Origin of the sequence: Sphingomonas carotinifaciens, from assembly GCF_009789535.1 — a bacterium.
Taxonomy (GTDB): Bacteria; Pseudomonadota; Alphaproteobacteria; order Sphingomonadales; family Sphingomonadaceae; genus Sphingomonas; species Sphingomonas carotinifaciens.
Genome location: NZ_WSUT01000005.1, coordinates 2,793,190 through 2,848,949, shown reverse-complemented (window position 1 = coordinate 2,848,949; position 55,760 = coordinate 2,793,190). Strand labels below are relative to the sequence as shown.

Annotated in this window: 57 protein-coding genes, 2 tRNA genes and 1 riboswitch (2 of these 60 only partly in view); of the genes, 40 read left to right on the top strand and 19 right to left on the bottom strand. The window is 67.4% G+C overall.

Annotated elements, in window-relative coordinates; all coding sequences use genetic code 11:
• From GQR91_RS15270 to GQR91_RS15260, 3 genes are all read right to left on the bottom strand, one after another.
• Positions 1–54: the beginning of a response regulator gene (locus tag GQR91_RS15270; RefSeq protein ID WP_149683319.1), read on the bottom strand. The gene continues 666 nt to the left of window position 1, outside the view; the window shows 54 of its 720 coding nt (coding positions 1–54); its start codon is at positions 52–54; its stop codon lies off the left edge, out of view.
• A 230-nt stretch (positions 55–284) separates the two neighbouring features.
• Entirely contained in the window at positions 285–755 is a 471-nt protein-coding gene (locus GQR91_RS15265; RefSeq protein WP_160146850.1) for an EF-hand domain-containing protein, read from the bottom strand.
• A gap of 113 nt (positions 756–868) precedes the next feature.
• Entirely contained in the window at positions 869–2,107 is a 1,239-nt protein-coding gene (locus GQR91_RS15260) for a TetR/AcrR family transcriptional regulator (protein ID WP_174236666.1), read from the bottom strand.
• Between the two features lie 155 nt (positions 2,108–2,262).
• Here GQR91_RS15260 and GQR91_RS15255 point away from each other — a divergent pair, with 155 nt between their 5' ends.
• The 3 genes from GQR91_RS15255 to GQR91_RS19905 all read left to right on the top strand — a co-directional run bounded on the left by GQR91_RS15255 (position 2,263) and on the right by GQR91_RS19905 (position 5,715).
• On the top strand, positions 2,263–3,507 hold the full coding sequence (locus tag GQR91_RS15255; protein WP_149683290.1) for an acyl-CoA dehydrogenase family protein: 1,245 nt from the start codon (positions 2,263–2,265) through the stop codon (positions 3,505–3,507).
• Between the two features lie 59 nt (positions 3,508–3,566).
• Entirely contained in the window at positions 3,567–4,547 is a 981-nt protein-coding gene (locus GQR91_RS15250; protein WP_149683318.1) for a phosphotransferase family protein, read from the top strand.
• A gap of 94 nt (positions 4,548–4,641) precedes the next feature.
• Positions 4,642–5,715: a methyl-accepting chemotaxis protein gene (locus GQR91_RS19905; RefSeq protein WP_112382779.1), complete on the top strand. Its 1,074-nt coding sequence runs from the start codon at positions 4,642–4,644 to the stop codon at positions 5,713–5,715.
• Between the two features lie 2 nt (positions 5,716–5,717).
• On the opposite strand, the gene GQR91_RS15240 is transcribed toward GQR91_RS19905, so the two are convergent.
• The 5 genes from GQR91_RS15240 to GQR91_RS15220 form a co-directional block, all read right to left on the bottom strand.
• Positions 5,718–6,773 carry a threonine aldolase family protein gene (locus GQR91_RS15240; protein WP_205411615.1) on the bottom strand — a complete coding sequence of 352 codons (1,056 nt, stop codon included), beginning with the start codon at positions 6,771–6,773 and terminating at the stop codon, positions 5,718–5,720.
• A gap of 41 nt (positions 6,774–6,814) precedes the next feature.
• Positions 6,815–6,925, bottom strand: a riboswitch (SAM-I-IV-variant riboswitch).
• A gap of 42 nt (positions 6,926–6,967) precedes the next feature.
• Positions 6,968–7,846, bottom strand: coding sequence for an acyl-CoA thioesterase (locus GQR91_RS15235; protein WP_112382781.1), 879 nt, complete (start codon positions 7,844–7,846; stop codon positions 6,968–6,970).
• 32 nt (positions 7,847–7,878) lie between these two features.
• Positions 7,879–9,006 (bottom strand): acyl-CoA dehydrogenase family protein, encoded by a 1,128-nt coding sequence (locus GQR91_RS15230; protein WP_149683289.1) that lies wholly within the window; start codon positions 9,004–9,006, stop codon positions 7,879–7,881.
• A gap of 13 nt (positions 9,007–9,019) precedes the next feature.
• Entirely contained in the window at positions 9,020–10,204 is a 1,185-nt protein-coding gene (locus GQR91_RS15225) for an acyl-CoA dehydrogenase family protein (protein WP_149683288.1), read from the bottom strand.
• Positions 10,201–12,222: a 3-hydroxyacyl-CoA dehydrogenase NAD-binding domain-containing protein gene (locus GQR91_RS15220; protein ID WP_149683287.1), complete on the bottom strand. Its 2,022-nt coding sequence runs from the start codon at positions 12,220–12,222 to the stop codon at positions 10,201–10,203. The genes GQR91_RS15225 and GQR91_RS15220 overlap by 4 nt, the downstream gene beginning before the upstream one ends.
• A 225-nt stretch (positions 12,223–12,447) precedes the next feature.
• Between GQR91_RS15220 and GQR91_RS19165 the strand changes: the two genes are divergently transcribed.
• Positions 12,448–12,624 (top strand): hypothetical protein, encoded by a 177-nt coding sequence (locus tag GQR91_RS19165; protein WP_162844001.1) that lies wholly within the window; start codon positions 12,448–12,450, stop codon positions 12,622–12,624.
• Positions 12,625–12,627: 3 nt separating this feature from the next.
• Here the strand turns inward: GQR91_RS19165 and GQR91_RS15215 are convergent, their stop codons facing one another.
• A complete protein-coding gene (locus GQR91_RS15215) occupies positions 12,628–14,094 on the bottom strand; it encodes an FGGY family carbohydrate kinase (RefSeq protein ID WP_149683286.1) in 1,467 nt (488 codons plus the stop codon).
• A gap of 112 nt (positions 14,095–14,206) precedes the next feature.
• Between GQR91_RS15215 and GQR91_RS15210 the strand changes: the two genes are divergently transcribed.
• From GQR91_RS15210 to GQR91_RS15200, 3 genes are all read left to right on the top strand, one after another.
• Positions 14,207–15,382 (top strand): AI-2E family transporter, encoded by a 1,176-nt coding sequence (locus GQR91_RS15210; RefSeq protein WP_235904150.1) that lies wholly within the window; start codon positions 14,207–14,209, stop codon positions 15,380–15,382.
• A gap of 58 nt (positions 15,383–15,440) precedes the next feature.
• A tRNA-Asp gene (locus tag GQR91_RS15205) sits at positions 15,441–15,517 on the top strand.
• 85 nt (positions 15,518–15,602) lie between these two features.
• Positions 15,603–15,679 (top strand) — tRNA-Asp (locus GQR91_RS15200).
• A 300-nt stretch (positions 15,680–15,979) separates the two neighbouring features.
• Here GQR91_RS15200 and GQR91_RS15195 read toward each other — a convergent pair.
• The 4 genes from GQR91_RS15195 to GQR91_RS15180 form a co-directional block, all read right to left on the bottom strand.
• A complete protein-coding gene (locus tag GQR91_RS15195) occupies positions 15,980–16,183 on the bottom strand; it encodes a DUF2842 domain-containing protein (protein WP_149683284.1) in 204 nt (67 codons plus the stop codon).
• Positions 16,180–16,716 (bottom strand): 5-formyltetrahydrofolate cyclo-ligase, encoded by a 537-nt coding sequence (locus GQR91_RS15190; protein ID WP_149683283.1) that lies wholly within the window; start codon positions 16,714–16,716, stop codon positions 16,180–16,182. The genes GQR91_RS15195 and GQR91_RS15190 overlap by 4 nt, the downstream gene beginning before the upstream one ends.
• 177 nt (positions 16,717–16,893) lie before the next feature.
• Complete coding sequence (locus GQR91_RS15185; RefSeq protein ID WP_112382789.1) at positions 16,894–17,202, bottom strand: cell division protein ZapA; 309 nt, start codon at positions 17,200–17,202, stop codon at positions 16,894–16,896.
• On the bottom strand, positions 17,202–17,396 hold the full coding sequence (locus tag GQR91_RS15180; RefSeq protein WP_112382790.1) for a hypothetical protein: 195 nt from the start codon (positions 17,394–17,396) through the stop codon (positions 17,202–17,204). Before GQR91_RS15180 ends, GQR91_RS15185 begins: the two co-directional genes overlap by 1 nt.
• 224 nt (positions 17,397–17,620) lie before the next feature.
• Here GQR91_RS15180 and gap point away from each other — a divergent pair, with 224 nt between their 5' ends.
• The 7 genes from gap to thiE all read left to right on the top strand — a co-directional run bounded on the left by gap (position 17,621) and on the right by thiE (position 22,696).
• On the top strand, positions 17,621–18,631 hold the full coding sequence (gap, locus tag GQR91_RS15175; RefSeq protein ID WP_149683282.1) for a type I glyceraldehyde-3-phosphate dehydrogenase: 1,011 nt from the start codon (positions 17,621–17,623) through the stop codon (positions 18,629–18,631).
• Positions 18,632–18,661: 30 nt separating this feature from the next.
• Positions 18,662–19,120, top strand: a complete 459-nt coding sequence (locus GQR91_RS15170; protein ID WP_112382792.1) for an MOSC domain-containing protein — start codon at positions 18,662–18,664, stop codon at positions 19,118–19,120.
• Complete coding sequence (locus GQR91_RS15165) at positions 19,117–20,307, top strand: phosphoglycerate kinase (RefSeq protein WP_149683281.1); 1,191 nt, start codon at positions 19,117–19,119, stop codon at positions 20,305–20,307. Before GQR91_RS15170 ends, GQR91_RS15165 begins: the two co-directional genes overlap by 4 nt.
• A 128-nt stretch (positions 20,308–20,435) precedes the next feature.
• Positions 20,436–20,666, top strand: a complete 231-nt coding sequence (locus GQR91_RS15160) for a ribbon-helix-helix protein, CopG family (protein WP_112382794.1) — start codon at positions 20,436–20,438, stop codon at positions 20,664–20,666.
• Positions 20,663–20,992 (top strand): type II toxin-antitoxin system PemK/MazF family toxin, encoded by a 330-nt coding sequence (locus GQR91_RS15155; protein WP_112382795.1) that lies wholly within the window; start codon positions 20,663–20,665, stop codon positions 20,990–20,992. Before GQR91_RS15160 ends, GQR91_RS15155 begins: the two co-directional genes overlap by 4 nt.
• 38 nt (positions 20,993–21,030) lie before the next feature.
• Positions 21,031–21,939, top strand: coding sequence for a class I fructose-bisphosphate aldolase (locus GQR91_RS15150; RefSeq protein ID WP_149683280.1), 909 nt, complete (start codon positions 21,031–21,033; stop codon positions 21,937–21,939).
• Positions 21,940–22,006: 67 nt separating this feature from the next.
• On the top strand, positions 22,007–22,696 hold the full coding sequence (thiE, locus tag GQR91_RS15145) for a thiamine phosphate synthase (protein WP_149683279.1): 690 nt from the start codon (positions 22,007–22,009) through the stop codon (positions 22,694–22,696).
• Between the two features lie 10 nt (positions 22,697–22,706).
• On the opposite strand, the gene GQR91_RS15140 is transcribed toward thiE, so the two are convergent.
• Positions 22,707–22,895: a hypothetical protein gene (locus GQR91_RS15140; RefSeq protein ID WP_149683278.1), complete on the bottom strand. Its 189-nt coding sequence runs from the start codon at positions 22,893–22,895 to the stop codon at positions 22,707–22,709.
• 137 nt (positions 22,896–23,032) lie between these two features.
• Here GQR91_RS15140 and GQR91_RS15135 point away from each other — a divergent pair, with 137 nt between their 5' ends.
• From GQR91_RS15135 to GQR91_RS15035, 21 genes are all read left to right on the top strand, one after another.
• On the top strand, positions 23,033–23,614 hold the full coding sequence (locus GQR91_RS15135) for a M23 family metallopeptidase (protein WP_235904146.1): 582 nt from the start codon (positions 23,033–23,035) through the stop codon (positions 23,612–23,614).
• Positions 23,615–23,670: 56 nt separating this feature from the next.
• Positions 23,671–24,234 (top strand): elongation factor P, encoded by a 564-nt coding sequence (efp, locus tag GQR91_RS15130; RefSeq protein WP_112382798.1) that lies wholly within the window; start codon positions 23,671–23,673, stop codon positions 24,232–24,234.
• Between the two features lie 94 nt (positions 24,235–24,328).
• Positions 24,329–25,141, top strand: a complete 813-nt coding sequence (locus GQR91_RS15125) for an inositol monophosphatase family protein (RefSeq protein WP_112382799.1) — start codon at positions 24,329–24,331, stop codon at positions 25,139–25,141.
• Between the two features lie 299 nt (positions 25,142–25,440).
• Entirely contained in the window at positions 25,441–25,815 is a 375-nt protein-coding gene (ndhC, locus tag GQR91_RS15120) for an NADH-quinone oxidoreductase subunit A (protein ID WP_112382800.1), read from the top strand.
• Positions 25,785–26,372 (top strand): NuoB/complex I 20 kDa subunit family protein, encoded by a 588-nt coding sequence (locus tag GQR91_RS15115; RefSeq protein ID WP_235904145.1) that lies wholly within the window; start codon positions 25,785–25,787, stop codon positions 26,370–26,372. The genes ndhC and GQR91_RS15115 overlap by 31 nt, the downstream gene beginning before the upstream one ends.
• Positions 26,369–27,205 carry an NADH-quinone oxidoreductase subunit C gene (locus tag GQR91_RS15110; protein ID WP_112382801.1) on the top strand — a complete coding sequence of 279 codons (837 nt, stop codon included), beginning with the start codon at positions 26,369–26,371 and terminating at the stop codon, positions 27,203–27,205. Before GQR91_RS15115 ends, GQR91_RS15110 begins: the two co-directional genes overlap by 4 nt.
• A 20-nt stretch (positions 27,206–27,225) precedes the next feature.
• Complete coding sequence (locus GQR91_RS15105) at positions 27,226–28,437, top strand: NADH-quinone oxidoreductase subunit D (protein WP_211368805.1); 1,212 nt, start codon at positions 27,226–27,228, stop codon at positions 28,435–28,437.
• Positions 28,437–29,108 carry a complex I 24 kDa subunit family protein gene (locus GQR91_RS15100; RefSeq protein ID WP_112382803.1) on the top strand — a complete coding sequence of 224 codons (672 nt, stop codon included), beginning with the start codon at positions 28,437–28,439 and terminating at the stop codon, positions 29,106–29,108. The genes GQR91_RS15105 and GQR91_RS15100 overlap by 1 nt, the downstream gene beginning before the upstream one ends.
• Positions 29,108–30,409 carry an NADH-quinone oxidoreductase subunit NuoF gene (gene nuoF / locus GQR91_RS15095; protein ID WP_149683316.1) on the top strand — a complete coding sequence of 434 codons (1,302 nt, stop codon included), beginning with the start codon at positions 29,108–29,110 and terminating at the stop codon, positions 30,407–30,409. Before GQR91_RS15100 ends, nuoF begins: the two co-directional genes overlap by 1 nt.
• Entirely contained in the window at positions 30,409–32,412 is a 2,004-nt protein-coding gene (gene nuoG / locus GQR91_RS15090; RefSeq protein WP_149683277.1) for an NADH-quinone oxidoreductase subunit NuoG, read from the top strand. Before nuoF ends, nuoG begins: the two co-directional genes overlap by 1 nt.
• On the top strand, positions 32,409–33,464 hold the full coding sequence (gene nuoH / locus GQR91_RS15085) for an NADH-quinone oxidoreductase subunit NuoH (protein ID WP_149683276.1): 1,056 nt from the start codon (positions 32,409–32,411) through the stop codon (positions 33,462–33,464). Before nuoG ends, nuoH begins: the two co-directional genes overlap by 4 nt.
• The gene (gene nuoI / locus GQR91_RS15080; protein WP_112382806.1) at positions 33,461–33,946 is read left to right on the top strand and encodes an NADH-quinone oxidoreductase subunit NuoI; all 486 of its coding nucleotides are present in this window, start codon (positions 33,461–33,463) and stop codon (positions 33,944–33,946) included. Before nuoH ends, nuoI begins: the two co-directional genes overlap by 4 nt.
• A 61-nt stretch (positions 33,947–34,007) precedes the next feature.
• On the top strand, positions 34,008–34,619 hold the full coding sequence (locus GQR91_RS15075) for an NADH-quinone oxidoreductase subunit J (protein ID WP_149683275.1): 612 nt from the start codon (positions 34,008–34,010) through the stop codon (positions 34,617–34,619).
• Entirely contained in the window at positions 34,616–34,921 is a 306-nt protein-coding gene (gene nuoK, locus GQR91_RS15070) for an NADH-quinone oxidoreductase subunit NuoK (protein ID WP_112382808.1), read from the top strand. Before GQR91_RS15075 ends, nuoK begins: the two co-directional genes overlap by 4 nt.
• A 4-nt stretch (positions 34,922–34,925) precedes the next feature.
• Positions 34,926–37,025, top strand: a complete 2,100-nt coding sequence (gene nuoL / locus GQR91_RS15065; RefSeq protein ID WP_149683274.1) for an NADH-quinone oxidoreductase subunit L — start codon at positions 34,926–34,928, stop codon at positions 37,023–37,025.
• Between the two features lie 7 nt (positions 37,026–37,032).
• Entirely contained in the window at positions 37,033–38,580 is a 1,548-nt protein-coding gene (locus tag GQR91_RS15060) for an NADH-quinone oxidoreductase subunit M (protein WP_149683273.1), read from the top strand.
• Entirely contained in the window at positions 38,580–40,046 is a 1,467-nt protein-coding gene (nuoN, locus tag GQR91_RS15055) for an NADH-quinone oxidoreductase subunit NuoN (protein WP_112382811.1), read from the top strand. Before GQR91_RS15060 ends, nuoN begins: the two co-directional genes overlap by 1 nt.
• 13 nt (positions 40,047–40,059) lie before the next feature.
• Positions 40,060–40,776: a biotin--[acetyl-CoA-carboxylase] ligase gene (locus tag GQR91_RS15050; RefSeq protein WP_211368802.1), complete on the top strand. Its 717-nt coding sequence runs from the start codon at positions 40,060–40,062 to the stop codon at positions 40,774–40,776.
• Between the two features lie 8 nt (positions 40,777–40,784).
• Entirely contained in the window at positions 40,785–41,564 is a 780-nt protein-coding gene (locus tag GQR91_RS15045; protein ID WP_149683271.1) for a type III pantothenate kinase, read from the top strand.
• A 116-nt stretch (positions 41,565–41,680) separates the two neighbouring features.
• Positions 41,681–43,318, top strand: a complete 1,638-nt coding sequence (locus tag GQR91_RS15040) for a ribonuclease J (protein WP_149683270.1) — start codon at positions 41,681–41,683, stop codon at positions 43,316–43,318.
• Between the two features lie 5 nt (positions 43,319–43,323).
• Positions 43,324–43,596 (top strand): DUF1467 family protein, encoded by a 273-nt coding sequence (locus tag GQR91_RS15035; RefSeq protein ID WP_149683269.1) that lies wholly within the window; start codon positions 43,324–43,326, stop codon positions 43,594–43,596.
• Here GQR91_RS15035 and GQR91_RS15030 read toward each other — a convergent pair.
• A complete protein-coding gene (locus tag GQR91_RS15030) occupies positions 43,553–44,653 on the bottom strand; it encodes an AI-2E family transporter (protein WP_149683268.1) in 1,101 nt (366 codons plus the stop codon). The genes GQR91_RS15035 and GQR91_RS15030 overlap by 44 nt on opposite strands.
• A 141-nt stretch (positions 44,654–44,794) precedes the next feature.
• Entirely contained in the window at positions 44,795–47,029 is a 2,235-nt protein-coding gene (locus GQR91_RS15025) for a coiled-coil domain-containing protein (RefSeq protein ID WP_149683267.1), read from the bottom strand.
• A 223-nt stretch (positions 47,030–47,252) separates the two neighbouring features.
• On the opposite strand from GQR91_RS15025, the gene GQR91_RS15020 reads away from it, so the two are divergent.
• The 4 genes from GQR91_RS15020 to GQR91_RS15005 are packed head-to-tail and all read left to right on the top strand — an operon-like array spanning position 47,253 to position 51,261.
• Complete coding sequence (locus GQR91_RS15020; protein WP_149683266.1) at positions 47,253–48,434, top strand: hypothetical protein; 1,182 nt, start codon at positions 47,253–47,255, stop codon at positions 48,432–48,434.
• A gap of 36 nt (positions 48,435–48,470) precedes the next feature.
• Positions 48,471–49,562: a DUF2336 domain-containing protein gene (locus tag GQR91_RS15015; protein ID WP_149683265.1), complete on the top strand. Its 1,092-nt coding sequence runs from the start codon at positions 48,471–48,473 to the stop codon at positions 49,560–49,562.
• The gene (locus GQR91_RS15010; protein WP_235904143.1) at positions 49,559–50,929 is read left to right on the top strand and encodes a sensor histidine kinase; all 1,371 of its coding nucleotides are present in this window, start codon (positions 49,559–49,561) and stop codon (positions 50,927–50,929) included. Before GQR91_RS15015 ends, GQR91_RS15010 begins: the two co-directional genes overlap by 4 nt.
• Entirely contained in the window at positions 50,926–51,261 is a 336-nt protein-coding gene (locus GQR91_RS15005) for a hypothetical protein (protein WP_149683264.1), read from the top strand. The genes GQR91_RS15010 and GQR91_RS15005 overlap by 4 nt, the downstream gene beginning before the upstream one ends.
• 123 nt (positions 51,262–51,384) lie before the next feature.
• Here the strand turns inward: GQR91_RS15005 and GQR91_RS15000 are convergent, their stop codons facing one another.
• Genes GQR91_RS15000 through gltX form a run of 3 tightly spaced genes read right to left on the bottom strand, consistent with a single transcriptional unit; the run spans position 51,385 to position 54,327 of the window.
• The gene (locus GQR91_RS15000; protein WP_112382822.1) at positions 51,385–51,588 is read right to left on the bottom strand and encodes a hypothetical protein; all 204 of its coding nucleotides are present in this window, start codon (positions 51,586–51,588) and stop codon (positions 51,385–51,387) included.
• A 4-nt stretch (positions 51,589–51,592) separates the two neighbouring features.
• Positions 51,593–52,876, bottom strand: coding sequence for a citrate synthase (locus GQR91_RS14995; protein WP_112382823.1), 1,284 nt, complete (start codon positions 52,874–52,876; stop codon positions 51,593–51,595).
• Positions 52,873–54,327 (bottom strand): glutamate--tRNA ligase, encoded by a 1,455-nt coding sequence (gene gltX, locus GQR91_RS14990; RefSeq protein WP_235904142.1) that lies wholly within the window; start codon positions 54,325–54,327, stop codon positions 52,873–52,875. The genes GQR91_RS14995 and gltX overlap by 4 nt, the downstream gene beginning before the upstream one ends.
• Before the next feature lie 58 nt (positions 54,328–54,385).
• On the opposite strand from gltX, the gene GQR91_RS14985 reads away from it, so the two are divergent.
• A protein-coding gene (locus tag GQR91_RS14985) for a ComEC/Rec2 family competence protein (RefSeq protein WP_174236663.1) crosses the window boundary here: on the top strand, positions 54,386–55,760 show its 5' portion. Its footprint extends 686 nt past the window's final position; 1,375 of the gene's 2,061 nt are visible here — the first part of the coding sequence; it begins with the start codon at positions 54,386–54,388; its stop codon lies off the right edge, out of view.

The following is a 55,760-nucleotide window of genomic DNA, read 5'->3' as shown; positions in this document are numbered from 1 at the left end:
TTCGCGGATCGAGCGTTCGTCGTCGACGAGCAGCAGGTGCGGCGTATCGGTCATGATGTCGGGCTGTAGCATGGCCATCCCCTTCTGACAGGCGGGCCTTTTCGATTGGTGGGGTCGGCATGGCTTTGAACCTGACCCGTTCGGCATGAGTAAGATCGGAGGCGGGTGGCTGTGCTTCGACTTCAGCGCAAAACGCTGAAGTTTATCCTGAGCGGCTGGCTTGCCGGCCAGTCGAAGGGCTCAGCACGAACGGCGGGAGGTGTCAGGTCGGGCGCCCTCGTGCTTCAGTCCTCTTGCGCAGGCGGACCACCGGCAGGACCGCCTCCAGGGCCGCCGCGGCGGTGATCGTGGCGATGGTCGCGCATCGCCTGTAGCTCGGTGGCGTCGAGGCGGCCGTCATGGTTCGCATCCGCGCGGTCGAAGCGTTGTAGCATGCGGTCGCGGAAGGCTTGTGCGGTCAGCGGCGGCCGGTCGGGGCGGGCGGCCGCGTTCGCCCGCGGCGGCGCGCCATCGGGACGGGGCGCACCGCGCATCCGCTCGCGCGCGGCGCGCATCTCGTCGGGCGTGACGCTGCCGTCGCGGTTGGTGTCGAGGGCGGTGAAGCGGCGGTCGGCTTCCGCGGCGACGGCGGTGCGGGCGATCGAGCCGTCGGCGGAGGGGGTGACGCCGAAGGGATTGCGGGGGGCGGTCTGGGCGGAGGCCGCGCCGGCGAGCAGCGTGGCGGCGAGCGTGAGGGCGGTCAGGGTGGCGCGCATGGGGTGTCCTGTAACTGGGCGAGCGTGATGCCCGATGAACGCCTTTCTGGACGCCGCCTGTCGCAGCGATATGTCGTGCGCGGCATCAGTTGTCGCAAATTGTCGCCAGCGGGTCAGCCGGCCATGCGGTCGTCGAACAGGCCGTAAAGGATGGTGGAGGCATACATCGCGATGGCGCGCTCGCGCGGCATGGTGGAGGCCCATTTGCGCATGTCGAACGCGGCATTCTGGATCGCCATCAGCGTCTGTGCGGCGATCAGCGCGTCGACGGCGCGGATCGATCCTTCGGCGATGCCGTCCATGATCGTGCCCGCATAGCGGCGCGCGATGCGGTTGGAGCGTTCGACCATGGCGTCGCGGACATCGTGCGGCAGGCCGGACAGGGCCGTGGTGCGGAGCAGCGGACTGCGTTCCGCGAACTGCAGGTCGAGCAGCGTCGCGGTGGCGCTGGACAACCGGTGCCATTGGCTGCCGCCTGCGGCGTCGGCGCGGCTCTGCGCCGCGGTGATCGTATCGAAGCTGCGCCGGTAGCAGGCAATGACCAGATCGTCCTTGGCATCGAGATGGTGGTAGAAACTGCCCTTGGTGACGTTCAGCTCGGCGGCGATGCGCTGCACGCTGGCACCGCGATAGCCAAGCTGGTTGATGAGGCGGGTGGCCGCGAACAGGAAGGCGGCGCGACCGGGCTCTCCCTCCGGCCCCGACAGGTCGATCGGGGCGGGCGACCAGTCCGCCCCGGCGACCGCGATGCCGTGCGCGAGGACATCGAACAGCCGTGCCTCCACCCGGTCATATTGGTCGGGTTCGTAGCGGGGCAGCCACAGGGGCAGCCAGAAGGTGTTTTCGAGCAGCACATGGGCACGCGCGCCGTATAGATCAGTATGCGCGCGGCTGGGCGCCGGTCCCCAAAGCGCGCGGGTCGCGCGAAAGACCTTTTGCCAGCCGGCCATCAGCGTGCTGCGCGCGGGTTCCTCCATGGCGCGCAGATCGGACAGCACGGCGAAGGCGGTTTCCTCCCCCCGCTCGATCCGGGCGAGGCGGTTCATGTTGAGCGCCACGTAGCGGGCGACCCGCGCCTGGGGCGTGGGTTCGGCCAGCGCCGTGGTCAGCATCTCCATCAGCCGGTCCAGCGTATATTCGAACGCGGCGGCGGCAAGATCCTCCTTGCGCTTGAAATAATAGGTGACGCTGGTGGTGTTGAGGCCGACGCGGCGCGCGACATCGGCAAAGGTCATGCCCTTGGCCGATTGCTCGTTGATCGCATCGGCGGCGGCGGCGAGGATCGCGTCGCGCTTCTGCCGGAAACGCCGGGTGCCCTGTTCCGTCTTCGTCGCGTCCGTGCCGTCCTGCATGGCGGGCATGCTACCACCGGAAGTCGCAAGCGACAGCCTTTTTTCGAGTATGGGGTTTGGGCGCGGAACCGGGCTTTGTCCGGTACGGCTTCGCCACTTTACCGAATATCGGGTATGGCATAGAAGTTCGCCAAACAGCGAACAGGAGAGCGACGGTGGATTTCACCCTGACCGACCGCGAGACACGTATGCGCGACCGCGTCCGTGACTTTATCGATCGTGAGATCCGCCCGCGCCAGCCGCTCTACGATGCGCAGGCGCATGACGGCGAGCGGTGGAAGATCCTGCCCGTCATCGAGGAGGTGAAGGCGCTGGCGCGGGCGGAAGGCCTGTGGAACCTGTTCATGCCGCCGGGGTCGGGGCGCGCGCCGGTGGACGACAGCTTCACCTTCGAAGGCGAGCAACTCACCAACTTGCAATATGCGCTGTGCGCGGAGGAAATGGGGCGGATCGGCTGGGCGCCCGAATGTTTCAACTGCTCGGCGCCGGACACGGGCAATATGGAGGTGTTCCACCGATACGGCACGCGCGCGCAGAAGGACCGGTGGCTGAGGCCGCTGATGGACGGGGCGATCCGCTCCGCCTTTCTGATGACCGAGCCGGCGGTGGCATCGTCCGACGCGACCAATATCGAGACGCGGATCGTGCGCGACGGCGACGATTATGTCGTCAACGGACGCAAATGGTGGTCAAGCGGGGTGGGCGATCCGCGCTGCAAGGTGGCGATCGTGATGGGCAAGACCGGGACCGACGGCCCGCGCCACCAGCAGCAATCGATGATGATCCTGGACATGAACGCGCCCGGCGTGCGGATCGAGCGGATGCTGTCCGTCTATGGCTATGACCATGCGCCGCACGGGCATGGCGAGGTGGTGCTGGAGAATGTGCGCATCCCGGCCGCCGACATGCTGCTGGGCGAGGGGCGGGGGTTCGAGATCGCGCAGGGGCGGCTGGGGCCGGGGCGCATCCATCACTGCATGCGCACGATCGGCGTGGCGGAGGCAGGGATCGAGGCGATGGCGAGGCGACTGCTGAACCGCGTCGCGTTCGGCAAGCGGATCGCCGACCACAGTGTGTGGGAGCAGCGGATCGCGCGGGCGCGGATCGACATCGAGATGACCCGGCTGCTCTGCCTGAAGGCGGCGGACGTAATGGACAAGGCGGGCAACAAGGCGGCGCAGCTGGAGATCGCGATGATCAAGGTGCAGGCGCCGACCATGGCGCTGCAGATCCTGGACGATGCCATCCAGGCGCATGGCGGAGCGGGTGTCTCCAGCGACTTTTCATTGGCGCATGACTGGGCGGCGGTGCGCACGCTGCGCTTCGCGGACGGGCCGGACGAGGTGCATGCGCGTGCCATCGCCAAGGCCGAACTGGGCAAGTACGAGGCGCCGCGGTGAACGCCACGGCGGCGGTGGGCGAGCGCGACCGGCTGGACCTGGACCGGCTGGAGGCGTGGATGGCGGGCCACGTTCCGGGCTATGCCGGCCCCTTGTCCTATGCCAAGTTTTCGGGCGGGCAGTCCAACCCGACCTATCGGCTGGATACGCCGGGCGGCGCCTATGTGCTGCGCCGCAAGCCGTTCGGGCCGATCCTGCCGTCCGCACATGCGGTCGACCGCGAATACCGGGTGATCGCGGCGCTGCATCCGACCGGCTTTCCGGTGCCGCAACCGCTGGGGCTGTGCGAGGACGGGGCAGTGATCGGCGCGCCCTTCTACGTGATGGCGCTGGTCGAGGGGCGGACCTTGTGGGACGGCGCGCTGCCCGGCATGGCGGCCGAGGCGCGCCGGGCGCATTACGAGGCGATGATCGATACGCTGGCTGCGCTGCACCGGATCGATCCGGCGGCGGTGGGCCTTGGCGATTATGGCCGGGCGGGCAATTATTTCGAACGCCAGGTCGCGCGCTGGACCAAGCAATACCGCGCGGCGGAAACCGATCGGATCGAGGCGGTGGACCGGCTGATCGACTGGTTGCCGCGCACCCTGCCGCCGCAGACGGGGGTGTCGATCGTGCACGGCGACTACCGGATCGACAACCTGATCTTCGCGCCCGACGGGGCGGAGGTGCGGGCGGTGCTGGATTGGGAATTGTCGACGCTGGGCGATCCGCTGGCCGACTTCTCCTACCTGTTGATGAACTGGCAGACGCCGCCGGACGGGCGGGCGGGGATCGCCGGGATGACGGGCGCGCAGACAGGCATTCCGACGATGGAGGAGGCGGTGGCGCGCTACTGCGCGGCGACGGGGCGGGACGGGGTGCCGCAGCTCGACTGGTATTTTGCCTATAACCTGTTCCGGCTGGTGGGCATCGTGCAGGGGATCAAGCGGCGGATGATCGATGGCAACGCATCGAGCGCGCAGGCCGAGCAGACGGTGGCACGCCTGCCGATGCTGGCGGCGGCGGCGTGGCATTTCGCGACGCGCGCGGGGGCGTGAGCACGGCACCGGCATGGTCCGACATCGATCCATGTTTGGTGGAATAGTTGCCGGGTTAAGATTGGCTTAGCGGTATCCGGTGCAGACGGGGACCATGGCACAACGGCTTTCCGACGAGATTACCAGCAGCGCATTGCGGGAAGGCGCCTTGTGGACGGCGATCGATCGGTCGCAGTTGCTGGTGGAGTTCGAGCTGGATGGCCGTGTGGCATGGGCGAACGCCAATTTCCTGAAGGCGACGGGGTATCGGCTGGCCGAGATCGTCGGCCAGCATCACCGGCTGTTCTGTCCGCCCGATTTCGCCGCCTCCCCCGAATATGACGCATTCTGGCGCGCGCTGGCAAAGGGGTGCTTTCAGGCCGGGCAGCATCGCCGGCTGGGGCGGGACGGTCGCGCCTTGTGGGTGGAGGCGACGTACAACCCGATCTGCGACGCCGCAGGGGTGCCGCAAAAGGTGCTGAAGATCGCCACCGACGTGACCGGGCAGCGCCGCGCCGCCGCCGCGGCCGAGGGCATGTTGAGCGCCATCGACCGGTCGCAGGCGGTGATCGAGTTCGACCTGACCGGCCGCATTCTGCACGCCAACGCGATCTTCTCCGACCTGTTCGGATATGGCGTCGAACAACTGGTGGGGCAGCATCACCGCCTGTTCTGCGACAGCGGCTATGGCGCCTCGCTGGAATATCATGATTTCTGGCAGGCGCTGGGCAAGGGGCATTTCGCGTCCGGCCGGTTCCAGCGGCGCGGCGCGGACGGCCGGCCGATCTGGATCCAGGCGACCTACACCCCGATCCTGGATGCGGACCGTCAGCCGTGGAAGGTGGTGAAGTTCGCCACCGATATCTCCGCACAGGTCAAGCTGGAGCAGGAGGTGGCGGCGCGGCTGGACGAGAGCCAGCGGTTCCGGGGCGAGGCGGATGCGCGCCGCGCGGACGTGGAGCATGTGCTGGACGAGCTGACCCGCGTGGTGGACAGCATCGCTGGCATCGCCAGCCAGACCAACATGCTGGCCCTGAACGCGACGATCGAGGCGGCGCGGGCCGGTGACGCCGGGCGCGGCTTCGGCATCGTCGCCGGCGAGGTGAAGAAACTGGCCAACGACACGCGCGCCGCGACCCATGCGGCGCGCGCGATGCTGGCGGACACGGCGGCGTTCGCCACCCGCTGAGATCAAGCGGGAACGAGGTCCTCCGCCAGGGCGGCGGCGCGAATGTCGGCGATCAGCGCCTCCACCCGGTCCGGATCGGCATCCCAGGCGAACATGAACCGGGCGCCGCCGCCGATAAAGGTGTAGAAGCGCCATCCCCGCTCCCGCAGGCCCGCGAGCACGGATTCGGGCGCCTGGAGGAACACCGCGTTCGCCTCCACCGGGAACATCAGCCCGATGCCGGGCAGGTCGGCAACCCGCTGTGCCACGCGCTGCGCGCAGGCATTGGCGTGGGCGGCATTGCGGACCCAGGCACCGCTGTCGAGCAGGCCGACCCAGGGGGCGGCGAGGAAGCGCATCTTGGACGCAAGCTGGCCCGCCTGCTTGCAGCGATAATCGAAATCCTGCGCCAGCGCGCGATCGAAGAACAGGATCGCCTCGCCCACGCCCATGCCGTTCTTGGTGCCGCCGAAGCACAGCACGTCGACCCCGGCCTGCCATGTCATCGCCGCGGGCGAGCAACCGAGCGTGGCGCAGGCGTTGGCGAAGCGGGCGCCGTCCATGTGAAGGCGCAGGCCCAATTCGCGGCAGGTGGCGGACAGCGCCTCGATCTCGGCGATGGTGTAGACCTGGCCGGTCTCGGTCGGCTGGGTGATGGTGACGGCGCGCGTCTTGGGAAAGTGGATGTCGGAGCGGCTGGTGGCGAGCGCACGCACCGCCTGAGGCGTCAGCTTGCCGTCGGCGGTCTGCGCGACGAGCAGCTTGGAGCCGTTGGAGAAGAATTCGGGCGCGCCGCACTCGTCGGTTTCGACATGGGCGGACGAGGAGCAGATGACGCTGTGATAGGACTGGCAGAGCGCGGCGAGCGCCAGCGAATTGGCGGCGGTGCCGTTGAAGGCGAAGAAGACCTCGCAATCGGTGTCGAACAGGCGACGGAACGCATCGGCAGCGGCATCCGTCCAGGGATCGTCGCCATAGGCGGGGGCATGGCCGCGGTTCGCCTGCGCCATCGCATCCCAAGCCTCCGGACAGATGCCGGCGTAATTGTCGCTCGCGAATTGCTGGGCAGTGTGGGGCACGCGTAGGGTTCCTGTCTTGCAGAGACGGAACGACGCAATGGGAAGGGCCCGAGGTTTGCCAGTCGGCCACATCCCCCCATCCGCGGATGGGGGCACCACCTTGCCCGGGAGCAGGTTGGTGCCGGGCGTCGGCCCGACTCTTGATGTTGTGGCGGGGCGGGTAGCAAAGGATTGTGGGCAGAGCAAGGGGCGCGTCAGGTGCGCTGACGGATCAGGCCTTCCTGCGCGACGCTGGCGACGAGGCGACCGTCGGCGGCAAAGATGGTGCCGCGGTTGAAACCGCGTGCGTGGCCAGCCCAGGGGCTGTCAGTGACATAGAGCAGCCATTCGTCGGCCCGGAACGGCTCGTGCAGCCACAGCGCATGGTCGAGGCTGGCGGTCTGGATCGAGGGCGTCAGCCAGTGGACACCGTGGGGCAGCATGGCGGTGCCGAGCAGCGCCATGTCCGACGCATAGGCGAGGATCGCGCGGTGCATCGCGTCGTCGGCGTCGATGGGCGCGACGAGGCGGAACCAGATGGCCTGTCTGGGGGCATGCTTTTCCGGCGACATCCAGTCGTGCGGATAGACCGGGCGCATCTCTATCGGGCGTTCGCGCAGCAGCAGGCGGCGGAGCTTTTCGGGAATGGCGTCGGCGGTGTCGCGGCGCAGTTCCGCCTCGCTGCGCAGGGATTCCGGGGGCGGCACCTCGGGCATCATGTCCTGATGCACCAGGCCGTCCTCGGGCATCTGGAACGAGCATGCCATGTTGAGGATCGGCCGGCCGCGCTGCATGGCGATCACCCGGCGGGTGGCGAAGCTGCGCCCCTCGAAATCGCGGACGACGCGGTAGATGATCGGGAAATCCTCGTCGCCGGGCCGCATGAAATAGGCGTGGAGCGAATGGGCGACCTTGGGCGCGTCGGTGGCGCGCTGTGCCGCCTGCAAGGCCTGCGCGATGACCTGTCCGCCAAAGACGCGGCCGACCCCGCCGGGCTGGCGACGGCCGCGATAGAGGTCGGTATCCAGTTCCTCGACGTCGAGCAGGTCGACTAGGTCTTGCGCAAGGCGGCGGGGATCGGTGGTATCATCCATCACCGACCGTGATGGCGTGCTTTCCGTAGACGTCAATAGCCCGATGCGACGGCCAGCCGGTCGGCATGATAATTGGCATCGCCGAAGAACTCCGCGAGAACGCGCGCGCGCTTCATGAAGAAGCCGATGTCATATTCGTCCGTCATGCCGATGCCGCCGTGCATCTGGATGCCCTCCTGTACGGCGAGCGTGGCGGCGAGGCCGGACATCGCCTTGGCGACCGACACCGCTTCGTCCGCTGCCGCATCGCCCGCGTCGAGCAGTTGCTGCGCCTTCAGCACCGCGGCGCGCGCCACCTCCATCTCGCTATACAGGTGCGCGGCGCGGTGTTGCAGTGCCTGGAAGCTGCCGATCGGTTGGCCGAACTGGCGGCGTTCCTTGAGATAGCCGACCGTGCGGTCCATCGCGCCGGCGCCGACGCCCAGCAGCTCCGCCGCGGCGCCGGTACGGCCGGCGGCGAGCAGGCGGGCGAGGGGGACGGCGCCGGCATCGACCTCTCCGACGACGGCATCGGCGTCGACCTCCACGCCGTCGAAGACGAGATCGGCGGCAAGGCCGGCATCGGCGAGCCGGTGGGCGTCCGCGGACAGACCGGCACGGTCGCGATCGAGCAGGAAGAGGGTGAGGCCCGCCTGTTCGCCGGGTGCGCCTGCGGTGCGGGCGGCGACGAGGATCAGGTCGGCGATGTGACCGTGCGTGACGAAGCGCTTGGTACCCGACAGGCGAAAGCCATTGCCCGCGCGTTCGGCGCGCAGGGCGATATGATCGCGATGCTTGGGCCCTTCGTCGATGGCGAGCGCGGCGACAGTGTCGCCCGAGACGATGCCGGGAAAGACGTTTGCGGCATGAGGCGTATCGCTCAACGCGGCGACGGCCGCTACTGCGGTGGACAGGAACGGGGACGGAGAAAGGTTGCGGCCGATCTCCTCCAGCACCACCCCCGCCTCGACATGGCCGAGGCCGAGGCCACCTTGTGCCTCGGGAATGAGGATGCCGGTAAAGCCCAGCTCGGCGAACTGCTTCCAAAGGTCGCGCGAGAAGCCGGTCGGGTCGTTGGCATCGCGCAAGCCGCGCAGATGCGACGGCGGCGCGGCATCGCCGATGAAGTCGCGCGCGGTGTCGCGCAGCATCGACTGTTCTTCGTTCAGGAACAGGGGCATGGGGGTAAACTCCTCAGGCGCCGGGCAGGTCGAGGATGCGCTTGGCGATGATGTTGAGCTGGATCTCGCTGGTGCCGCCCTCGATCGAATTGGCCTTGGTGCGCAGCCAGGCGCGGGGCTTCGCGCCGCCGTGCGAGCGTTCGCTCTCCCATTCCAGCGCGGCCGATCCGCCTGCTGCCATGACGAGTTCGTGGCGCGCCTTGTTCAGCTCGGTGCCGTAATATTTCATCATCGATGGTTGCGCCGGATGCGCCTGGCCGGCCTTCAGCTCGTCCATGAACCGCTCGCTCATGGCGGCAAAGGCGCGGGCGCGAATGTCGAACAGTGCGATCTGGCCGCGGAGCAGCGGATCGGCAAGGCGACCCGCTTCGTCCCGGCCGATCGCCTTCAGCGCGCCGTCGATCAGCGCGGTCTCGCCGCGCGCGCCCAGCCCCATGCCCGAGATCATCTCGCGCTCATGGCCGAGCAGATATTTGGCGACGTCCCAACCCTTGTTCTCGTGGTGGACGCGGTTGGCCTTGGGGACCTTCACGCCATCGAAAAATGTTTCGCAAAAGGGCGAATAGCCGCTGATCAGCAGGATCGGCCGGGTCGAGACGCCGGGGGATGCCATGTCGAACAGGACGAAGCTGATCCCGCCCTGCTTGCTCTCCTTCGCGGTGCGGACGAGACAGAAGATCCAGTCGGCCTTGTCGGCGTAGGACGTCCAGACCTTTTGCCCCGAGACGACATAATGATCGCCGGCATCCTCCGCCCAAGTGGCGAGCGAGGCGAGGTCGGAGCCGGCATTGGGTTCGGAATAGCCCTGGCACCAGCGGATTTCACCGCGCGCGATCTTTGGCAGGTGGTCGAGCTTCTGTTCCTCGGTGCCGTATTCGAGCAGCGCGGGGCCGAGCATCGAGATGCCGAAGGAATAAAGCGGGGAGCGGGCGCCAAGCGTGCGCATCTCCTCCCGCAGGATCTTGGCCTCTGCCGGCGACAGGCCGCCGCCGCCGTAAGCGCGCGGCCAGTCGGGCACTGTCCAGCCGCGCGCCGCCATGCGGTCGAGCCAATCCTTCTGCGCCGGCGAGGAGGGCTGGAAACGGCGGCCGCCCCAGCAGATGTCCGCGTCGGAGCGGACCGGCTCGCGCATTTCGGGCGGGCAGTTTTCCTCCAGCCAAGCGCGGGTTTCGGCGCGAAAGGTGGCGAGGTCGCTCATTTGATGCTGCCCTGGCGCAAGCTGTTCGCGACGGGAAAGCCGTGCTTGTCGAGGCCGGCGACGATCTTGTCATAGCCCTCGGCCTTTGCCCAGAACATCGGGCCCCCGCGATAGACCGGCCAGCCATAGCCGTAGATCCACACCACATCGATGTCGGACGCGCGCTGCGCCTTGCCTTCCTCCAGGATCAGTGCGCCCTCGTTGACCATGGTGTAGAGGGTGCGCTCGACGATTTCCTCGTCGCTGATCTGGCGTTGCGGGGTTTGCGTCTTCAGGCGCCATTCGTCGAGGATCTCGGCGACGCGCGGGCTGGACCGGGGCGTGCGCTTCTCGTCATAATCGTAGAAGCCGGCCTGTTTCTTCTGGCCCCAGCGCCCTTCCACGGCGAGCTGGTCGCGGACGCTTTCGATGCGGGCCGGATCGCGGTGCCAGCCGATGTCGACGCCGGCGAGGTCGGCCATCTGGAACGGGCCCATCGGCATGCCGAATTCGACATGGACGCGGTCGATCTGTTCGGGGCTGGCGCCTTCGAGCAGGAGGGCGTTGGCCTCGGTCTGGCGCGGTATCAGCATACGGTTGCCGATAAAGCCATAGGTGACGCCGGCGACCACCGCGACCTTCCGGATCTTCTTGGCAAGCGCCATGACGGTGGCGAGGACGTCGCCCGCCGTCTTTGCGCCCCGGACCACTTCCAGCAATTTCATGACGTTGGCGGGGGAGAAGAAATGCATGCCCACCACGTCCTGCGGCCGGGCGGTGCAGGCGGCGATGGCGTCGATATCGAGATAGGAGGTGTTCGACGCCAGGATCGCGCCGGGCTTGGCGATGGCATCGAGGCGGGTGAAGATATCCTGCTTCACCTCCATATTCTCATAGACGGCCTCGATGACGAGATCGGGGGTGCCGAGCGCGTCGAATTCGAGGGTCGGGGTCAGCAGCGCCATGGCGCGTTCGACCTGTTCGGGCGTCATCCGGCCCTTGGCCGCGGTCGCCTCGTAATTGCGGCGGATAACGGCAACGCCGCGGTCGAGCGCCTCGGCACTGGTTTCCACGATGGTGACGGGCAGGCCGGCGGACAGGAAATTCATGGCGATGCCGCCGCCCATCGTGCCGGCACCGATGATGCCGACATGATCCACGGGGCGGAGCGCGGTTTCGGCGGGCACGTCGTCGATGCGGGCGGCCTGTCGCTCGGCGAAGAACAGATGGCGCTGCGCGGCGGACTGGTTGCCCGTCATCAGGCGCATGAATTCGGAACGCTCGAACGCGACGCCCTCCGGGTAGCCGGTCTCGCTGGCCTTGACGACGCAGGCGATGTTGGCGGCCGGCGCCTCGAAACCGCGGAAGCGGCGGGCATTGGCCTTGGTGAAGGCGGCGACGGCGTCCGGGTCGGGGGCAAGCGCACGCTGCGACGCGCGGGGAATGGGGCGCTTGGCCCTGATCTCCCGGGCGAAGGCGAGCGCGTCTTCGGCCAGGCTGTCCTCGCCGACGATGCGGTCGATCAGGCCGGCATCGAGCGCGGTGCGCGCGGAAACCGGATCGCCCTTGGCCGTCATTTCCAGGGCCAGCGGAATGCCCGCGACCCGGGGCAGGCGCTGCGTGCCGCCGGCACCGGGGAGCAGGCCCAGCTTCACCTCGGGCGTGCCGAGCTTGGCGGAGGGCGCGGCGACGCGATAGTGGCAGGCAAGCGCCACCTCGCACCCGCCGCCCAGAGCGGTGCCGTGGATCGCGGCGACGATCGGCTTGTCCGACGCCTCGATCATGTCGACCAGCATGGGGAGCAGCGGTGCCTGCATCGGCTTGCCGAATTCGGTGATGTCGGCGCCGGCAAAGAAGGTGCGGCCGTCGCAGCGGATCACCATCGCGGTGATCGACGCATCGGCGACACCCTGCTTCACCGCCGCCTCCAGCCCCTGTCGGACAGCGGCGCCCAGCGCGTTCACCGGTGGGTTGTCGGAGACGATGACGAGGATGTCGTCATGTCGTTCGGTGCGGATGGGGGAGGCGGTGGTGGTCATCGAACACTCTCCTGGTCGATGGCGGCGGCGTCGTGCGCCATACCATGCTTTCTAATCTGAATGGGTGTATCGCGCCGTATCTGCGGCGGCGCAAGCGCATTATCGTGCCGTGCGGCCGAACCCGATCTTCAACATGATGTTGGAAGTAATCGCTTAACGCTTTGTGTGTTTGTGTTGGCGTACAAGCGCGTTAGCCTTGGGCGGCGGACTTCAGGGAGATCGGTGATGGACGGTGCGAGCGATGACCAGGGTTCGGAACGTGCGGAGCTGCATTTTCTGGCGGCGCTGACCGACGAACTGATGCGCCACCTGATGGACGCGGGCGTGCTGAGCCGTGCGCAGTTGCAGGCGATCGAGAATGCGGTGGCCGAGCGCACGGGCAGCGTGCCGCGCGCCTGGTAGCGGCTAGGCGCCGGTGACACGGCGAACGGCGTCCGCCCAGCCGGAAAGACGCGCGGCGCGGGTCGACGCGTCCAGCGAGGGGCGGAAGGCGGTGGTGGCTCCGCGCATCGCCGCGGCCTCCTCCAGTGAACTGAACAGGCCGATGCCAACGCCGGCGAGCATTGCGGCGCCAAGCGCGGTCGTCTCCGCAAAGTGCGGCCGTTCGACCTCCAGCGCGAGCATGTCGGCCAGATCCTGCGCCATCCAGTCATTGGCGACCATGCCCCCGTCGATGCGCAGGCGGCGCCAGTCCTGACCGTCGGCGGCGAAGGCGGTTTTAAGGTCGTGCGCCTGATGCGCCATCGCCTCCAGCGCGGCACGCACGACATGCGCCTTGTTCGAGGCGAAGCTGAGCCCGGAAATGGCGGCGCGCGCGTCCGGCTCCCACCAGGGGGCGCCGAGGCCGCTGAGCGCGGGAACGAGATAGACACCGGCGCTGTCCGGCACGCTGCGGGCGAGCGCGTCGGTTTCGGCGGCGTCGCGGATCAGGCTGAGCGAATCGCGCAGCCACTGGATCAGGCTGCCGGCGACGAACACCGATCCTTCCAGCGCATAGGTGCGCATGCCGCCGACCTGCCACGCGATGGTGGATAGCAGGCGATGGCCGGAGGTGCAGGCGCGGGTGCCGGTGACCGACAGGATGAAGGCACCGGTGCCGAAGGTCGCCTTGGTCTCGCCGGGCTTGAGGCAGGACTGGCCGATGGTGGCGGCCTGCTGGTCGCCGGCAAGCCCGGTGATCGGGATGGCGCCGCCAAAGGCGCTGGTGGTGCCGAAGCGGCCGGCGCAGTCGGTGATCTCGGGCAGCGCGGACAGCGGCACGTCGAACAACGCTGCCAGGTCGTCGTCCCAGCCGCCGCCGGGGGCGGTGTTCATCAGCGCGGTGCGGCTGGCGTTGCTGGCGTCGGTGATGTGGAGGCCACCGGTCAGTTTCCAGACCAGCCAGCTTTCCACGGTGCCGATCGCCAGCCGGTTGCCGGCTTCGGCCAGTTGCGGCCAGTGACGCAGCGCCCAGCCGATCTTGGAGGCGGAGAAATAGGGATCGAGGATCAGGCCGGAGCGCGCCTGGACGAGCGGTTCGTGGCCATGCTCGCGCAACTGGCGGCATTCGGCGGCGGTGCGGCGATCCTGCCAGACGATGGCGGGGGCGAGCGGCTCGCCGGTCGCCTTGTCCCAGAACACCACGGTTTCGCGCTGGTTGGCGATGCCGATCGCGGCGATCCGGTCCGCCCCGCCGGCCTGCGCGACCATCGCGGCGGTGACGTTGAGCGAGCGGCGCCAGATTTCGGCGGCGTCGTGCTCGACCCAGCCGGGTCGGGAATAATGCTGGGTCAGGGCCGACGCCTCGCTGGCGACGCAGCGGCCCTCGGCGGTGAACAGCATCGCGCGGGTGGAGGTGGTGCCCTCGTCCAGGACCAGAAGATATTCACGCATCGGCGGTACGCTAGCCGGGATTACTTGGACCAGGAAAGGCGCTAGACCAGATATCATGCAAGACACCGATCCCGATCAGCCGGCGGATGCCGCGCCGCCCCCGACGCTTCCCATGGGGGACAGTATCCTGGGCGTTCCGAGCGGCGTCGACGCGGAGGATGCGGTGCGGATCGCGATGCGGCGCGACCGGCTGCTCGCCGCGCTGACCCTGACCGCGGGGGTGGGGCTGGTGCTGGCGCTGCCCTTTGCGTTGAAGGAAGGGGCGGAGTTCTTCCTGCCGCTGACCACCGCACTGGTGATCGCGGTGGCGCTGGTGCCGGTTCTGGAATGGCTGGAGCGGCGGCGGGTGCCGTCGCCGCTGGCGTCGATCCTGTGCGTGCTGATCTTCCTGATCGTCGCCAATGTCGCGCTGGCCGCGATCGTGGTGCCGGCGACCGACTTCTTCCGGCTGCTGCCGAGCCGGCTGGGGCGCATCCAGGACAATCTGGCGCCGCTGCTCGACCTGTATTCCAACCTGGAACGCTATGTGAACCGCGCGCTGCGGCAGGTGGCGTCGACGCCGGTGCGATCGCCCTCGACCCCGGCGGTGGCGCCGCCGTCTTCCATTCTGGAACTGGCGGCGACGTCGGCGCCGACGGTGATCGTGCAGTTCCTGTTCGGGGTGCTGGTGGTGTTCTTCTTCCTGTCGGGGTGGACGCGGATGCGCCAGCAGACGATCACCGGGCGGACGAGCTTCGATGGGGCGATGGCGACGGCGCGGGTGATCCAGGACGTGGTGGACGACGTGTCGGCCTATCTGGGGACGATCACGATCATCAACCTGGCGCTGGGCGGGGCGGTGGCCGGGGTGCTGGCGCTCTACGGCATGCCCTATCCGCTGATGTGGGGCGGCATCGTCGCGCTGTTGAACTACATCCCCTATTTCGGGCCGGTGATCGGCGCGATCCTGCTGGCGCTGGGCGGGCTGATGACCTTTGGCGACATCTGGACCGCGCTGGTGCCGCCGGCGATCATGTACGGCATGCACCTGGTGGAGGCGAACGCGATCACGCCGTTCGTGGTGGGCCACCGGCTGACGATCAATCCGATCCTGATCCTGATCTCGCTGAGCTTCTGGGGATGGGTGTGGGGCACGATCGGCGCGCTGCTGGCGGTGCCGCTGCTCATCATCATCCAGACCGTCATCAAGGCGGCGGGCAAGCCCGATATCGCCGGTTTCCTGTTCGAGCACGGCACGCTGGTCCAGCAGCAGCAGGACCGCCGCAAGCCGGCCGCGAAAGAGCCGTGAAAAAGAGGCGTTGACACCCGTCGGGTGCTCGCCTAGTTGGCGCGCCTCGACGCTTTCAGCGGGTGTAGCTCAGTTGGTTAGAGCGCCGGCCTGTCACGCCGGAGGTCGCGGGTTCGAGCCCCGTCACTCGCGCCATTTCCCCTTCTCGGGGCGGTGGTCAAGGAATGTCGAAATCCCTGTGGATCGCACGATCTCGCGCTTGTGCGACATCGGACGCTTAGCGGGTGTAGCTCAGTTGGTTAGAGCGCCGGCCTGTCACGCCGGAGGTCGCGGGTTCGAGCCCCGTCACTCGCGCCATCCCTTTCATGGGACGGCGTATCCACCGCCTCGTGGGATGCGAGGATTTTATTCTCCCCGGTGATGTTGAAAACTTAGGTGCGGCTTTGGTCGGGCGCCTGTTGATTTTTGTTCGCGCGAAGGCGCGAAGGCGCGAAGAAGATTTTGTTCGCGTGGAGACGTGGAGACGTGGAGACGCATAGGGACGCGCGAGCCGAAGGCTCATGGATCGAGCATCGATCGTTGCTTGTCTTCCGGTCGTGGACGTCGCGGGAGGGTTCGGCAGACGCGCATTCTTCGCGTCTTCGCGTGAACCAGAATCTATCGCCGCCCGCCTTCCATCCAGCGAAGGAGCGGCTTCATCGGTGTGATCCAGACGATGCCGGTGACGAGATAAAACACCAATTGCAGCGTCCAGTGCCAGCGGCCGACCGTGGCGGACAGGCTGGTGATCAGGATCGCCCAGGCGGCGATGATCGCGAGGATCAGGAGCATGCCTGCGGGTTTGCGCCAACTGGGGTTCATGGGACGATCCAATCGAGTTCGGTGGCGATCGCGTGCAGCGGGATGTCCCAGGCGTCGGGCGCGAGGGCATCGACCTGTTGCACGCTCCAGGCGATGCCGATGCGGCGGGCATCGGGAAATTCGGCGAAGGCGCGGTCATAGTGGCCGGCGCCTTGGCCCAGCCGGTTGCCCCGCGCGTCAAAGGCGACGAGGGGAGTGAGGATGATATCCGGCGTGGCGGGCGGTGCTGCGGGCAAGGGCTGGCGCAGGCCGAAGGGGCCGGTGACGAGCGGCGCGATGCCGTCCCAGTTGAGGAAACGCAGCGGCGTGGCGCGATCGATGACATGGGGCAGCGCCACGGCGAGCCCGGCCTTGCGCGCCGCGTCGGTGAAGGGCGCGGGATCGGCCTCCGCGCCGACCGGCATGTAGCTGGCGATCGTGCGGGCACCTTGCAGCATCGCCAGAAAGGCGGCGGGAACGGGCAGGGCACGGACGCGATCATGCCCGTCGCGAACCGCCCGCATGCGGGCGCGCAGGGCGCGTTTATCGGTCATGAAAGGCGGGTGGCGGGACCGCCATGGCCGTTTGCCGGAATATCCACTGACGCCCAGTACGTCAGGTGGGGACCATGTGCGTCGGGCCAGGGCCCGGGCAGGGACAGCCCCCTTGGATGATGAATAGCCTCAGGGATGATTGAGGCTCGTACCGGGCAGAACCCGCCGGACACGGACTTAGGCGCTCGGACCGGTTTGCTCAAGGGCATTGGCGAGACTTTCCAGCCGATCGGCGATGCGATCGAGCGTCGCCTCGCTGATCGCGGCGCCCGCCGGGGGCTGGCGCTCGACGGCTTCGAGGTCGTCGGCGAGCATCAGGGCGACGAACAGCATCGCGCGTTCGCCGTGCTGGCCGCCGGCAGCGCGCAGCGCCGCGGTCCAGCGCTGATCGAGAACCTGCCCCAGCGTGCGCAGCCGCGCCTCTTCGCCATCGCGGCATTGCACGGTGTGCGGGCGGCCGCCGATGCTGAGCGTGACCTGTGCCATCAGTTCTGCGCCCCGCGCGCAATGACCTCATCGAGCGCGTGCACCGCCTCCGCCATGCGCTCCTTGAGCGCGGCGTGGCGCTCGGCCAGCGCAGCAGCACTGTCCAGCCGCGCCTCGATCGCGGATTCGATGCGCGCGATGGCGGCGTCGATACGGTCCACGGCGGTGGCGGGCGGTGCGGTCGGCTCTGGCATGATCCGGACTTAGGCGGCGGCCGGGGTTGCGGCAAGCGGGAAGCAGTGCACCGCCCATGTTGCCGGCGAAGGCCGCGCAACGGTTGACAGCAGGCGGCGCGGCTCCGAAAGGCAGTGCCGAACGCTTAAGCGCGTGCAGTGCAGCGATGTACCGTGACGGGCGGGCGTGATGATCGCCGGGGTGCTCCCGGTGATTTGACAGACATTTGTAGGAGATTGCTGGCATGACGGTCAAGGTTGCAATCAACGGCTTCGGCCGCATCGGTCGTCTGGTCGCCCGCGCCATTCTGGAGCGTGGCGCAGGCGAACTGGAGCTGGTCGCGATCAACGACCTGGCAGACGCCAAGTCGAACGCCTGGCTGTTCAGCCGCGACAGCGTGCACGGCAAGTATCCGGGCGAGGTCCATGCCGAGGGCAACGACATCGTGATCGACGGCAAGCACATCCGCGTGACCGCCGAGCGCGATCCGGCCAACCTGCCGCACAAGGAACTGGGCGTCGACCTGGTGCTGGAGTGCACCGGCTTCTTCACGGACAAGGCATCGTGCCAGAAGCATCTGGATGCCGGCGCCAAGAAGGTGCTGATCTCGGCACCCGGCAAGGGCGTGGACCTGACCGTCGTGTACGGCGTGAACCATGACAAGCTGGAGGCCGGTCACACGATCGTGTCGAACGCGTCGTGCACCACCAACTGCCTGGCACCGGTGGCCAAGGTGCTGAACGATGCGATCGGCATCGAGCGCGGCCTGATGACCACGGTGCATGCCTATACCAACGACCAGAAGATCCTCGACCAGATCCACCCGGACCTGCGCCGCGCGCGCGCCGCGGCGATGTCGATGATCCCGACCACCACGGGTGCCGCCCGCGCGGTCGGCGAGGTCCTGCCCGAGCTGAAGGGCAAGCTGGACGGCTCGGCGATCCGCGTGCCGGTGCCCGATGTCAGCCTGGTCGACCTGACCTTCACGCCCAAGCGCGACACCACCAAGGACGAGGTGAACGCGATCCTGAAGGCCGCCGCGGACGAGGGCCCGCTGAAGGGTGTGCTGGTCTTCTCGGACGAGCCGCTGGTCTCGATCGACCTGATGCACTCGCCGCAATCCTCGACCGTCGACAGCCTGGAGACGGCGGTGATCGACGGCAAGCTGGTGCGCGTGGTCAGCTGGTACGACAATGAATGGGGCTTCTCCAACCGCATGGTCGACACCGCGACCGCCATGGCGAAGTTCCTCTGAGCCGAGCGTGATTGGAAGGATGGGGCGGGCATGACGGGTACGCTTGCAGGCATCGCACGGCGTGCCCGCCCCAAGGCACCGATGGAGGTGCTGACCAGCGCGGCGGTGACGCTGGATGGCGGGGTCGAGGGCGATTGGCGGGGCCAGGTAAAGCCCGGCGGCCGCGGCCGGCGGCAGGTGTCGCTGATCGAGCGGCGCGACTGGCTGGCGGCGATGGCCGAGCTGGGCACCGACCTGCCCTGGCAGGAGCGGCGTGCGAACCTGCTGGTCGATGATTTCGACCTGCCGCAGGTGCCGGGGACGCGGTTGCGCATCGGCCCGGTGCTGCTGGAAATCACGGTGGAATGCGATCCGTGCATCCGGATGGAGGCGGTGGCGCCCGGGCTGGAGGCGGCGTTGACCCCGGACTGGCGCGGCGGCGCGCTGGCGCGCGTGATCGAGGGCGGAACGATCGCTGTCGGCGATCAGATCAGGATCGAGGAAGCATGACCAAGGCATTCAAGACGCTCGACGATATCGGCGAACTCCACGGCAGGCGCGTGCTGGTGCGCGAGGACCTGAACGTGCCGATGGCGGACGGACAGGTGACCGACGACACCCGGCTGCGCGCAACGATCGCGACCGTCACCGAACTGGCGGACAAGGGCGCGATCGTGTTGATCCTGGCGCATTTCGGCCGGCCCAAGGGCGTGCCGAACCCGGAGATGTCGCTGGCGATGCTGGCGCGGCCCTATGGCGCAGTGCTGGGGCGCGAAGTGCGCTACATCGACTGGGAAGGAGACGAGGCGGCGGTGGCCACGATGCAGCCGGGCGACATCGCGATCCTGGAGAACACCCGTTTCTTCGGCGGCGAGGAAAAGAACGATCCGGCGGTGGTCGAGCGGTTCGCAAAGCTCGGCGACCTGTACGTCAACGATGCCTTTTCCGCCGCGCACCGGGCGCATGCTTCGACCGAGGGGCTGGCGCGGGTGTTGCCCGCCTATGCGGGTCGCGCGATGGAGGCCGAACTCGACGCGCTGGAAAAGGCGCTGGGCGCGCCCGAGCATCCGGTGGCGGCGGTGGTCGGCGGGGCCAAGGTTTCGACCAAACTGGCGGTGCTGAAGCATCTGGTCGGCAAGGTCGATCACCTGATCATCGGTGGCGGCATGGCCAATACCTTTCTGGCGGCGCGCGGCGTCGACGTGGGCAAGTCGCTGTGCGAACACGACCTGACCGATACGGCCGAAGAGATTCTGGAGGCGGCGGACCGGGCGAACTGCACCGTCCACCTGCCGTACGACGTGGTGGTCGCCACCGAATTCAAGCCGAACCCCGCGACGCGGACGGTGAACGTCCATGAAGTGGCCGCGGACGAGATGATCCTCGACCTGGGGCCGAACGCGGTGGAAGCGCTGGGCGACGTGCTGAAGAATTGCCGGACGCTGGTGTGGAACGGGCCGCTGGGTGCGTTCGAAACGCCGCCCTTCGACACCGCCACCGTCAGCCTGGCCAAGACCGCCGCGGCGCTGACGCAGGATGGCAGCCTCGTCTCCGTCGCCGGCGGCGGGGATACGGTGGCCGCGCTGAACCAGGCGGGCGTGGGGGACAAGTTCACCTTCGTCTCGACCGCGGGCGGTGCGTTCCTGGAATGGATGGAAGGCCGCGAACTGCCGGGGGTGGCCGCGCTTCGCGCCTGAACACCCTCAAAAGGTTAGACATTCGGACGCCGCGGGGGCTTACGGGCCGCCGCGGCGTTTTTCGTCATGGTGCATTGCAATGCACGGCCAAGCGGCGTAGGTTAAACGCGTTAAACGGAGAGTGATGGATGCTCGGCGTCCGGTTGGATACGGAACTGGAAGAACGGCTGGCGGCCGTTGCGCGCACGCAGGGGCGCAGCAAGAGCGACATCGCGCGCGAGGCGGTGCGGCGCTATGTCGACCTGCACGACGAAGCGTATCGCCGGGAGGCACGCCGTCAGTCCGAGCGCGCGTCGCGGCGGGACAAGGCCGAGGATTTCGCGCTGTGGAACGCGATGGCGGCCGAGGACGCGGCATGAAGATCAGCCACGGCGCGATCGTGCTGGCAGGCACCGGCGAGGAGGGCGGCGATCACCGCCCGTTCCTGGTCGTCCAGTCCGACCTGTACAACGAGACGCACAACACCATCACCCTGTGCCCGATGACCAGCGTGGTGGGGGGCGAGGCGCTGTTCCGCGTCGCCTTCTCCCCGCGCGAGCATACCGGCCTCACCGTCGAGTGCGAGGTGCAGTGCGACAAGATCCTGTCGGTGCCGCGCGGGCGCATCGTCAAGGTGCTGGGCCATGCCTCGCCCACGCGGATGGAGCAGGTGGACCAGGCGCTGCGGCGCTGGCTGATGCTCTGAACCCGATCCTTTCACGTCACCTTCCTCAGGAGAGTTCGATGACCCCGATCGTCAAGGCCATATTGGACAAGTACGAAGGCACCAATCCGGCGGTGAAGGCCAATCTGGCCCGCATCCTGATGCAGGGACGGCTGGGCGGCACCGGCAAGCTGATCATCCTGCCGGTCGATCAGGGGTTCGAGCATGGGCCGGCGCGCTCCTTTGCGGTCAACCCCGACGCCTACGATCCGCATTACCATTTCCAGCTGGCGATCGATGCCGGCCTGTCGGCCTATGCCGCGCCGCTGGGCATGCTGGAGGCGGGGGCGGAAACCTTTGCCGGGCAGATCCCGACCATCCTGAAGATCAACAGCTCCAACAGCTGGGCCACCTCGATCAACCAGGCGGTGACGGGTAGCGTCGAGGACGCGGTGCGGCTGGGCTGCGCGGCGATCGGCTTCACCATCTATCCCGGGTCGGACGGCATCTTCGATGCGATGGACCAGATCGCCATCCTGTCGGCACAGGCCAAGGAGGCGGGCCTCGCCACCGTGATCTGGAGCTATCCGCGCGGCGGCAAGCTGTCCAAGGACGGTGAGCTGGCGCTCGACGTCGGGGCCTATGCCGCGCACATGGCGGCGCTGCTGGGTGCGCACATCATCAAGGTGAAGCTGCCCTCCGCCCATATCGAGCAGCCGGAGGCGCAAAAGGTGTATGAGGGCACCGACTGGTCCAACCAGGCGGACCGCGTGCGCCATGTGGTGCAGGCGAGCTTTGCCGGGCGCCGGATCGTGGTGTTCTCGGGCGGCGCGGCCAAGGGCGCGGACGCGGTCTATCAGGATGCCCGCGATATTCTGGCCGGTGGCGGCAATGGTTCGATCATCGGGCGCAACACCTTCCAGCGGCCGCGGGCCGATGCGGTGGCGATGCTCGACAAGCTGGTCGCGATCTACAAGGGCGAGGCATGAGCCATCTTCCCCTCCCGCTTGCGGGAGGGGAGTTGTTGCGCGCCGGTTGCGCGACTAGGAGCGGGGCATGACGCTTGAAGACGATCCGCTTGGCCCGCTCGACCCCGATTTCGCCGCCGCGTTCACGCGCGACGTGCGGCGCCCGCCGTGCCAGCTCTACCTGATCTCGCCGCTGGAGGTGGGGGGCGACTTTCCCGACCGGCTGGCGCGCGCGCTGGACGCCGGGCCGGTGGCGGCGTTCCAGTTCCGGGTCAAGGACATGGACCAGCATGTCGCGGCCAAGCTGGCCGAGCCGTTGCAGCGGCTGTGCGCCGATCGCGAGGTCGCCTTTATCGTCAACGATTCGATCAGCCTAGCCAAGCGGCTCGGGGCGGACGGCGTGCATCTGGGGCAGGATGACGGCGACCCGCGCGAGGCGCGCGACGTGTTGGGGCCGTCGGTGCAGATCGGCGTGACCTGTCATGACAGCCGCCATCTGGCGATGGAGGCGGGCGAGCGCGGTGCGGATTATGTCGCGTTCGGCAGCTTCTATCCGACTACGACCAAGGCCGTGAAGCATCAGGCGGAACCGGTGCTGCTATCCTGGTGGTCGACGGTGTTCGAATTGCCGGCGGTGGCGATCGGGGGAATCACCCCGGACAACGCCGCGCCGCTGATCCGGGCGGGTGTCGACTTCATCGCGACCTGTGGCGCGGTGTGGAACGGCGACGAGGCTGCGGCAGTGCGTGCCTTTTCCGAGGTGCTGGACGCCAGATAAGCCGCGGAACTCATTGCGGATCGGAAACAAGCAGCAGGCGCCGCGTTTTCCCATCGATCTGGGCGATGTGTGTGTGGAGCGTGTGATGCGGAAGCTGGGTATGGCGATGGCGGGTGGTATCGCCGCCGCGATAGTAGCCGTCGCGACCGGGCCGGCGCCGGCACAATCGCGTGCCGATGATGGTACGCAGCCGCATCATGGTCCGACAACGGCTCTTCATGTGGCGGCGAGCGGCGACACAGGGACGCGCTGATCCGGATGTGCCGTGTCGGGCCTGGGCGCCATCGTTGCGGATGATGAGAATGCGCGCTGGCGTGATGTGCCGGACGTGATGCGGTGACGCGGCTCGGTTGGGGTATTCTGGCGCTGATCCTGCTCGTGGCTGGCGCCTTTGCGTCGATGCTATCGTTCGGGCCGTCTCCGGCGCCTGTGCCGACCCCGCGGGTTTCGGCCCCGGCAGTCGAGGTGGCGGCGAAGGGCTTGCGCGTGCCGGTGCGCGGTGCCTCCATAGCGGCACTGCGCGACAATTGGGGCGAGGCGCGGGCCGGTGGATCGCGCGAACATCATGCCATCGACATTATGGCGGCGAGGGGAACGCCGGTGCTCGCGACCGCGCCGGGCACCATCGAGAAGCTGTTCGACAGCCATGACGGCGGGCACACCATCTACCAGCGCAGCGCCGACGGCGGCACCGTCTATTATTACGCGCATCTGGCAGGATATCGGCCGGGATTGCACGAAGGGCAGGTGGTACGCGGCGGCGAGGCGATCGGCTTTGTCGGGGCGACGGGCAATGCCGATCCCGGCGCACCCCACCTGCATTTCGAGATCAAGCGGATGGCGCCGGGCGAGCGCTGGTGGCAGGGCGCGAACGTCAACCCATACCCGCTGCTTGCCGAACCGGACGCCAATCGCTAGATCGCGCGACACCGGGCGTAGCGACGCCCTTCGCTCTTTCCAGCAGGTTGAACCCCATGAAGATCAGCGGCGTGGACATTCGTCCCGGCAACATCATCGAGTATGAAGGCGGCATCTGGCGCGCGGTGAAGATCCAGCATACGCAGCCCGGCAAGGGTGGCGCCTATATGCAGGTCGAGTTGAAAAACCTGCGCGACGGCCGCAAGAACAATGTCCGCTTCCGCTCGGCCGAGACGGTGGAGCGCGTCCGCCTCGACACCAAGGACTTCCAGTTCCTGTTTGCCGACGGCGATAGCCTGGTCTTCATGGACAAGGACACCTACGACCAGGTCTCGCTGCCGCGCGATCTGCTGGGCGATGCCGCCGCGTTCCTGCAGGACGGCATGGACGTGGTGATGGAACTCTATGACGAAGAGCCGATCAGCGTGCAGTTGCCCGACACGATCGAGGCGACCATCGTCGAGGCGGACGCGGTGGTGAAGGGGCAGACGGCCTCGTCGTCCTACAAGCCCGCGATGCTCGACAATGGCGTGCGCGTGATGGTGCCGCCGCACATCGCGGCCGGCACACGCATCGTGGTCGACGTGTACGAGCAGACCTACGTCCGCCGCGCGGATTGATCCAAACCCCTTCGCCCCGGCTGCATCGACGCGGCCGGGGCGACAAGAACAGGCTCCGCTCGCGCCATCGTGAACGGAGAGAAAGAACAGAGCCATGCCCTCCCATTCCGGTCTTCTCACCATCATGGAGCGTGCGGTGCGCAAGGCCGCGCCGCGGCTGCGTCGCGACTTCAACGAGGTCCAGCACCTGCAGGTCAGCCGCAAGGGGCCTGCCGACTTCGTGTCGATGGCTGACAAGCGTGCCGAGGAAACCATCTTCGAGGAATTGCGCAAGTCGCGGCCCGACTGGGGTTTCCTGATGGAAGAGGGCGGCGAGATCGCGGGCGACCCGACCAAGCCGCGCTTCATCGTCGATCCGCTGGATGGCACCTCCAACTTCCTGCACGGCATCCCGCATTTCTGCATTTCGATCGCGGTCGAGGAGCCGCTGGCGAATGGCAAGCGCGAGGTGACGACGGGCCTGATCTACCAGCCGCTGACCGACGAAAGCTTCTGGGCGGAAAAGGGCCGTGGTGCGTGGTTGCAGGGCGGACGCCTGCGTGTGTCGTCGCGCCGCGACATGTCCGAAGCGCTGATCGCGACCGGCATTCCGTTCCTGGGGCATGGCGACTTCGTCGAATGGAGCCGCATTTTCGGTGCGGTGGCACCGGAAGTGGCGGGCATTCGCCGGTTCGGTTCGGCCGCGCTCGACCTCGCCTGGGTGGCGGCGGGCCGGTATGACGGGTTCTGGGAATCCGGGCTGAAGCCGTGGGACGGGGCGGCGGGCATGCTGCTGGTCAAGGAAGCCGGCGGCTTCGTCACCGACTTTCGCGGCACCGATCGCTCGATCGAACGCGGCGAGTATCTGGCGGGCAACGAGGCGCTGCACTCGCGGCTGCACAAGCTGGTCGCGAACGCTTTGCGCTGAGCGGCCTTCCTCTTCCCGTTGGGGGGGGGTGGGGGTAGACCAGCAGTGCTGCGCTGCTTGGCGGCCCCTCACCTTCCCATCGCTTCGCGATGGGCCCCTCCAGCATCAGGTCGTCCATGCTCCCGGCATCGACTAAACAGCGTGGGGCGCTGTTTACCTGATGCTCCCCGAGGGGGAGAGGGAATAGGGTGCTAAGCCACCCGTTAAGTTGCGATTCATTCTCACAGGCTCCGCCGCTTGCCCCTCGGGTGGCATCGGCTTAAAGCGCCTTCATCCATTCCGCACCCGCGAGAGAAGCCTTGGTCGATCTGTCGCAATATCTGCCGATCCTGTTGTTCCTGGGCGTTGCCCTGGTCCTGTCGAGTGCGTTCGTGTTCCTGCCGATGGTCGTCGGCCGGCTGACGGGCGCGCACAAACCGAATGAGCAGAAGCTCGCCGAGTATGAATGCGGCTTCCCCGCATTCGAGGACCCGCGCTCCCAGTTCGACGTTCGTTTTTATCTCGTTGCCATCCTGTTCATCATCTTCGATTTGGAGGCGGCGTTCCTATATCCTTGGGCAGTAAGCGTTTTCAGCCTCGGCTGGACCGCGTGGATCTCGATGATGATCTTCATCGGCGAGCTCGGCCTCGGGCTTGTATATGCATGGAAGAAGGGAGCGTTGGATTGGGAGTAATTCCTCACTCCGGTCCGGTCGAACTCAAGGTTCCGGCCAGCGGGCAGGGCGTCGTCCCGCCCGATCAGGGCTTTTTCGACAGCCTCAACGGTGAGTTGACCGACAAGGGTTTCCTGGTCACCTCGACCGAGGAGTTGTTTCAGTGGGCGCGTACGGGCTCGCTGTGGTGGATGACGTTCGGCCTCGCCTGCTGCGCGGTCGAGATGATCCACGTCAACATGCCGCGCTACGACCTGGAGCGGTTCGGTGCCGCGCCGCGCGCGTCGCCGCGTCAGTCGGACGTGATGATCGTCGCGGGCACGCTGTGCAACAAGATGGCCCCGGCGCTCCGCCGCGTCTACGATCAGATGTCGGAGCCGAAATACGTCATCTCGATGGGTAGCTGCGCCAATGGCGGCGGTTATTACCATTACAGCTATTCGGTGGTCCGTGGCTGCGACCGCGTGGTGCCGGTGGACATCTACGTCCCCGGGTGCCCGCCGACCGCAGAGGCGCTGCTCTATGGCATCATGCAGTTGCAGCGGAAGATCCGCCGTTCGGGGAGCATCGAACGGTGAGGGCGCCTGCACCCCGTTTCGCCAGCAATGACGGCGTGATCGACGCGGCCCGTGCCGCGCTCGGGCCGTGGCTGCTGGACGCGCGCGACCATGCGGGCGAGGTGGCGCTGGTCGTCGACCGCGTGAACGTGGTCAACGCGCTGGCGGCGCTGCGCGATACGCGCGGTCTGGAATATCAGCAGCTGATGGAAATCGCGGGCGTCGACTATCCCGAACGCGCGGAGCGTTTCGAGGTGGTCTATTGCCTGTTGTCGCTGACCCGCAACCACCGCCTGCACGTCCATGTCTCGACCGACGACGCCAAGCCGGTGCCGTCGGTGACGGGGCTGTGGCCGGTTGCCGGCTGGCTGGAGCGCGAGGTGTATGACCTGTACGGCGTGCTGTTCGAGGGCAATGCCGACCTGCGCCGCATCCTGACCGACTATGGCTTCCGCGGCCATCCGCTGCGCAAGGACTTCCCGCTGACGGGCTATACCGAGGTCCGGTACTCCGAGGAGGAGAAGCGGGTGGTGTACGAGCCGGTCAGTCTGGCGCAGGATTTCCGCACCTTCGACTTCATGAGCCCATGGGAAGGCGCGGAATATGTGCTGCCGGGCGACGAGAAGGGTACGCAGCCCCAGGCCAAGGGCGCACAGACCCCGGCAAATGCCGAGGCGGTGAAGAAGGCGGATGCCCCGCCGGCCCCCAATGCCGATCCCAAGGCCCGCGATACCAAGACGACGGAAAGTCCGGCGCAGACGGGTGCCGGGCAGCCGCATCCGGGCAACAAGCCCGAGCATAAGCCCGAGGAGTCGGACGTCCCGACGGCCAAGGGCGGAGGACAGAACCAGTGAGCGACTATGTCGACGAACTGATGCACAAGACGGACGGCGTCGACCCCACGGTCGGCGACGTGTCGATCCAGAACTACACGATCAACTTCGGCCCGCAGCATCCGGCCGCGCACGGCGTGTTGCGGCTGGTGATGGAGCTGGACGGTGAGATCGTCGAGCGGATCGATCCGCATGTCGGCCTGCTGCACCGCGGCACCGAGAAGCTGATCGAATACAAGACCTATGCTCAGGCGATCCCGTATTTCGACCGGCTCGATTACTGCTCGCCTATGTGCATGGAGCATAGCTTCGTGTTGGCGATCGAGAAGCTGCTCGACCTCGAAGTGCCGCTGCGCGCGCAATATATCCGCGTGCTGTGCGCCGAGCTGACGCGCATCAAGAACCATATGCTCAATCTGGGCAGCCATATCATGGACGTCGGCGCGATGACGCCGAACCTGTGGCTGTTCGAGATCCGCGAAGACTGCATGGGCTTTTACGAGCGGATTTCGGGCGCGCGCATGCACGCCAATTATTTCCGCGTCGGCGGCGTGCATCAGGACCTGCCGGTCAAGCTGCTCGCCGATCTGGCCGAATGGCTCGATACGCGCCTGCCGCGCCTGTTCGAGGATGCGATCAGCCTGGTCGCGGACAACCGCATCTTCAAGCAGCGCAACGTCGACATCGCGACGGTCAGCCGCGAGGACGCGATCGCCTGGGGCTTCTCTGGCCCGATGATCCGTGCGGCGGGCATTCCGTGGGACCTGCGCAAGTCGCAGCCCTATGATGCCTATGACCGCGTCGAGTTCGACGTGCCGGTGGGCACGCGCGGCGATTGCTACGACCGGTTCATGGTGCGCGTGGAAGAGGTCCGCCAGTCGGCGCGGATCATGAAGCAGTGCCTGAACGACATGCCCGAAGGGCCGATCGCGGCGACCGATCGCAAGGTGGTGCCGCCCAAGCGCGGCGAGATGAAGCGCTCGATGGAAGCGCTGATCCACCACTTCAAGCTCTATACCGAGGGCTATCACGTCCCGGCGGGCGAAGTGTACGTCGCGACGGAAAGCCCCAAGGGGGAGTTCGGCGTGTATCTGGTGTCGGACGGAACCAACAAGCCGTACCGCTGCAAGATCCGGCCGACTGCGTTCAGCCACCTGCAGGCGATGGACTTCATGTCCAAGGGCCACATGCTGGCGGATACGACCGCGATCCTGGGCGCGATGGATATCGTTTTTGGTGAATGTGACCGCTGATGGCTGAAGCACCGCAGATCCCCGACGAGGCCGAGACCCGCGCACGCTGGGGCAATTTCGCCTGGTCGGACGAGAACCAGCGCAAGGCTAACGAGATCCTGTCGCGCTACCCCAAGGGGCGCGAACAGTCGGCGTCGATTCCGTTTCTCGATCTGGCGCAGCGCCAGGTGGGTGCCGAGACGAACACGCAGGGCTGGTTGCCGGTTCCGGTGATCGAGTTCGTCGCGCGTTCGATCGGCGTGCCGTATATGCGCGTGTACGAGGTCGCGACCTTTTACACCATGTTCAACCTCGCGCCGGTGGGCCGCTATCATGTGCAGGTGTGCGGCACGACGCCGTGCATGCTGCGCGGGTCGGACGACGTGCTGGCGGCATGCAAGAACAAGGGGCTGATCAAGGGCCGCACCACGCCCGACGGCATGTTCACGCTGACCGAGGTGGAGTGCCTGGGCAATTGCGCGTCGGCCCCGATGGTCCAGATCAACGACGACAATTACGAGGATCTGGACTACGACCGCACGACCGCGCTGCTGGAAGCGCTGGCGCGTGGCGAAAGCCCGAAGACGGGTACGCAGGAGCCCGGCCGCCACACGGTGGAGCCGGTCGGCGGCCCGACGACGCTGACCGCGATGGTCGGCGAGAACCATGATTATCGCGGGGAGTGGGCGTGATGCTTGCCGACAAGGACCGCATCTTCACCAATCTCTACGGCTATCAGCCGTGGAACGTCGACGCGGCGATCATGCGCGGCGACTGGGACAATACCAAGGATCTGATGGCCCGCGGGCAGGACGCGATCATCGACGTGATCAAGGCGTCGGGCCTGCGCGGTCGCGGCGGGGCAGGCTTCCCGACCGGCATGAAGTGGAGCTTCATGCCCAAGGAACCGAAGCCGGACCGCCCCAGCTTCCTGGTCATCAATGCCGACGAGTCCGAGCCGGGCAGCTGCAAGGACCGCGAGATCATCCGCCACGATCCGCACAAGCTGATCGAGGGTGCGCTGATCGCGGGCTATGCGATGCGTGCGCGCGCGGCCTATATCTACATCCGCGGCGAATATATCCGCGAGGCGGAGACGCTGTTCGCCGCCGTCGCCGAGGCGTATGACCGTGGCTTTGTCGGCAAGAACGCCTGCGGCTCGGGCTATGACTTCGACGTGTTCGTGCACCGCGGCGCCGGCGCCTATATCTGCGGCGAAGAAACCGCGATGCTGGAGTCGCTGGAGGGCAAGAAGGGCCAGCCGCGCCTGAAGCCGCCTTTCCCGGCGGGTGCGGGGCTGTATGGCTGTCCGACGACGGTCAACAACGTCGAGTCGATCGCGGTCGCGCCGACGATCCTGCGGCGCGGGGCCGAGTGGTTCTCCTCCTTCGGGCGCGAGAACAACAAGGGCACCAAGCTCTTCCAGATCTCTGGCCATGTCGATCGCCCCTGCGTGGTCGAGGAAGCCATGTCGATCTCGTTCCGCGAGCTGATCGAAAAGCATTGCGGCGGCATTCGCGGCGGCTGGGACAATCTGCTGGCGGTGATCCCCGGCGGATCGTCGGTGCCGCTGGTGCCGGCGCGCGAGATCATCGATGGGCCGATGGATTTCGACGGGCTGAAGGCGGTCGGATCGGGTCTGGGTACCGCGGCGGTGATCGTCATGGACAAGTCCACCGACATCGTGCGCGCGATCAGCCGCCTGTCCTATTTCTACAAGCATGAAAGCTGCGGCCAGTGCACGCCGTGCCGCGAGGGCACCGGCTGGATGTGGCGGGTGATGGAGCGTTTGCGCACCGGCGATGCCGATGTGTCCGAGATCGACACGCTGCACCAGGTGACCAAGCAGGTGGAAGGCCATACGATCTGCGCGCTGGGCGATGCCGCGGCGTGGCCGATCCAGGGCCTGATCCGCCATTTCCGCCCCGAACTGGAGCGCCGTATCCGTGAGCGTGGGGGCGACCTTGCGCCGATGATGGAAGCTGCCGAATAATGCCAAAGGTCAAAGTCGACGGCGTCGAGGTCGAGGTGCCGCAGGGCGCCACCGTCCTGCAGGCGTGCGAGATCGCGGGCAAGGAAATCCCGCGCTTCTGCTATCATGAGCGGCTGTCCATCGCGGGCAATTGCCGCATGTGTCTGGTCGAGGTGAAGCCGGGGCCGCCCAAGCCGCAGGCGTCCTGCGCGCTGCCGGCCGCGGACAACCAGGAGATCTTCACCACCACGCCGATGGTGAAGGCCGCACGCGAAGGCGTGATGGAATTCCTGCTGATCAACCATCCGCTCGACTGCCCAATCTGCGATCAGGGTGGCGAATGCGATCTGCAGGATCAGTCGGTCGCGTACGGCAAGGGCCATAGCCGCTACACCGAGAACAAGCGGGCGGTGACCGAGAAGTATATGGGCCCGATCGTCAAGACGATCATGACCCGTTGCATCCAGTGCACCCGCTGCGTCCGCTTCGCCGAGGAAGTGGCCGGCGTGGAGGAGATCGGCGCGATTTATCGCGGCGAGGACATGCAGATCACCTCCTATCTGGAACAGGCGGTGACCAGCGAGCTTTCGGGCAATGTCGTCGACCTGTGCCCGGTCGGCGCGCTGACGTCGAAGCCCTATGCGTTCGAGGCGCGTCCCTGGGAGCTGCGCAAGACGCTCGCCATCGACGTGATGGATGCGGTGGGCACCAATATCCGCCTCGACAGCCGTGGCCGCCAGGTGCTGCGCGCCGTGCCGCGGGTGAATGACGAGGTGAACGAGGAATGGGCGTCGGACAAGACGCGCCATGCCGTCGACGGTCTGGTCCGTCGTCGTCTCGACCGCCCCTATATCCGGCGTGACGGCAAGCTCATCGCGGCGACCTGGGACGAGGCGTTCGCCGCGATCAAGGCGGTGAATGCCGGCTCCAGCGTTGCCGCGATCGCGGGCGATCTGGTCGATTGCGAGACCATGTTCGCGGCCAAGGCGCTGCTCGGCAAAATGGGCTCGACGCTGCTCGAGGGGCGGCAGACCGGCATGGACTATGACGTGTCCAGCCTGGCGGCCGTCAACTTCAACACGACGATCGCCGGGCTGGAACAGGCCGACGCGATCCTGCTCGTGGGCACCAACCTGCGCTGGGAAGCGCCGCTGGTGAACACGCGCATCCGCAAGGCGATCAAGCGCGGTGCCAAGGTGTTCGCGATCGGGCCCGAGACCGATCTGACCTACAAGGTCGAATGGTTGGGCAGCGATCTGGGCGTGCTGGGCGACGTGCCGCAGGCGGTGGCGGACCTGTTCGCCAAGGCGGAGCGGCCGGCGGTGATCGTCGGCGGCGGGGCGCTGAAGGGCGGCCACGGCGCTGCGCTGAAGTTCGCCGAGCGCTTCAACCTGGTGCGTGACGGGTGGAACGGGTTCAACGTCGTTCATATGGCGGCGTCGCGGATGGGCGGGCTGATGCTCGGCTATGCGCAGAAGGGTGGTATCGCCGACGTGGCGAACGCCGCGCCGAAGCTGGCCTTCTTCCTGGGCGCGGACGAGGTGGACTTCGCGAAGTTCGGCAGCAGCTTCAAGGTGTTCGTCGGCCATCATGGCGATCAGGGCGCGCATCACGCCGATGTGATCCTGCCCGGGGCGACCTATGCCGAGAAGTCGGGTACGTGGGTCAATCTGGAAGGTCGCGTGCAGCGCGGCGAGCAGGCGGTGTTCGCACCGGGCGACGCGCGCGAGGATTGGACGATCTTCCGCGCCTTGTCCGAAGTGCTGGGCCACACCCTGCCGTTCGACACGCTGCCAGCGCTGCGTCTCGCCATGGCGGATGCCGTGCCGATGCTGGCGAAGGAAGGGCTGGTGACGTTCGACTGGTCGGTGCCCTCGCTGGATGCGACGGCGACCGGATCGATCGCAGGCTATCCGATCAAGGACTTCTATCTCACCAACGCGATCTGCCGGGCCAGCCCGACGATGCAGCGCTGCTCGGCCGAACTGGTCCATGGTGAGGAATTTGCGGAGGCAGCGGAGTGACCGCGTTCTTCAACACGACGCTGGGCCTGTCCTATGGATGGAGCTGGTTCCTGGCGACGATCGTCGGCATCCTGGTCATCGCGATGCCGCTGATGCTGGCGGTGGCGATGATCATCTATGCCGACCGCAAGATCTGGGCGGCGATGGCGCTGCGCCGCGGCCCGAACGTGGTGGGGCCGTTCGGCCTGCTCCAGTCGTTTGCCGACGGTTTGAAGGTGTTCCTGCAGGAAACCATCATTCCGGCCGCCGCCAACCGCGGCCTCTTCCTGCTCGCGCCGATCATCACCTTCACCACCGCGCTGATCGTATGGGCCGTCGTGCCCTTCGCACCCGGCGTCGTGCTGGCCGACATCAATGTCGGCTTGCTCTACATCCTCGCGGCATCGTCGCTCGGCGTGTACGGCGTGATCCTGTCGGGCTGGGCGTCGAACTCCAAATACCCCTTCTACTCGGCGCTGCGTGCGGCGGCGCAGATGGTGTCCTATGAAGTGGCGATCGGCTTCATCCTGATCTCGATCGTCATGTGGGCGGGTACGTTCAACCTGTCCGGCATCGTGATGGCGCAGCAAAGCACGCTGAACACCGGGATCAACGGGTTCTTCATCAACCCGCTGCTGTTCCCGATGGCGGTGATGTTCTTCATCTCGGCACTGGCCGAGACGCAGCGCGCGCCGTTCGACCTGACCGAGGCGGAGTCCGAGCTCGTCGCCGGCTATCAGACCGAATACAGCTCGATGTCCTTCGCGCTGTTCTGGCTGGGCGAATATGCCAACGTCATCCTGATGTGCGCGCTGAACGCGACGCTGTTCTGGGGTGGCTGGCTGCCGCCGATCAACTGGGCGCCGCTTTATGCTGTGCCCGGGATCATCTGGCTGCTCGGCAAGATCGCATTCTTCTTCTTCGTCTTCAGCTGGGTCAAGGCGACGGTGCCGCGGTATCGTTATGACCAGCTGATGCGGCTGGGCTGGAAGGTGTTCCTGCCGGTGTCGCTGTTCTGGGTATTTCTGGTGTCGGGCATCCTGATGTGGGTGCGGACGGGAGTGGGCGCATGAGCGTTGCGCAATATGTGAAGGCTTTTACCCTGTGGGAGTTCGTCAAGGCGCATGCGCTGACCTTGCGCTACTTCTTCAAGCCCAAGGCGACGATCAACTATCCGTTCGAGAAGAACCCGCTGTCGCCCCGTTTCCGCGGCGAGCATGCGCTGCGTCGCTATCCCAACGGGGAAGAGCGCTGCATCGCGTGCAAGCTGTGCGAGGCGGTGTGCCCGGCGCAGGCGATCACGATCGAGGCCGAACCGCGTGACGACGGCAGTCGCCGCACGACGCGCTACGACATCGACATGACCAAGTGCATCTATTGCGGTCTGTGTCAGGAAGCGTGCCCGGTCGACGCGGTGGTCGAGGGGCCGAACCTGGAGTTCGCGACCGAGACGCGCGAGGAACTGATCTACGACAAGGCGAAGCTGCTCGACAACGGCGACCGTTGGGAGCGCGCCATCGCGGCGAACCTTGCCGCCGATGCGCCGTACCGTTAATGCCCGCCGCGACCGACATGTTCGGCGCTTCGGGGCGACACAATAAGGGGCCTGACAGGCAGTGATACAGGCTATCGCCTTTTACATCTTCGCGATCGTGGTGATCGGGTCTGCTGCGATGACGATCTCGTCGCGCAACCCGGTCCACTCGGTCATGTGGCTGATTTTGGCCTTCTTCAACGCGGCCGGACTGATGGTGCTGTGCGGCGCCGAGTTCATCGCGATGCTGCTGGTCATCGTCTATGTCGGCGCGGTCGCGGTGCTGTTCCTGTTCGTCGTGATGATGCTCGATATCGAGGTGGCACAGATGCGGGCAGGCTTTGCGCGCTATCTGCCGATCGGGCTTGCGCTGTCGATCGCACTGGCTGCCGAGATCATCATCGCGCTCGGCGCATGGAGCGCGGGCGGCGTGCAGCTTGCCCGTCGCGTCGCCCCGATGGATGCGACGGTGTCGAACATCCAGTCGATCGGCAACCTGCTTTATTCGCGCTACCTTTTCGTGTTCGAGGGAGCGGGCCTGGTCCTGCTGGTGTCGATGATCGGCGCGATCGTGCTGACCCATCGTCCGCGCGGTGGTACGCGTCCGCAGAACATCGCGCGCCAGATCGCGCGGCGTCCGCAGGATGCCACGCGCAACGTCAACCAGCCCGTGGGGCAGGGGGTGCCGCTGTGATCGGCTTGATCCACTATCTGGTGGTCGCGGCCATCCTGTTCACCATGGGGGTGCTGGGCATCTTCATGAACCGGAAGAACCTGATCGTCATCCTGATGGCGATCGAGTTGATCCTGCTCGCGGTGAACCTGAACCTGGTCGCCTTTTCCGCCTATCTCCAGGACCTGGTGGGCCAGGTGTTCGCGATGTTCGTGCTGGCGGTCGCCGCCGGCGAGTCCGCGATCGGGCTTGCGATTCTGGTGATCTATTTCCGTGGCCGCGGCACGATCGCGGTCGACGATGTCAACCGGATGAAGGGGTAAACGGTTGATCCTCCTTATCGTCTTTCTGCCGTTGCTGGCGTCCGCGATCGCGGGCCTCGGCAACAAGGCGCTCGGCAATACGCCGGCCAAGCTGGTCACGACCGGCGCGCTGTTCGTGTCCTGTGCGTTATCCTGGCCGATCTTCATCGGCTTCCTGACGGGTGCGAACGATGCGACCGTCACGCCTGTGCTGCACTGGATCACCAGCGGCGACATGAGCGTGGACTGGGCGCTGCGCGTCGATGCGCTGACCGCGGTCATGCTGGTGGTCATCACCAGCGTGTCGGCGCTCGTCCACCTGTATAGCTGGGGCTATATGAGCGAGGAGCCGGATCAGCCGCGCTTCTTTGCCTATCTGTGCCTGTTCACCTTCGCGATGCTGATGCTCGTGACCGCGGACAATCTGGTGCAGATGTTCTTCGGCTGGGAAGGCGTGGGTCTCGCATCCTACCTGCTGATCGGCTTCTGGTTCCGCAAGCCTTCGGCCAATGCGGCGGCGATCAAGGCATTCGTCGTGAACCGCGTCGGCGATCTGGGCTTCATGCTCGGCATTTTCGGGACGTTTCTGGTGTTCGGCACCGTGTCGATCCCGGCGATCCTGGCGGAAGCGCCGAACATGGCGGGTTCGACGATCGGCTTCCTCGGCTATCGCTTCGACACGATGACAGTGCTGTGCCTGCTCCTGTTCGTCGGCGCGATGGGCAAATCGGCGCAGCTCGGCCTCCACACCTGGTTGCCGGACGCGATGGAAGGCCCGACCCCGGTGTCGGCGCTGATCCACGCAGCGACGATGGTCACCGCGGGCGTGTTCATGGTGTGCCGCCTGTCGCCGATGTTCGAGGCGAGCCCGACGGCGCTGACCTTTGTGACGTTCATCGGGGCCGCGACCTGCCTGTTCGCGGCGACCGTCGGCACGGTGCAGACCGATATCAAGCGCGTCATCGCCTATTCGACCTGCTCGCAGCTCGGCTACATGTTCTTTGCAGCGGGCGTCGGCGCGTATGGCGCGGCGATGTTCCACCTGTTCACGCACGCCTTCTTCAAGGCGCTGCTGTTCTTAGGGGCGGGCTCGGTGATCCACGCGATGCACCACGAGCAGGACATGCGCTATTATGGCGGCCTGCGTAAGCACATCCCCGTGACCTTCTGGGGCATGATGATGGGCACGCTGGCGATCACCGGCGTCGGCATCTACGGCGTGGGCGGCTTTGCCGGCTATCACTCCAAGGATGCGATCCTTGAGGTCGCGTGGGCCGGTGGTTCGCCGGGTGCCTTCTGGGTGGGTACGTTCGCCGCGCTGCTGACGAGCTTCTACTCCTGGCGCCTGATGTTCCTGACCTTCTGGGGCAAGCCGCGCTGGGCCGCTTCCGAGCATATCCAGCATGCCGTTCACGATGCGCATGGACACGGGGCCCATGGCCACGACCAGCATGATGCGCATCATCACGACGAAGCGCATCACAATGTGGCGCATGCCGAGGATGCCGGTGACGAGCCGCACGTCCATGGTCCGTCGCATGAGGAACTGCCCACCGGCACGGCGGGCTATCACCCGCATGAAAGCCCGCTGGTGATGCTGATCCCCTTGATCGTCCTGTCGATCGGTGCCGTCGCGGCGGGCTTCGTGTTCGCAGGCTTCTTCGTGGAGCCGGAAAGCGCCGGTGCGTTCTGGAAGGGTTCGCTGTTCTTCAACGAGCATCTGATGCACGAGATGCACGGCGTGCCGATCTGGGTAAAGCTGGCGGCGACCGTGGTCATGCTGATCGGTCTGGCGATCGCGTTCCTGACGTATATCGTCTCGCCCGGCTTCCCGGCGAAGTTCGCGGACCAGTTCCGCATCCTGTACCGCTTCCTGCTCAACAAATGGTATTTCGACGAGATCTACCATTTCCTCTTCGTGCGCCCCGCCTTCGCGCTCGGCCGCCTGCTCTGGCATCGCGGCGACGAGAAGACGATCGACCGCTTCGGCCCCAACGGTTCGGCCTGGATCGTCCAGGCGGGCAGCCGGGCGGCAGCGCACCTTCAGACGGGATATCTTTATACCTATGCGTTCGTCATGCTGATCGGGCTTACCGCCGCGGTCACCTGGGCCATTGCGGGGTGATCGGCTGATGTTCGACTTTCCGATCCTTTCCGTCATGCTGGCGGTGCCCGCGATTGCCGCGGTCGCCTGCCTGTTCCTGGGTGCGGAGGCCGCGCGGCGCACCGCGCTGGTCGCCACGCTGATCGACTTCGTCCTCGGCATCATCCTCTGGTCCAACTTCCAGGTGGGCGGCCCGCAGTGGCAGTTCGTGGAAAATGCGCCGGGTCTCTTCGGTCCGTTCGGCTGGTCGCTGGGCATCGACGGGTTCGCGCTCATGCTGATCATGCTGAGCGTCTTCCTGATGCCGATCTGCATCGGGGCGAGCTGGCGGTCGGTGACGAACCGGGTGCCGGAGTATATGTCGGCGTTCCTGTTCACGGAGGTGCTGATGATCGGCACCTTCGCGGCGCAGGACCTGTTTCTTTTCTACGTCTTCTTCGAAGCCGGCCTGATCCCGATGTACCTGATCATCGGCATCTGGGGCGGGGCGAACCGCATCTACGCGTCGTACAAGTTCTTCCTGTACACGCTGCTCGGTTCGCTGCTGATGTTCATCGCGATGCTCTACATGGCGGGCACCGCAGGCACCTCGTCGATCCCGGCGCTGCAGAACTATGACTTCCCTGCTTCGGTGCAGACATGGTTGTGGCTGGCCTTCTTCGCCTCGTTCGCGGTGAAGATGCCGATGTGGCCGGTGCACACCTGGCTGCCCGACGCGCACGTGCAGGCTCCGACCGCAGGCTCGGTGATCCTGGCGGGCGTTCTGCTGAAGCTGGGCGGCTACGGCTTCCTGCGCTTCTCGCTGCCGATGTTCCCGGAAGCGTCGGGGCAGCTCACCTGGCTGATCTTCGCGCTGTCGTCGATCGCCGTGATCTACACGAGCCTCGTTGCGCTGGTGCAGGGCGATATGAAGAAGCTGATTGCCTATTCGTCGGTCGCGCACATGGCGATCGTGACCATCGGCCTCTACGCCTTCAATGCGCAGGGCATCGAGGGCGCGATGATCATGATGCTGAGCCACGGCCTGGTGTCGGGCGCGCTGTTCCTGTGCGTCGGTGTGATCTACGACCGCCTGCATACCCGCGAGATCGCGCGGTATGGCGGCCTGTCGATCAACATGCCGCGTTATGCGATCTTCTTCCTGTTCTTCACCATGGCCTCCATTGGCCTCCCGGGCACCAGCGGCTTCGTCGCCGAGTTCCTGTCGCTGATGGGCACCTATCAGGTGTCGACCTGGACGGCGCTGCTGTGCACCACAGGCATCATCCTGGGTGCGGCATATATGCTCTACCTGTACCGGCGCGTCGCCTATGGCGAGATCAAGTCGGAAGAGGTGCGTGGCATGTCGGACCTGTCGAGCCGCGAATTGTGGCTGCTCGCGCCGATCGCGGCGGTGGTGCTGTGGATGGGCGTGTACCCAGAAAGCTTCCTGGCGCCGATGCGGCAGGATGTCTCGACGCTGCTCGCCCGTATCGAACGCGCGTCGCCGTATAGCGACTCGCAGCCGACCGCCGGCAGGCCCGCTGCTGCAACTGAACACAATGCCCATGCGCCCACGCATGGGGAGGCGCACTGATGGATACTTCGATGAACCTGGCGATGGTGCTGCCGGAGCTGGTGCTCTCGCTTGGCGCCATTGCCTTGATGCTGGTGTCTGCCTGGGGCGGTAACGGCTCCACGCGGGCGGTATCGATCGCGGCGATCTTCGTCCTGGCAGGCGCGCTGGTCGCGCTGACCGGGCCGGCGTCGAGCGGCGGCGCGGCGTTCGGTGGCCTATTCCTCGCGGATGCGTTCTCCAGCTTTGCCAAGGTGCTGATCTACATCGCGACCGCCGTGGCGATCATTATGGCGCCGGGCTTCTTCCAGCGGACCTCTGGAGAAGACCTGCGGCCCGAATATCCGGTGCTGATGCTTTTGTCGGCAGCGGGCATGGGCATGATGGTGTCGGCCGGTGACATGCTGACGCTGTACGTCGGTCTCGAGCTTCAGAGCCTTTCCGCCTATGTGCTGGCGAGCTTCATGCGCCGGGACACGCGTTCGGCTGAAGCGGGTTTGAAGTATTTCGTGCTGGGCGCGCTTGCCTCGGGCATCCTGCTTTACGGGATCAGCCTGGTTTACGGCTTCACCGGCACGACGATGTTCGACGGCATCGCGAACGCCTATGCAGCGGATCACCTGCTGGCAGGTGAAGCGCGCTCGCTGGGGCTGATGTTCGGCCTGGTGTTCGTGTTCGCTGGCCTGGCGTTCAAGATCGCCGCCGTCCCGTTCCACATGTGGTCGCCCGATGTGTATGAGGGCGCCCCGACGCCGGTCACGGCCTTCTTCGCCTCCGCACCCAAGGTTGCCGCCGTGGCGCTGAGCGTGCGTGTCGCGGTGGAGGCGATGGGCCCGGCGACGGATCAGTGGCGTCAGATCGTGATCTTTGCAGCGCTTGCATCGATCGTGCTGGGTGCGGTCGCCGCCATCGGGCAGACGAACATCAAGCGGCTGCTCGCCTATTCGTCGATCAACAATGTCGGCTTCGCGCTGATCGGTCTGGCGGCCGGGACCGCCGAGGGTGTCGCCTCGGTCCTGACCTACATGACCATCTATGTGGTCATGACGCTCGGCAGCTTTCTGGTGGTGTTGCAGATGCGCGGCGCCGATGGACAGTCGGTGGAAAGCATCGCCAGCCTGTCGGGCATGTCGCGCACGCGGCCCGGCCTTGCCGCGGCACTGGCGATCTTCATGTTCTCGCTGGCTGGTATTCCGCCGCTGTTCGGCTTCTATGCCAAGTTCGCGGTGTTCCAGGCGGCGGTTCATGCCGGGCTGTTCCCACTGGCGGTGATCGGTATCGCCGCCTCGGTGATCGGTGCCTATTATTATCTGCGTGTCGTCAAGACGATGTATTTCGACGAGCCTGCGCCCGCATTCGCGCCGGTCGCCAATCCGGTGGAGGGCGGCCTGATCGCGCTGACCGCGATCTTCGTGTCGCCGCTGGGATACTTCCTGATCCCGGCGCTGGGCGTCTGGACGATGGCGGCAGCGCAGGCGCTGTTCTGATCGGGATGCCACGCTGACCCGTATCGTTCACGTCGCGGAAACGGGCTCCACCAATGCCGACCTCCTCGCGCTGGCCAAGGCCGGGGTCGAGGAGGGGAGCTGGGTTCGGGCCGACCGGCAGACCGCGGGGCGGGGGCGGCAGGGGCGGGCCTGGATATCCCCGCCGGGTAATTTCTATGCCAGCACCCTCGTCCGGCTGCGTCCGGGCGACCCCGGCGCGTCGGGGCTGGCCTTTGCCGCGGCCGTCGCGCTGGAACAGGTGGTACGCGACCTGTTGAGTGCGCGCGACGCAGAGATGCTGTGCCTGAAATGGCCCAACGACCTGCTGCTGTCGGGCGCGAAGCTGTCGGGCATCTTGCTGGAGCGCGCAGAGGATGCGCTGGTCATCGGCATCGGCGTCAATCTGGCGCATCATCCCGACTTGCCGGATCGAGCGACGACGAGCCTGGCGATGCACGGCGTGTCGGTGACGCCGGAAGCCTTTCTCGATCGCCTGGCCGAAGCGGTCGGGCAATGGGTGAGCATCTGGCGAAACAAGGGATTGGAGCCGGTGGTCGATCGATGGCTCGCCCGTGCGCATCCGGTTGGGGCGCCGATAACGGCGCGGATGCCGGACGGGGCGGTGGTCGATGGGCGGTTCGACGGGCTGGCGCGCGATGGTGCGTTGCGGCTGCGCTTGGCGGACGGGGCCGTCCGTGTCATGCACGCCGCCGACATCTTCCTGATCTGAGGAAAACCATGCTGCTCGCGATCGATGCCGGCAACACCAATGTGGTCTTCGCGCTGCTCGACGGGCGGACGATCAAGGGGCGCTGGCGCATCGCGACCGATCCGCGGCGCACCGCCGACGAATATGCGGTGTGGTTGAGCCAGTTGCTGGCGCTGGAGGGCTATGCGCGCGACGACGTGAAGGGTGTGATCATCGCCACCGTCGTGCCGCGTGCGCTCCACAATCTGCAGGTGCTGGCGAGCAAATATTTCCGGTCGGACGCGCTCATCGCCGGGCGTGCGCCGCTGGAATGGGGTATTGCGATCGACGTGGACGAGCCGGCCTCGCTGGGGGCGGACCGGGCGGTCAACACGATCGCGGCGCATGCCCTTTATCCCGGCGACCTGATCACGATCGATTTCGGCACGGCGACGACCTTCGACGTCAGCGATTATTCCGGCGCGTACAAGGGTGGCATCATCGCGCCGGGCATCAACCTGTCGCTGGATGCGCTGGTGACCGCGGCGGCCAAGCTGCCGCGTATCGCGATCGAGGCGCCGGAGACGGAAACGGTGGTCGGGCGCAATACGGTCGACCAGATGCATATCGGCATCTACTGGGGCTATATCGCGATGATCGAAGGGCTCGTCGCCCGCCTGAAGGCGGAGGTCGGGCGGCCGGTAAAGGTGATCGCGACGGGCGGACTGGCGACCTTGTTCGAGCGGCATACGGCCGTGTTCGACCATATCGAGCCGGATCTGACGATCCAGGGGCTGGCGATCATGTGGGAACGCGCCCATATTCATTGAAACGAATTCCCGCGCGGGCGTGCTGCCCGCGCTCAGCAACGCAACGTATGACGGCACCGATGGCGGTGCCATTCCCCAAGACCCGGATACAACCGGGCCCTTCTGACAGGAAATGAATGACTCCCAAGACCAACGAACTTCTGTTCTGCGCACTCGGCGGCTCCGGCGAGATCGGCATGAACGTCAATCTGTACGGCACCGAAGGCAAGTGGGTGATGGTCGATTGCGGCATCACCTTCGCCGATCCGGCCTATCCCGGTATCGACGTGGTGTTGCCCGACCTGGCCTTTATCGAGGACCGGCTGGACGACCTGGTCGGCATCGTGCTGACCCACGGGCATGAGGACCATATCGGTGCGCTGCCCTATCTGGCCGAAGATCTGGGCGTGCCGCTCTACGCCACGCCGTTCACCGCAGGCCTGATCCGCGGCAAGCTGGACGAGGAAGGCATTGCCGACCGCGTAAAGCTGCGCGTGATCGAGCAGCGTCAAAGCTTCCAGGTGGGGCCGTTCGGCTTCACCTTCGTGCCGCTGTCGCACTCGATTCCGGAATCGAGCGCGCTGCTGATCGAGACCAAGGCCGGCCGCGTGTTCCATACCGGCGACTGGAAGCTGGATGCCACGCCGATCATCGGCAATCCGGCATCCGCCGACGAGCTGAGCGCGATCGGCGACAAGGGCGTCGACGTGCTGGTGTGCGATTCGACCAACATCTTCAACACCGAAGCGTCGGGTTCCGAGGCCAGCGTCCGCAAGGGGCTGGCAGAGACGGTGGCCAAGGCGCGCGGGCGTGTGGTGGTGACGACGTTCGCGTCCAACGCGGCGCGGCTCGTGACGCTGGGCGAGGTGGCCAAGGAGACGGGGCGCAAGCTGTGCGTCACCGGTCGCTCGCTCGACCGCATCCTGAAGGTCGGCCGCGCCTGCGGCTACTTCAAGGGGTTCCCGGAGACGGTCGATCCCGAGACGGCGATGAAGCTGCCGCGGGACCGGGTGCTGATCGTCGCGACCGGCGGGCAGGGCGAGGCGCGTGCCGCGCTGGCCCGGATCGCGGAGGGCAGCCACACGGTTCGGCTGGACGCGGGCGACACCGTCGTCTTCTCGTCCAAGCAGATCCCGGGCAACGAGGTGGCGATCGGCCGCATCCAGAACACACTGGCCGGCAAGGGCGTATGGATGGTGACCGAGCGCCAGGCGCATGTCCATGTCTCCGGCCATCCGGGCCAGCCCGAGCTGGCGCAGATGTATAGCTGGATCAAGCCGAATGCGCTGGTGCCGGTGCATGGCGAGATGCGGCACATGATGGAGCATGCCCGCTTCGGCCTGTCGAAGGGCGTGCCGCAGGCGATCGTGCAATCCGATGGTGACATCGTGCGCCTGCTGCCCGGCGACCCCAAGAAGGTCGGCCGCGCCAGCATCGGCCGGCTGGTGCTGGACGGGGACGTGATCCTGCCGTCCGATGGCTCGACGATCAACGAGCGGCGCAAGCTGGCGTTGAACGGGCAGATTTCGGTCGCGGTGGCGACGGCCAAGGGCCGCGCCTTCGGCCGGCCGCAGGTGCGGGTGCAGGGCGTGCCGGTGGAGGATGAGCGCGACGCGTTCATCGCCGAGGCCGTCGAAGCCGCAGCCAAGGCGGTGGAGAATGGCCGACGCCCGATGGAGAAGATGCGTGAGGACGTGCGGCTGGCCGTGCGCCGTGTCGCGACGCGCTGGACCGGCAAGAAGCCGATCGTCGATGTGCTGGTGATCGAGGCGTAAGGACCATGCACTGGACGTCGGCACTCGCGATCTACGTCCTGTTCTGGTTCCTGGCGGTGTTCCTGGTCCTGCCCTTCGGGGTCAGGACCACACACGAGGCCGGGGGCGAGCATGTCCCCGGCACCGCCGAAAGCGCGCCGCACACATTCCGGCCGGGGCGGGCTGCGGTCTGGGTGACGATCGTCGCCACCGCCATGTTCGTCGCCTTCTACGCCAACTATGTGTTCGGCTGGATCACGGCCGATATGCTGGACTGGGTGGGCGTTCCGAAGGTGTAGCCTGTGCCTCGCGCTGTTCGGTCAGGATCTGCCATGCGGTGATGAACAGCGCGCCCGCCAGCGGCCCGACGACGATGCCGCTGAGGCCGATCAGGTCGATCCCACCCAGCGTGGTGACGAGGACCAGCCAGTCGGGAATGCCGGTATCGCGGCCGACGAGGATGGGGCGCAGGATGTTGTCGGCAAGGCCGATGACGAGGACACCCGAGAGAATGACCACGGCCGCCTGCCAGATCGCGCTGGTCGCCAGCAGATAGATGGCGATCGGGACCCAGATGATCGCCGGCCCGATCGCGGGCAGCAGCGCGGCGATCGCCATCAGCAGGCCCCAGAGGAGCGCGGCGGGGATGCCGACGATCCAGAAGGTGATTGCACCAAGCGCACCCTGGACCAGGGCGACGACGCCCGAGCCCTTGATGGTGGCGCGGACCACCGCGACGAACTTGTCCGCGATGCGCTCCGCCACGGCGGGACGGAGGGGTAGCGCGCGGACGACGGCAGGGCCGAGGCGATCGCCGTCGCGCAGCAGGAAATAGGTGACGTAGAGGCCGACGCCGAAGGCGAGCAGGAAGGCGGCGGCGTTGCGTCCGATCGACAGGGCCTGGGACGCGATCACGCTGACGCTGTTGCTGATGACGGCGGAGATGCGGGCTTGGGCACGCTCGAAGCTGTTGAAGCCGGAATTGTCGAGCAGATGCTGGAGCCGTAGCGGCAGGGCATCGTGCACCTGCTGGAAATAGGCGGCGAAGTTGATCCGGCCGCTGCGCATCTGGGTATAGACGCCCGCCGCCTGGTCGATCACGAGGCTGGTGATCACGATCGCGGGGATGACGACGGCGACGGTGATGATGAGCAGCGTCACCGCCGCCGCCATGTTGCGACGATCGGGCCAGCGCGCGAGCAGGCGCTGGAAAAGCGGCTGGAACAGCAAGGCAGCGAGCGCCGCCCAGAGCAGCGCGCCGGCAAAGCTGGATACCACCAGCGCCAGTGCCAGGGTGATCCCGGCGATGAACAGGATCAATCCGCCATTTTCCACCCGGCCACGATCGACGGACATATGCTTCAAACCCCCCTGATGGTGACAAAGGCGATGCCGGAGGTGTTCCCTGTGGGGATCAGACCGTAGCCGGCGCCTTGCACCCGGCAATGCTGACCTGGGCCAAACCCGTCAGCATATGTTTTGCTCCGCCGGGGGCGATCAGCGCAGACGCTCGATCGCCTGGGCAAGCGCGACATAGAGCTTGCCCATGTCCGACGACAGGAGCGTGACGCCGAGCGGGGAGCCGTCGCGCTGTGCCAGCACGCCGCGCAGCATCGCTTCGAAATCGTGGATGTAGCGGTTGATCTGCTCGCGGACCTTGGCGTCGTCGTCATAAAGCCGTGCGATGTCGCGCGCCTGCACCGCATCGAGAATGCGGACCGCCCGGCGGGTGAAGACGCCGCGGTCGCCCTTCAGATAGGCGCCCCAAGCACTGTCGGTGACGTCGGGCGCGTAGATCTTGGTCAGGTCGATCGCGGCGGAGTTGAGCGATTCGATCAGGAGCGAGGCGCGGCGCGCGAAGGTGTCGCGGTCGGCCGCTTCTCGTTCGCTTCGTGCTTCCTCGACATGGCTTTCCACCACCGCGGCCTGCTCGGCGATCGACTGGACCTGTGCGGCGACGCGTTCGGTGGCGCGGGTGGCGGCGGCGACCGCCTGGTCGGTGGCGTCGGCGATGGCCTGGATCTGGCGCTGCACGGTATCGGCCGTCGCCCGGCGCATCGCCTCGCTGCTCGCCTGTTCCAGCAGCCCCGCCGCCTGCGGCACGATGCCGGCGAGCGTGTCGCGCGCCTCGTCCGCGGCGGTGACGGCGGTTTCGCGAACGCGAAGCAAGGCGTCGACCAGCCGGGGCGCGGCCTCTTCGGCGAAGCGGTGGGTGCGCTCGATCGTCTCGTCGACGACGTGGCCGAGTGCGTCGGCTTTGGCGCGGCCGGCGGAGAGGGTGTCGAGAAGGGTGGCGGAGAGGGTGTCGAGCGTGCGGCGCTGTTCGGCGATCACCCCCGCGATCGCCTCGATCGCGTCATGCGTGCTTTCGGCGGCGGTGACGAGGGCGAGAAGCTCCGGCTTGGCGGCGCTGACCACCTGCTTGCTGGCGGTCAGGCGGGTATCGAGCCGCGCCAGCGCCTCGGGCAGGGTTTCGTCAATCTCCCGCGCGGCGGCATCGAGCGCGACCAGCAACTGTTCGGCCGAGACGATCGTGCGGGTCGCCATGGCATCGCCCGCCTCCAGCGCGACGGTCATCGCATCGGCCGAGCCGGTGAGCGCGCTGATCGAGGCGGCAAGCATCTGGTTGCGCTCGATCCCCTGGGCCTGCAGCGCGGCCATGCGGGTTTCGACCTGATCGATGCCGGCGTGCAGCTGATCCACCATCGCATCGCCCGCGACCCGGTGCGCGTCGAGACGGGCGGTGACGCGCTCGATCACCGTGTCGATCGAGCCGATGCGGTCGGCGAGCGCGTCGGCGCTGTCACGCGCGCTGATCTCCAGCGCGGATTGGTGGGTGGAGACCATCGCCAGCATCGCCTCGCCCTGCGCGGCGATCGACTTGCGCGATTCGTCCACCGCATGCGCCGTCCGGTCGAGCAGCAGGTCGACGGTGGCGGACATCTCGGCCGCCACCGACTCCAGCCGCGCGCCGGCATTGTCGCCCGATGCCTCCATGCGCTGGATATGCGCGGCGAGGCGCTGGGCGGCGCCGGTGGCGATCATGTCGGCATCCTCGCCGCGGCGGCCGAGGGCGACGAGTTGCGCGTCGAGGGCGGCGGCGTGGTCGCCGGCGGAGTGCGCGGCGCGGTCGAGCAGGGTGGCGACGGCTTCGATGTCGGTGGTGGCGCGGGGGAGGGAGGCGAGAAGGACGCCGAGGCTGGCCTGGGTGGCGGCCGCCGCGTCGGACAGGCTGCGGGCGTGCGCATCGGCCGCGGCGATCTCGTCGGCGAAGCCGCTGCTGACCGCGCCCAGCCGCTGTTGGGCGGCGTGGCCCATTTCCATGAGCGCGGACACCTGCTTGGCGAGTTCGACGCGGTTGGCGTCGAGCGAACGGGTGATGGCGGCGACGCTGTGTTCGAGCGCGGCGGCCTCCTGCCGCATGCCGTGCGCGGTGAGGCCGAAGCGGACCGCCTCGGCGCGGCTGTTGCGCTGGGTAAGGAGCCAGACGAGGGCGACAAGGATGGGAACGCTGGCCAGCGCGGCGACGAACTGCACGCCCTCGATCGCGGTCAGCCGGGTCAGTTGCGATCCGGCGAGTGCGAGGACGAGGACGATCCAGGCGAGCGTGGCGGCGACGGCCAGGATCAGCGGCAGGCGCGACGGCGTATCGGGCAGCGGATCGGCGGCCTGATGCTCGGCAAAGGCGAAGTGGTTTTCGGATGCCGGTTCGGGGGCGAGGTCTTCTTCCATGGGCTCCATGGCCGATCGCGGTTGATCCGCGCGCAAATCTACGATCATTTCTGGCCCCCGTTCACGGGCCCGGTTTATCATGTTTGTCGGCATCAGGAAGGGGATAGCGCACGCTTCGCCGCACCGGCTCGGCGCGGGGCTCGCCGGGACCGGCTATGGTGCGGGTGCGACGGCGTTGGAAACGGGGCTGGCCGTGAGCCCGCGACCCGCCTAACAGCCGATCATGCTTGCCGGGCTTCTTTTCGCCATAGACGACGCCGAGGACCGCCCCGGGCGGTTGACCGCGACCCTGCCGTTCGCGGGGGTGACGCTGATCGAATATCAGGCGCGCCTGCTGATGGCGGCGGGCGCCGCGCAGATCATCGTGGTGGTGGCGCGACTTACCCCCGAACTGCTCGGTGCGATCGCGCGGATCGGGCAACGCGGGGTGGTGGTGGACGCGGTCCGCTCTGCCGCCGAAACGGTGGAGAAGCTGCACCCGCTGTCGCGTCTGGTGATGCTGGCGGACGGGCTAGTGGCAAACGAGGCGACGGTGGCGGCGCTGGCGCAGGAAGGCGGCGACGCCTTGCTGGTGGTGCCGGAGGTGGATGCGCAGGCCGGGCTGGAGCGGGTCGGCGGCCAGATGGCCTGGGCCGGCGTCGCCCGGCTGGATCCCAAGCGGGTGGCCGAGGTGGCGGCGCTGCCGCGCGATTACGACCTGCAATCGACATTGCTGCGCATGGCGGCGCAGGCGCGGGCGACGCATGTGCTGGTGCCCGGCGAGGCGATCCGGGCCGGGCACGGCGTGGTGCGCGACGGGCGGATGCTGGACGAGCGCAGCCGCGCCGTGCTGGCCGCGCTGGTATCCGGGCGGCGGAGCGGGTTCGATCGCTGGCTGCTGGCGCCGATCGCGCGGATTGCGCTGCCGCGGCTGGTGGCACGCGGCGTGGGCAGTGTGGTGGTCGGTGGTGCGGGCGGGGCGCTGGGGGTGGCCGGATGCGCGGCGATCCTGATGGGAGCGCCGGTCGCCGGACTGTTGCTGGCGCTGATCGGATGCCTGGGACTGGGGCTGGGCCGGACGCTGAGCGATTTGCGGGACGAGGCGGGGCAGCCGCGGCTGATGGACGGGGCGATGGCGGCGATCCCGGCGGCGGCGGTGCTGGCGCTGGGATGGATGCTGCGCGAGGCGCGCGCCGACGATGTGCCGCTGCTGCTCGCGGTCGCGCTGGTGGTCAGCGGCGGGCTGGCGACGCGGGCGGTGGTGGAGCGGGTGCGGCGACGCTGGTGGGCGGTGCCCGCGGCGTATCTGCCGGTGCTGTTGTTGCCGGCGCTGCTGGGCCTGCCGGTGTTCGGGCTGGTGCTGGCATGTGGCTATGCGGTGGCCAGCCTGGCGTCCGCAATTGAGACACTTCGCACGCAAGCTTAGTGTCGCTTTAATGTTCGACACGGTAGCACATCGCCGATGTCGGTCGGCAAAGCCCCTTTTCCGGATGCCTGGCCGGACGCCTGGGACGCGTCCGCGCTGAGCGCGCGGGCGTCGCGGGCGCGGGTGCTTGCCGATGCCCGGCTGTCGGGCGCGACGACCGACCTGTTCCTGGACGATGCCGCGCGGCTGGACGATCGCACGCGCTGGATGCTGGGCCGCAGCCTGCGGGCCAATGTGGGTGCGATCGCGCAGGATCTGCGCCGTCACGCCGCACGGGTGCTGGCCGGGCGCGGTGCCACGGCGCTGGCCGAGACGCTGCTGGAAGCGCGCGACGATGTCGCCGAACGGTTGACGCGGGCGGGATTGCTGCGCGACCCGGCGTTGATGGATGAAATGATAGCGCGGGTGCGTGCGGACATGCTGGCCGATTCGCTGCCGACCGCGGTGGCGGGGCCGGATGCGCCCAGCCTGCTGGTCCGGCTGGCGGATGCGCCGGACGGGGTGATCGCGGCAGCCGCGCGGACGCTGCTGGCGGCGGAGAGCCGCCGGCGCACCGCGCTGGACGAGGCGACCGGGCGCAGCGACCTGCCCGCCGAACTGCACCACCGGCTGGTCTGGTGGGTGGCGGCGGCGGTGCGGCCGGGCGATGCCCCGGATATCGACCGGGCGATCGCCGAGGCGGCGGCGCGCAGCCTGGCGGCGCATGACGAGGGCGAGCGGCCGGAGGCGGCGGCGCTGCGGCTGGCGGTGGCGATCGACGCGCGGCCGGACGAGTTGCCCGACCTGTTGATCGAGGCGCTGGGCGACCGGCGGCTGGCGTTGTTCATGGCGCTGCTGGCGCATGCGCTGAACATCGAGATCGAGGAAGCGCGCGCGATGGTATTGGAGCCGGAGGGCGACCGGCTGTGGCTGGCGGCACGCGCGCTGGACCTGGACCGGCCGACGATCGCGCAGATCGCGCTGTCTTTGTCGGAGGCGGATGCACGGCGCGATATCGAGGCGCTGGCCGATCACCTGGATACGATCGTGGCGATCCCGCCCGAGGCGGCGCGCCACGCGCTGGGGCCGATCGGATTGCCGCGCGATTTTCGGGCAGCGATCGGCGCGATCGAGCGGGCGGCGGCATGATGGCACCGGGCGGCGACGGCGGGGCCCAGGCGGTGGCGCATGCGGTGATCGATGCCGAGGGCATCCTGATCTCGGCCGAGCCGGCGATCGATGCGCTGAACCGGCGGGCCGGCGGTGCGCTGGGCGAGCCGCTGGCGGTGCCGCAACTGGCGACGGTGGTGCGGCTGGCGCGGCGGCTGGGCATCGTGGTGTCGCGCAGCGTGACGGTGGCGGACGAGGATGCCGACATCACCCTGTGGCTGCGCGCCCAGCCCGAGGGCGGGCGGGTGCGACTGGCGGCGAGCGGCTGGCACGAGCAGCGGCCCTGGCGACCGGCAGACGATGGCGAAATGCAGGCCGCGCGTGCGGAGGCCGACTGGCGGTGGGAAACCGATGCCGGTCTGCGCCTGACCTTTTTGTCGCTGGACGCGGGGCCGCGATACGGTTTCGATGCGCTGGCGCTGCTCGGGCAGCCGCTGACCGCGTTGTTCACGCTGGAGGCCGATGGACAGGGCGACCTGCCGATCCTGGGTGCGCTGGCGCGGCGGCGGCCGCTGGATGGGCAGCGTGCGCGGCTGAAGACATCGGGGCGGTGCGTGCGGCTGTCGGCGGCGATCCACCGTGACGGGCAGGGCATGTTCGCCGGCTTTGTCGGCACCGCGCGGATGGACGAGGAGGGCGAACCCGCCGGCAGCGCACCGGTGGATGGCACGGCGCTGACCGCGACCTTTACCGCAGGGCTGGACCGGGCGCTGCGCACCCCGCTCGCGCGGATCGTGGCGAGTGCCGACAGCATCCAGGCGCAGACGGACGGGCCGATGCTGCACGACTATACCGACTATGCCGCCGATATCGCGACGGCGGGCCGGCACCTGCTGGGGCTGGTCGATCATCTGGTCGAATTGCAGGCGATCGAGCAGCCGGATTTCGCGCTCCGCCCCGAGCCGATCGACCTGGCGGATGTGGCGCGGCGCGCGGCGGGATTGCTGGCGGTGCGCGCCGATTCGGCGGGCGTGCGGATCGCGCGACCGGGGTTCGAGGCGAGCGGCCCGGCCTGGGGCGATTTCGGGCGGGTGTTGCAGATCCTGTTGAACCTGATCGGCAATGCACTGCGCTACTCCCCGCATGGCGAGGCGGTGACCGTGTCGGTCGGGCAAGGCGAGGGGTGCGTCTGCGTGCGCGTCGCGGACCGGGGCAAGGGGATCGCACCGGCCGACCAGATGCGCATCTTCGAAAAATTCGAGCGGGTCGATCCCAGCGAGCCGGGGGGCAACGGGCTGGGCCTGTATATCGCACGGCGCCTGGCCCGTGCGATGGGCGGCGACCTGACTGTGGAGAGCGCCGCCGGCGAGGGCGCGACCTTTACGCTGAGCCTGCCCGAACGGTGAGCGCGGGGGCGGCACGGGCGATCGGCCTTGCCGGCGTTGCCATCGCCTATTGGTTCATCGTCGCTGCGCTGTCGGGCGTGGGTGAACCCTGGGATGCGGCGCGTTACTGGTGGCTCTGGTATCCATTGTCGCTGGTGATCGCCGGTGTCGGCGGGCGCTTGCTGCGACGACGCGCATGGCGGGCCGGGGTGATCGTCACCTTTGCGCAAGTGCCGGTGATGGCGATCGGGGGTGCGGCCGGGCCGTTATGGGCGGTGGGTCTGCTGATGCTCGGCGTGCTGGCCTTGCCTGCCGTTATCGTTGCTTTGTTGGCGGGGCGGCTTTTGCGCTGACATCGAAGGTGCCACCGTTCGGACTGAGCGGCGTCGCAGTCCATGGGGCGGCGCGTGTGCTTCGACTTCGCTCAGCACGAACGAAGGTGGGGGAGGATGCGGTGCGCTTGATCTATCGGGCGGTCAGCGGCGCAGGCGGCGGGCGACCAGGATCAGCAGCAGGCCGATGACCGCGACGGCGGCGCCGCGGTCGGCCCAGGCGCGGTCGTCCAGCATCGTGCTGGACGCCGGCCAGGATATGTAGCCGAGGCCCTGGCCGATCCAGAGCGCACCGATCAGCGCCACCAGGACGCCGAGCGCGATCAGGATCGGACGGAGCCTCGGCATCGGCTCAGCGCTGGCCGACGGGGACGTAGCTGCGCTGCGTCGGGCCGGTGTAGAGCTGGCGCGGACGGCCGATCTTCTGGTCCGGATCGGTGATCATCTCGTTCCACTGCGCGACCCAGCCGACGGTGCGGGCGAGCGCGAAGAGCACGGTGAACATCTCGGTCGGGAAGCCGATCGCCGACAGGATCACGCCCGAATAGAAGTCGACGTTCGGGAACAACTTCTTTTCGACGAAGTAATCGTCCGACAGCGCGATCTCTTCGAGGCGCAGCGCGGTTTCGAACAGCGGATCGTTGACCTTGAGCGCGTCGAACACCTCGCGCACCGTCTTCTGCATGACGGTCGCGCGCGGATCATAGTTCTTGTAGACGCGGTGGCCGAAGCCCATCAGGCGGAACGGATCGTTCTTGTCCTTGGCGCGGGCGATGAATTCCGGAATGCGATCGGGGGTGCCGATCTCGCGCAGCATGTTGAGTGCCGCCTCGTTGGCGCCGCCATGCGCCGGGCCCCACAGGCAGGCGATGCCGGCCGCGATGCACGCGAACGGGTTGGCGCCCGACGAACCCGCCAGACGCACGGTCGAGGTCGACGCGTTCTGTTCGTGATCGGCGTGGAGGATGAAGATACGGTCCATCGCACGCTCGACCGCCGGGTTCACCTCATAGGGCTCGGCCGGCACGCCAAAGGTCATGCGCAGGAAGTTGCCGGTATAGGACAGCGAGTTGTCCGGATACTGGAAGGGCTGGCCGACGCTGTACTTGTAGGCCATCGCCGCGATCGTCGGCATCTTGGCGATCAGGCGGTGCGACGCGATGGTGCGCTGTACCGGATCATGGATGTCGGTCGAGTCGTGGTAGAAGGCGCTGAGCGCGCCGACGACGCCGCACAGGATCGCCATCGGATGCGCGTCGCGGCGGAAGCCGCGGAAGAAGTTCGCCAGCTGCTCATGCACCATGGTGTGGCGCGTGATCGTGTTGGTGAAGGTCGACAGGTCCGACGAGGACGGCAGTTCGCCGTTCAGCAGGAGATAGGCGACTTCCATGAAGCTGGAATGTTCGGCCAGTTCGCCGATCGGATAGCCGCGGTGCAGCAGAACGCCTTCATCACCGTCGATATAGGTCAGCTTCGACTGGCACGAGGCGGTCGAGGTGAAGCCCGGATCATAGGTGAAGGCGCCCGACTGGCCATAGAATTTCCGGATGTCGACCACGTCGGGGCCGACCGAGCCCGACAGGACCGGATATTCGAGATCGTTGCCGCCGAGGTTGATTTTCGCGGTGTCGGTCATGCAGTAATGTCCTTCCTCTCTGCGGTCGTCTGGTCGGCGATCCGCCCCAGGCTCTCGGTCCGGCCCAACAGGACCAGCACGTCGTAGATGCCCGGCGACGTCTTGCGACCGGTGAGTGCGGCGCGAAGCGGCTGTGCGACCTGGCCCAGCTTTTGCTGCCGGGTCTCTGCCACCTGCCGTACCGCGCCTTCTAGCGTCTCCGTATCCCAGTTGTGCACCGCGTCAAGCGCGGCGTGCACCGCGGCAAGCGTCTCGCGTCCCTTGTCGTCGAGCAGGGCGGCGGCGGCATCGTCCAGCGTCAGCGGGCGCTGGCGGAACAGGAAAGCGGCGCCGTCCGCCAGTTCGCCGAGGTTGGCGGCGCGGGGTTTGAGCGACGGCATGGCGCGGGTGAGCAGCGCGACATCGGCCGAATCACCGATGCGGCCTGCGACGAGACGTGCCAGGGCTGCGTCGTCCGCCTCGCGGATATAGTGGCCGTTCAGATTTTCGAGCTTCTTCAGGTCGAAACGCGACGGCGCCTTGCCGACGGCGGCGAGGTCGAACCACTGGATCGCCTCTTCGCGGGTGATGATCTCGGCATCACCGTGACCCCATCCGAGGCGCAGGAGATAGTTGTCGAGCGCTTCCGGCAGGATGCCCATCTCGTCGCGATAGGCCTCGATCCCGACCGCGCCGTGGCGCTTGGACAGCTTGGCGCCGTCTGATCCGTGGATCAGCGGGATATGCGCATAGATCGGCTCGGGCCAGCCATTGGCCTTGTAGATCGGCAGCTGGCGGAAGGCGTTGTTCAGATGGTCGTCGCCGCGGATGACATGGGTGACGCCCATGTCGTGATCGTCCACCACCACGGCGAGCATATAGGTCGGCGTACCGTCCGAGCGGAGCAGGATGAGATCGTCCAGCTCGGCATTCTGGACGGTGACGCTGCCCTGTACGCGGTCGGCGATCGTGGTCGCGCCCTCACGCGGGGCACGCAGACGGACGACGAAGGGCTGGTCGGCCGGTGCGGTCGCGGGATCGGCATCGCGCCAGGGCGAGCGGATGCGCAGCGGCTGCTTGGCGGCCTGCGCCGCCTCGCGCTGCGCGGTGATCTCTTCGGCGGTCATGTAGCAGCGATAGGCATGGCCGTTCGCCACCATCTGGTGCGCGACCTCCGCGTGGCGGGCGCTGCGGGCGAACTGGAACACGGCATCGCCGTCCCAGTCCAGGCCCAGCCAGCGCATCCCCTCCAGAATCGCGTCGATCGCAGGCTGCGTCGAGCGGGCCCGATCGGTGTCCTCGATCCGCAGGAGGAACTTGCCGCCATTCGCCTTGGCGAACAGCCAGTTGAACAGCGCGGTGCGCGCGCCGCCTAGGTGCAGGAACCCCGTCGGCGACGGGGCGAAGCGGGTGACGACGTTTGCGTCGCGGTGGGGCGCAGGTGCTGCGCCGGTATCGGTGGTTGCGCCCAAGCGCGCTTGCTCCCAAGCTGGATGATCCATGGCCAGTTCAGCCGCCGCCGCCCCTAGCATGTCGCTCCCCCGGCGCCAAATACCGGGATCAGGTGCCGTGGAACGGTGGCTGGAGGCGGAGCGCGACCAACTGGCGCTGTGGGTGCCGGTGATGGCAGGGCTTGGCGTCGCGCTGTGGTTCGTGCTGCCGGACCCGCCGGGCTGGGCGGGGGTGATGCTGGGTGCGGGCGGCGTGGCCGCGGTGGCGCTGGCGATGGCCGGGGGCGGACGGCTCGCGCGGGCGATCGGCATGGCCGGGCTGATGATCGCGCTTGGGCTGGGATGGATATGGTGGCGCGCCGATCGGGTGGCGGCGCCGGTGCTAATGCGGCCGGTGGTGGCGGCATTCACCGCGCGGGTCGAGCGGGTCGAACCGCTGCCGGCGCGGGAGCTGGTACGCCTGACGCTGCGGGTCGTACATGGCGGGGGCCTGCCGCCGCGGGTGCGGGTGAACGTCACGGAGCGCGACGCGCCTGCCGATCTTGGCGGGGCGAAGGTCGTGCGGTTGCGGGCACGGCTGATGCCGCCGCCGGACCCGGCGGTGCCGGGCGCCTATGATGCGGCGCGGGCGGCATGGTTCAATGGCATCGGCGCGATGGGGCGCAGTCTAGGCCCGGTTCTGGTCGAGGAGCGCGATCCGGCGGCCGGGCGGGTGCGGGCGCGACTGTCCGCGCATATCATCAGCCGGTTGCCGGGAAGCGCGGGTGGCATTGCGGCGGCTTTGGCGACGGGGGATGTGGGGGCGATCGCGGAGCCGGATGCGGAGGCAATGCGCAGGGCGGGGCTGGCGCATCTGTTGTCGGTGAGTGGGCTGCACATCACCGCGGCGGTGGGGATCGCGATGGTGGTGACGATGCGGCTGCTGGCATTGTGGCCATGGGTCGCGTTGCGCATCAGATTGCCGGTGGTGGCGGGGCTGGTGGGGGCCGGAGCGGCGATCGGCTATACGTGGCTGACCGGGGCGGAGGTGCCGACGATCCGGTCGTGCGTGGCGGCGCTGCTGGTGCTGGCGGCGCTGGCGATCGGGCGCGAGGCGATGACGCTGCGGCTGGTGGCGGCGGGGGCGATGGTGGTGCTGGCCGGCTGGCCCGAGTCGCTGGCGGGGGCGAGTTTCCAGCTGTCCTTTGCAGCGATCACGGCGCTGGTGGCGCTGCACGAGCATCCGGCGGTGCGGGCGTGGAGCCTGCCCCGGGAGACGCGGGGCGGTCGGATGGTGCAGGGCGCGGCGATGCTGCTGCTGACCGGGCTGGTGGTGGAGGCGGCGTTGCTGCCGATCGCGGCCTATCATTTCCATAAGGCGGGGCTTTACGGGGCGCTGGCCAATATCGTGGCGATCCCCTGGACGACGTTCGTGGTGATGCCGCTGGAGGCGGGGGCGTTGCTGCTCGACACGG

Coding starts and splice junctions, on each gene's coding strand:
- GQR91_RS15265 (WP_160146850.1), bottom strand. CDS start 755: ATGCGCGCCACCCTGACCGCCCTCACGCTCGCCGCCACGCTGCTCGCC.
- GQR91_RS15260 (WP_174236666.1), bottom strand. CDS start 2,107: ATGCAGGACGGCACGGACGCGACGAAGACGGAACAGGGCACCCGGCGT.
- GQR91_RS15250 (WP_149683318.1), top strand. CDS start 3,567: ATGGCGGGCCACGTTCCGGGCTATGCCGGCCCCTTGTCCTATGCCAAG.
- GQR91_RS19905 (WP_112382779.1), top strand. CDS start 4,642: ATGGCACAACGGCTTTCCGACGAGATTACCAGCAGCGCATTGCGGGAA.
- GQR91_RS15235 (WP_112382781.1), bottom strand. CDS start 7,846: ATGGATGATACCACCGATCCCCGCCGCCTTGCGCAAGACCTAGTCGAC.
- GQR91_RS15230 (WP_149683289.1), bottom strand. CDS start 9,006: ATGCCCCTGTTCCTGAACGAAGAACAGTCGATGCTGCGCGACACCGCG.
- GQR91_RS15225 (WP_149683288.1), bottom strand. CDS start 10,204: ATGAGCGACCTCGCCACCTTTCGCGCCGAAACCCGCGCTTGGCTGGAG.
- GQR91_RS15220 (WP_149683287.1), bottom strand. CDS start 12,222: ATGACCACCACCGCCTCCCCCATCCGCACCGAACGACATGACGACATC.
- GQR91_RS19165 (WP_162844001.1), top strand. CDS start 12,448: ATGGACGGTGCGAGCGATGACCAGGGTTCGGAACGTGCGGAGCTGCAT.
- GQR91_RS15215 (WP_149683286.1), bottom strand. CDS start 14,094: ATGCGTGAATATCTTCTGGTCCTGGACGAGGGCACCACCTCCACCCGC.
- GQR91_RS15210 (WP_235904150.1), top strand. CDS start 14,207: ATGGGGGACAGTATCCTGGGCGTTCCGAGCGGCGTCGACGCGGAGGAT.
- GQR91_RS15195 (WP_149683284.1), bottom strand. CDS start 16,183: ATGAACCCCAGTTGGCGCAAACCCGCAGGCATGCTCCTGATCCTCGCG.
- GQR91_RS15190 (WP_149683283.1), bottom strand. CDS start 16,716: ATGACCGATAAACGCGCCCTGCGCGCCCGCATGCGGGCGGTTCGCGAC.
- GQR91_RS15185 (WP_112382789.1), bottom strand. CDS start 17,202: ATGGCACAGGTCACGCTCAGCATCGGCGGCCGCCCGCACACCGTGCAA.
- GQR91_RS15180 (WP_112382790.1), bottom strand. CDS start 17,396: ATGCCAGAGCCGACCGCACCGCCCGCCACCGCCGTGGACCGTATCGAC.
- gap (WP_149683282.1), top strand. CDS start 17,621: ATGACGGTCAAGGTTGCAATCAACGGCTTCGGCCGCATCGGTCGTCTG.
- GQR91_RS15170 (WP_112382792.1), top strand. CDS start 18,662: ATGACGGGTACGCTTGCAGGCATCGCACGGCGTGCCCGCCCCAAGGCA.
- GQR91_RS15165 (WP_149683281.1), top strand. CDS start 19,117: ATGACCAAGGCATTCAAGACGCTCGACGATATCGGCGAACTCCACGGC.
- GQR91_RS15160 (WP_112382794.1), top strand. CDS start 20,436: ATGCTCGGCGTCCGGTTGGATACGGAACTGGAAGAACGGCTGGCGGCC.
- GQR91_RS15155 (WP_112382795.1), top strand. CDS start 20,663: ATGAAGATCAGCCACGGCGCGATCGTGCTGGCAGGCACCGGCGAGGAG.
- GQR91_RS15150 (WP_149683280.1), top strand. CDS start 21,031: ATGACCCCGATCGTCAAGGCCATATTGGACAAGTACGAAGGCACCAAT.
- thiE (WP_149683279.1), top strand. CDS start 22,007: ATGACGCTTGAAGACGATCCGCTTGGCCCGCTCGACCCCGATTTCGCC.
- GQR91_RS15140 (WP_149683278.1), bottom strand. CDS start 22,895: ATGATGCGGCTGCGTACCATCATCGGCACGCGATTGTGCCGGCGCCGG.
- efp (WP_112382798.1), top strand. CDS start 23,671: ATGAAGATCAGCGGCGTGGACATTCGTCCCGGCAACATCATCGAGTAT.
- GQR91_RS15125 (WP_112382799.1), top strand. CDS start 24,329: ATGCCCTCCCATTCCGGTCTTCTCACCATCATGGAGCGTGCGGTGCGC.
- GQR91_RS15115 (WP_235904145.1), top strand. CDS start 25,785: ATGGAAGAAGGGAGCGTTGGATTGGGAGTAATTCCTCACTCCGGTCCG.
- GQR91_RS15105 (WP_211368805.1), top strand. CDS start 27,226: ATGCACAAGACGGACGGCGTCGACCCCACGGTCGGCGACGTGTCGATC.
- GQR91_RS15100 (WP_112382803.1), top strand. CDS start 28,437: ATGGCTGAAGCACCGCAGATCCCCGACGAGGCCGAGACCCGCGCACGC.
- nuoF (WP_149683316.1), top strand. CDS start 29,108: ATGCTTGCCGACAAGGACCGCATCTTCACCAATCTCTACGGCTATCAG.
- nuoG (WP_149683277.1), top strand. CDS start 30,409: ATGCCAAAGGTCAAAGTCGACGGCGTCGAGGTCGAGGTGCCGCAGGGC.
- nuoI (WP_112382806.1), top strand. CDS start 33,461: ATGAGCGTTGCGCAATATGTGAAGGCTTTTACCCTGTGGGAGTTCGTC.
- GQR91_RS15060 (WP_149683273.1), top strand. CDS start 37,033: ATGTTCGACTTTCCGATCCTTTCCGTCATGCTGGCGGTGCCCGCGATT.
- nuoN (WP_112382811.1), top strand. CDS start 38,580: ATGGATACTTCGATGAACCTGGCGATGGTGCTGCCGGAGCTGGTGCTC.
- GQR91_RS15045 (WP_149683271.1), top strand. CDS start 40,785: ATGCTGCTCGCGATCGATGCCGGCAACACCAATGTGGTCTTCGCGCTG.
- GQR91_RS15040 (WP_149683270.1), top strand. CDS start 41,681: ATGACTCCCAAGACCAACGAACTTCTGTTCTGCGCACTCGGCGGCTCC.
- GQR91_RS15035 (WP_149683269.1), top strand. CDS start 43,324: ATGCACTGGACGTCGGCACTCGCGATCTACGTCCTGTTCTGGTTCCTG.
- GQR91_RS15030 (WP_149683268.1), bottom strand. CDS start 44,653: ATGTCCGTCGATCGTGGCCGGGTGGAAAATGGCGGATTGATCCTGTTC.
- GQR91_RS15025 (WP_149683267.1), bottom strand. CDS start 47,029: ATGGAAGAAGACCTCGCCCCCGAACCGGCATCCGAAAACCACTTCGCC.
- GQR91_RS15020 (WP_149683266.1), top strand. CDS start 47,253: ATGCTTGCCGGGCTTCTTTTCGCCATAGACGACGCCGAGGACCGCCCC.
- GQR91_RS15015 (WP_149683265.1), top strand. CDS start 48,471: ATGTCGGTCGGCAAAGCCCCTTTTCCGGATGCCTGGCCGGACGCCTGG.
- GQR91_RS15010 (WP_235904143.1), top strand. CDS start 49,559: ATGATGGCACCGGGCGGCGACGGCGGGGCCCAGGCGGTGGCGCATGCG.
- GQR91_RS15000 (WP_112382822.1), bottom strand. CDS start 51,588: ATGCCGAGGCTCCGTCCGATCCTGATCGCGCTCGGCGTCCTGGTGGCG.
- GQR91_RS14995 (WP_112382823.1), bottom strand. CDS start 52,876: ATGACCGACACCGCGAAAATCAACCTCGGCGGCAACGATCTCGAATAT.